Here is a 41529-nt window from a genome sequence, read left to right as displayed (position 1 = left end):
CGCGACCACCGTGGGTACTGTCACCCTTGATTCAACCAGCAGCGCCGGTATCACCATTGCTGGCACCGCGCCCGCCAGTGCCGGTTTCACTGCAAGCACAACCCTTGCCACAGCGACCAAGATCTCTTCGATGAATGTGCTGACTGCCAGCGCAGCCACCGCAGCGCTGGGTACGATTGACGGCGCCCTGTCCACAGTGAGTGCTTCGCGTGCTTCGCTCGGTGCCTATCAAAACCGTTTCACTTCGGTGGTGACCAGCCTGCAAACGACGTCGGAAAACTTGTCCGCCTCGCGTAGCCGGATTCAGGATGCCGACTTCGCGGCGGAAACGGCCAACCTGTCCCGTTCACAGGTTCTGCAACAAGCTGGTACCGCCATGGTGGCGCAGGCGAACCAGTTGCCACAAGGTGTGCTGGCGCTGTTGCGCTAAAGGTAATCAGGGCAGGCGCTGAACCCGGATTAAGAAGTTAAGGGGTTCGCAACCGAAGGCGACGACAGTCTGACTGTCGTCGCTTTTTTATTGGCCATTTTTTACAATTTCCCAAAATGGAAGATTTACTTTATGCGGATTGTGGCCAAGAGTACCTTGGTCAAATTTTGGTGTCAGCCGCAATGTGCCGATTCAAAAGGTGCTTTGCAAAGCTGGTTTGACGAGGCGATGAAGGCAAACAGGCTGACCCCTCAGAACATGAAGGCGCAGTACAGCAGCGCAAGCATTTGTGGCAACAACAGGGTGGTGTTCAACATTGCGGGGAACAAATACCGCTTGGTCGTGGAGGCTCAATATCGAGCCGCGATAGTCTGGGTGAAGTTTTTGGGAACCCATGCGCGGTATGACCAAATTAACCTGGAGAGAGTCAATGAATATTGAGCCAGTCCGAACCGATGACGACTTGCGCGCTGCGTTCAAGCGACTGGAGCCGATATTTCAGGCGCAAGAGGGGACGCCAGCGGCGGACGAGATGGAAATTCTTGTCACGCTCATGGAAGCCTATGAACACAGGCATTTCCCGATAGGCCTTGCTGATCCGGTTCAGGCCATCAAATTCAGAATGGAGCAGCAAGGGCTCACCCCCAAGGACCTGAGCCCTACATTGACTCAAGTGGTCGAGTTTCCGAAGAGCTGAGCCGGAAGCGTCGGCTCAGTCTGCAAATGGTGAAGCGCTTGCACGCCGGATTGCATATTCCCTATGAAAGCCTGTTGGCTGCGAGTGCTTAACTTTTTCGCGGGTCTGCCGATATAGATGGACGAGTCGGCCTTTTGCCGAGGCTGCGGCACACGCCAAATGCGCGTGGATTGCCGGCCTTATGCAGTGTTTGTCCTTGGTGCTTGCTGGCGATAATCTTGTGTGTTCGCTTTGTTCGGGAGGTTTGTATGGCTACCATTTCATCAACTGGCATTGGCAGTGGGCTGGACGTCAACAGCATTGTTTCTCAATTGGTCGCGCTGGAGAAGTCGCCACTTAAAACGCTGGCCCTCAAGGCGACCAATGTGCAGTCCCAGATTTCGGCCTTTGGCGAGATTCAGTCGCAGTTTGCCGCACTGACCGATGTGGCCAGCCGAATCTCCGTGGCGAGCACATGGGGTGCGCGCAACGCTGCATCGTCCAACACCAGTGCCGCCACCATCACGGCGACGGGTACGGCCAATGCCACCTCCTTCAGTCTGGATGTCGATCAGCTGGCGCAATCGCAATCGGGTTCATCAGCTGCTGTGGCGCCCGGCACCATGCCAGGTGCGGGCACGCTGACGCTGCAACTGGGCACGTGGAGTGCGGGTGGTGCGGCATTTACACCCGGCGCGGCGGCCAGTGTGAATGTGACGGTCGAGGCGACCGACACCATTGCCACGATTGCCGCCAAGATTAATGGCACGAATGCTGGCGTGGTGGCATCTGTCTTCAATGACGGAACCAATGAGCGCCTGCTGCTACAGTCCAAGAGTACGGGTGCTGCGGCGGGTTTCAGAATGACGGTTGCCGACGCTGATGCAACCAACAATGACAATGCGGGTTTGTCGCAGCTTGCGTTCGATCCTGCGACTGTTGATCCGTTAACCGGTTTGGCTTCTGGCATGGCTACAGCGGGTATTCCGGTGCAGTATGCCCAAGACGCGAAGGCCCGCATTAACGGTCTGGCCGTCACCTCGGCTACCAACACGCTGGCTGACAACATTCCGGGTGTCACTATCAAGTTGGTTGCGACAACCACCACCAGCTATGGCCTCCCGGGTGAGCTCAAGTCACCGCTCACCATGGCGATCAGCGAAGACGTGACGCCAGCTGTCAAAAATGTGTCGGACTTTGTGACCGCTTACAACAAGCTGAATAAGTCGCTGACTGATTTAACGAGATACGACGCTGCCACCAAGACGGCGGGGCTGTTCCAGGGCGATTCCTCGGTCGTGGGGCTGCAAAACATATTGCGCAATATGCTCGGCTCTGCCAGCCTGGGTGCCAGTTCTCAGCGCTTGTCAGATATGGGGCTTGAGCGCCAGCTGGACGGCTCGCTGACCATCAATACCCCCAAGCTGAGCGCCGCTGCCAATAACGGCACGACCTTGCAGCAGCTTTTTACCAATAACAACAGCAACCCGTTGACCAACGGCTTTGCCTTGAAATTCAGGGATCTGGGGCGTGGCGTAGCGGCAAGCGGTGGTTCAGTCACAAATAAGGCGGCGGCGCTACAAAAAAATCTTGACAGCAACACCAAAGAACAAACCAAAGTGAATGACCGCGCAGCCCTGTTCGAAACCCGTTTGCGCAAGCAGTACAGCGCCCTGGACGCCCAGATGGCGCAACTGAACGCCCTTAACGCTTATGTGACTCAGCAGGTGGCGACCTGGAACAAGTCCACCGCCTAAACAACCTCTTTCCACTGTACAAATTTGCTTGAGTTACGCGCTGACATGCCGATAAATAAAGTAACAAACAAAATGGAACGCAGCATGTTTACTTCAGTCAGTTCTCGCTCAGCTTCTGCCTATCAACGGGTCAGCGTGGAGACGGCGGTCAGCCAGGCCAGCCCGCACCAATTGGTCGCGATGCTGCTGGATGGCTTGCTCAAGAATGTGGGTGCTGCCCGCGCTGCTTTGAAGCGCGGTGATATTGCGGCCAAGGGCGAGAAGATCAACAAGGCCGTGCGCATCATTGACGAGGCGCTCAAGCCGGCCTTGAACCTGACGCAAGGTGGCGACATTGCCGCCAATCTCAATGGTTTGTATGGCTACTGTGCGCTTCGGCTCACGGAAGCTAATCTGCGCAATGACGATGCCGCCCTGGCCGATGTGATTCGTGTGATCGAACCGCTGGCCGATGGCTGGAAGCAGATTGGTGAGCAGGCTTCTGAGTTGCCGCCGTCTCACTAACGGGAGTACAGAAATGCCCCTCATGCTGATTGACTATTACAAAGCCATCGAAGACAGCAGCCTCAAAATGCTCAACGCCGCCAAAGACGAAGACTGGGAGCAAGTGGTGCGCTTTGAGGGTGCCTGTGCCGTGTTGATCGAGCAATTGCGTGTGCGGGGTAGCAACGAGCAATTGTTGCCTGAGCAGCGCACCGAAAAGACCCGCATCATGCAGCGCATCCTGCACAACGATGCCCAGATTCGCTACCTGGCCGAGCCGTGGCTCACGCACTGCGAACAAAATCTGGACGGGCAGCGCCAGTTCTTGCATTAGAAACTACTATTTTAATAGCTGTTTAATCAATGGATACGAGGGCTGGAGGCTGATTTCTTTCGAAAAAAGTCGAACCTGCCACGCAGCCAAACTTGCGCCGGCAAGCTGGTGGTGTTCCCATGCTGGCGCAGGCCAAACAGGTACCACACGGCGTGCGTGCTGGCCCTGTTAACCCAAGCAGTGTCATTGCCTTTCGCCGCTCACACCGAAAAGTGGTCGCCTTTTTACTTTCGCGTTGTTAAAATTACAAATCAAAATAAAAACTTTCGATTTGTAAAAGATGATTCCACGGCTTGCTTCAGCAACGCTTGAGCGACTCGCCAAGGGCTTCCCCGTGGTTGCACTTGCCGGGCCTAGGCAGTCGGGCAAAACCACACTGGCGCGCACCTTGTTCGCCAACAAGCCCTACGTGTCACTTGAAAACCCGGACGAGCGAGAGTTTGCTCAGACAGATCCACGTCGTTTTTTGGCGCGTTTCCCCGATGGGGCCATTTTGGACGAGGTGCAGCGTTGCCCGGCCCTGCTGTCGTGGCTGCAGCGGTGGGTGGATGAGCGCCAGCGCATGGGCGATTTCGTGCTCACCGGGTCGGCGCAGTTTGACCTCATGGCTGGCATGACGCAATCGCTGGCAGGGCGTGTGGGCCGGGTCGAATTGTTGCCGCTCAGTGCCGCTGAATTGGGCGCTGCCCACTTGCCAGCGACCTTGGATGCCTTGCTTTTGACCGGCTGTTACCCCGCTCTTTACGACCGCGACTTGGCCCCGGCCGACTGGTTTCCCAACTACGTGGCGACTTATTTGGAGCGCGATGTGCGCCAGTTGTTAGCGGTACGGGATTTGGGGCAGTTTCAACGCTTTGTGCGGATGTGCGCTGCTCGCTCGGGCCAGTTGCTCAACTTGGCATCGTTGGGGGCTGACTGCGGCATCTCCGCCGTCACGGCACGGCATTGGCTGAGCGTGCTGGAAACCAGTTATTTGGTGACGCGTCTGCCGCCCTATCACCGCAATTTTGGCAAACGCTTGGTGAAAACCCCCAAACTGTATTTTTTGGATGTTGGGTTGATGGCGTGGCTGCTCGGCATTCGTGACCTGGCAACTTTGCAGACGCACTCGGCACGCGGTGCTTTGTTTGAGACCTGGGTGGTGTCGGAGTTGCTCAAGCAGCGTTACAACGCCGGGCAAAGCGCTGAGCTTTATTTCTGGCGCGACAGTACGGGCAACGAAGTCGACGTGGTGTTTGAAACCCCGCAAGGCCTGCAGGCCATTGAAATCAAATCGGGCAGCACGTTTGCATCAGACTGGCCCCAAGGCGTGCATAAGTGGCAAGCGCTGGCGGGTCTTGATGCCTTAACCCCGACGATAGTGTTCGGCGGCGAAGGGCGATATGCCCGCCAAGGCTGTGAAGTTCGAGGTTGGCGCGAAGCGTTTCTGGGAGAATAGTCGGCAGCGGCACTGGCCATTTCTACCGCCAGACCTGTGTACGAGAGCCTGCGTCAAGGCGTTATTGCCCGGATACCTGTCGCATTCGAGCCGTCCCGCCTATTTCCTGTTTGAGCTGGTGAGATTCCAAGGTGGTCGTGACCGGGGGTGCGCGCCCCTAGCCAGGCGCGCTAGGCGCCAAGGTGCAGCATTTCACAGCCAGCCGGTGCTTAGGATGGGGCTAAAATTTTAGGGGTAGAATTCGCCACTTCACTGAGCTACGCTGTAGTTTCAGCCAGAAAAAGTCATTTAAAGTCAATGACTTACCATGCGGGTGTAGTTCAATGGTAGAACGGCAGCTTCCCAAGCTTCATACGAGGGTTCGATTCCCTTCACCCGCTCCACATCTCGCCAAGCTATTGATTTAAATGCATAAATCAAGAATCGCCTGCCCCGATACAGCACACTCATACAAAGGTGTGCCATGCAGAATCTTTTCCGCCGACCTTCCGGCATCTACGTTCTTCGCATTGTCGTCCCTGCCCAGCTTCGCCAAGTCTACCGAAAACGCGAGGTCATCGCATCGACTGAGCGGCGGCAATCGACCGTCGTATCGCACCCTATTGCGGCACCATCCTGAGTTCGAGCTTGCAGCCAACGGCCTGCGCGTATTTCCGAAGCGTGGTCAGTGAAGGCGCATGGCTGTGGGACGCCAGAGAAGCCTCTACCCGGGCGAGGGACGACTGCTTTACTCCCATCAAATCAGCCACCTGGGCTTGCGTCAACCCCGCCCGCTTGCGGGCCTCCAAGAGCGCGTCGAGTGCGTCAAATTCTTCGGCCTGGGCATTCCAAGCGCGAGCGAATGCCGGGCTGGTCTGCTTCAGACGCGCCACTTCCGCGCCGGGGTCGAACGCGACCGGGGCGTAAGTATTGTTCGGTTGTGTAGCAGTTTTCATGATTTCAGCTCCTTCAAGCGATCATGGGCGATCGCCATTTCCTTCGCGGGTGTTTTATCGGTCTTTTTGATGAAGCCGTGCAACACCACAATGCGCTTGCCCACCATCGTGCAGTAAAACGCGCGGCCAATTCCTTCGCCCGCCTTCACTCGCACCTCGAACAGCCCATTCCCCATCGCCCTGGTGTGCGGCATCCCGAGGTCCGGGCCATGTTCCGTCATTCGCATCAACAAGGCCAAATACCTTGCCTTCAGTCCGACTGGCCACGCATCGAGGGATGCTTTGGCGTTGGCGTTGAAGTATTCAATCTGATAAGACACGGTTAAATATAACATTCATGTTAATAAATTTCAAGTCCGTCTGCTGGTCGAGGGAACCAGTAGCCACCCTGCGTCATCGAGATGTCGAAACCTCTACGACGCCTCAATCGGCATTTGCAGTCGCTGCCGCGGCGACTGTGGAGCTACCCTGACGCAGGTACGAGTAAACGGTTTCCCGGCTGATCCCAAACTCCCGTGCTATCGCGGCTTTGGACTCCCCCGCTGCCGCGCGATAACTGATCTGGTTGATCTGTTCGGCATTCAGCGAGAATTTGCGCCTCTTGTAAACACCCTTGGTGGTGAAGTCGATACCCTGATTGCCTCATTGCAACGCGCCCGTGGGGCAGTTCCCGCTGTTGCTGCTCTGGAGGGTTGCGCTTTCCCTTCACCCGCTCCAGTCGATCAGTCCCCCCTACTCAACCTGTGGCTTCACGGGACTATCGGCCCCCAAAAATCATTTGCCGTGAAGATTTGAGAGCTTGAAGCCCCCGCTCGGCCCGGCAACGACTTCACCGCTTTCAGTCAGTTTCTTGATGGCCGCCGTCATGGACCCGAGGGGAATGCCAGTCGCATGCCCAACGGCGGTCTGATTGATCACGGTATAGTTTTTGGAGTCCAGCAGGGTCTTCAGGTGCTGCAGCAGTGTGGCGGCGTTGCCGCCGCGTTCCACCGGGCTCGTCGCTGTGCCAGTTGGTGTGATCGGGCGCGGGCTCGCTTGGGTCTTGGGCTTTCGGGGTTTAGAGGCTGCGGTTTTTTTCTTTCGCTTCGCCACCACATCAATCGTTGTCAAGTCAGGTTGACGGCGCAAGGCCGGCCCGACTGAAGCCGTCTTTGGCGCGGCAAGCGCGGGTGTGTCTCGCACGCTCGGCTGGTCGTCGGCGGTCAGTTCTGACGCGACGCGGTAGACCTTGTTGAGTTCCTCTTCGATCCCGCTGATCGTTTGCGAGAGTCGGGCGACCACCTTCCAGTTCTCGAACAGCGCGTCATTGCCCAGGCCGTAGGGGTTGGCGCTCATGGCAGCGTTCACCCGCGCTGCGTAGCCTTTGACCGCATTTTTGAGTTCGGTATCGGCCGCGTAGGCGGCGGCGCCAGCCTGTTGAATGGCTGACAGTGTTGCGCTGGAAAGTGACATGGGGAAATCCTTTGGGAGTGGGATGGTGATATGAGTTCGTGCTGGCTCACAACGCCTTTTGCACAACTGAACCCTTGAACAGATAAGGCAGGCTGGGTTGGTTGCGCGGCCTGGCATCGTCTTTGTTTTCTACACTGATGGCCAGTTGGGCGACGTCAACCAGCGTATTGTCGCTGGCCGGGAGTCGCACGGTCTTGCCGGTGCTTTGCAGAACGCCGAGTGCACGTGGCTGGCCGTTGGCGGGCAGCGCCCACAGTTGCATGCTGTCAGAACGGCCTTCGGTCAGGCTATTGAGACGCTGAATTTGCAGTGCGCCTTCTTGGGGGTCCAGCGTGATCAACATGGCTGGCGCCTGCTGGTTGTCGAGCAGCACTGCGATGTATTTGATTTGCGCGGTATGTTGCAGCTGGGCTTGCAGGTGATGAATCTGCGCCTTGAACTGTTCAAACATGCTCACGCCTGTGGCGGTGGCGACAGCAATGATCAGCAGGCAAGCAATGGTGGCCGCACGCCACCAGTCGATGTGCCCGCGCGGCGGCTCAAATGGCGTGGGGTCAAGCATCGAGATTGATGCGTTGGAACTTGCTGTCGCCCATGAATGTCCTTGGTGGGTGAATCTAAAACCTGCAGTTTGAAGCTGCAGACGGTTTCATCCTAACGCAAAAAATGCTGGTGCCTGCAGCGGTCTTGGAGTGCATAGCTGGAATTTTGTCCCATTAACGACGGGCTTCCAGTCAGGGTTGATCTGGGTCAAAAGAGGAGTGCAAAAGGACGGCTAGCATGCAATCTTGGAGGCCGTCATGTTCGATCAACCTATTAAAAGCATCATGGAGCGGAAGAAATTTCTGACTGCTCCGCCAGAAACCACCGTCAGCAACGCCGCTAGGTTGATGGCTGAGAGGAACGTGGGCGCTGTCCTGGTGGTCGCCGAGGAGCACCTGCTTGGCATTTTTACCGAGCGCGATGCGGTTTTCCGCGTGATTGCCAAGGGGCGCGATGCCAACACCACGCAGCTCACCGAGGTCATGACCGTGGAGCCCAAAACGCTGGAGCCGGGCAAGACCTACGGACACGCGCTGCTGATCATGCAAGAGAACGGTTTTCGTCATGTGCCGGTGGTGGAGAACGGCCGCCCGGTGGGCATCATCTCGTCGCGCAATGCGATGGACCCGGACCTGGAAGAGTACGTTTTTGAAGCGCGGCGGCGCGAACACCTGCGCTAGCTCGCTCCCGGAATAAAAGCTACTTCACATTGCATTCGCGCCGTAAGAGCGCGAGTGCGTCTTTCAGTTCGTAGTCGTAATCACTTTGCAGCGTCGGCTGGGCTTCATCGCAGAAGGTCAGCCACATCTGAATATAGTCGTCCTGATGCTGTGCGGGGGCATGGGTTCGGATGTACTGGCTGGCCAGATCGGGGCTGAGGCCGGTTTTTCGGATCTTGCGAACCAGCGTGACCGCCCCTTTTTCGGTCAACAGCGTCTTGGGCGTGCTAGCGCTGGCAATGCACAAAAACAGGGTGATCAGCGAGCCTTCGTCGTCGTGTCCACCGATGATCTTGTGCCAGGCCAGTGACGCCGAGCGGTCATAGTCATCAACCTCGCTCAAACTGTCTTCGAGCCAGAAATACCGACCCACGAAGGCCGGCGTCTGGTTAAACAATTTTCTGACGGGGACCGTGGTGTCCAGAATTCTGGGCAAATCAGCCCGCACCGACTGCTGCACTTTTTGCAGCACGGCCGCGAACTGGCTGGGCAGCTTGGGTGGCGCATTGATCGGGAACAGGCTGGCCACGTCAGCCGCCCCGTCATACTTTTTGCGCAGCGCCAACACCATCTTTTCAAACCCGACCCAATCGGGCATCGTGCGGCCTCCGCTGGCCAGCGTCAACAGCGCGGTGCGGATCACGGCCTCGGCGTCGGGGCCAGCGTCTTCCAGTTCGTCGGCCTCCAGGCCCAACGCGCCCGCCAACCAGATCGCCGCATCCATCACCTGCGCCACTTGGCTGCGCTTGTCCAGTTCGGCCTGGTAGTCGCTCAGGCTGGCCAGCGACCATTTGGCGAGCAGCGGAATCTTGTCATCGCTGAAACCGGTGCGTTCGTTCATGCCGAAGTGGCTGTTTTGCGGCATCGCCAGCAAAGCCTTGAGCAGGTCGGAGCCGCCCTTGGAGCGAGATAGAAACGAGTGATCGCGCAGCGATTCGGCAGCCAGTCGCAGGTCGCCGCCGCTGCTGTGCTCCAGGTAGAGGCTGACCAGATTGATGATGCGATCTTTGGCTTTTTCCAGCTCCGGGCGCAAGAACTCGGTGCCGAAGTAGCGCGCAATTTGCACCATGCCTTTGGGCGCCTCGTTGCCAATGGCATCGAGTTTCTGCTGGTCGATGATGCCGTGTTGCACGCCAAACAGCAGTGCCTTTTCAAAGAATGGGCGCGTGTCATAGAGCGAAACGGACGACGGTGGGGCGAGGGACGCGGCAGCGCCGGCAGACTGTGGCATGGTGACGTAAGGCGCTGGGTTCTCGTGGTGCTTAGATCGCGGATTCTTCGTCGGACTCAAGCGCCGCCGGTGTCGCTTTGCCGCGGTCGGTGTCGCCGGTTTCGACCTTGCCGTCATCGTCGGGCATTTCCTCTTCCTCGCCGAGTCCGGCCTCAAACGCACGTGCCTTGGCGCGCAGCACCAGCAGCATTTCAATGAACAGGTCCGGGCACTGGTAGCGCAGGAGCCAGGCCAGCTCCATCCAGTCGTGGTCGGCCACTTCGTCCTGTTCGATGCGCGGCTGCACATAGGCCGAGGCCAGCAGGGCCGTCTCGGACAGGATCTGGCCGTCGTCGTCGACGGCATCAAAGCTGCCGGTGCGGGCAAAGGCTTCAATGCGGCTCCATTTTTCTTCAAAATAGTCGGCCAGCGCCTCGGCGCCACCTTCGAGGTCGCCCATCGCGTTCAAGAACTCAAGGGGATCCGCCTCATCCCGGAAGATGATCGAATTGACCATGCCGCGCAGGTGGCTGCGGGTCAGGTCCTTGTACTGCTTTTCAATCACCACCGCGTGGGCAAACTGCTTGGGCGTCACCAACAGATTGATGACTGACTCCTTGGAATTGTCGTATTCGCGGATCACCGCCAGGATGTCTTTGGCAGGCAGTTGCTCCAACACCAGCATCAGCGCTGAATCGCCCTCGGTGTCGGCCAACTCGACCAGGGCGGCTTCGGCGCCGACGATGTCGCCTGATGCAATCAGGCTCTGGGTTTTGGTGATGAGGGCAAGGTGGTTCATTTTTTTTTAGGGTTTCTTCTAGTCTTTGCGGTCGAAGCCCTGCTCGACCATCCAGTCGGCGCCGGCTTCTTCGCGCTTGCGGGCGACATTTTCTTCTTCAGCGTCCAGCGGGTTCATTTCTGGCTCAAGGTCTTCTTCGACCTCATCCTCGGGGTCGTGGATGCGGGCGGGCGCCGAAGCGGGCTTGTGGTGCATGTATTCCAGGGCGGCAGCGACGGTCAAGAACCAGTCGCCCATCGGCTCCTTGCGGATCGCCTGCACCAGCTCGTTCGTCCAGGGTGCCAGGTGGACCGCCTCGGCCAGAGCGTCCCAGTCGGGGAAATCTTCCGGCGCCAGGCTCAGCAGGTGCTCCATCATCGCGGGCGATTTGAACGTCAAACCCTGGTGCAGGACGACCGCCACCATCTCGGGGCTAAGCGCCATCATCTGCAGCAGGAACGCCAGTTCCTTGCGCCTTTGGGCCAGCCGCTGGCGCAGCACGTCGTGGCCTTCGGAGTCAAACCTCAAGTCGTCCAGCTCGGACTCATAGGCTGAGCGCAGGTTGCGGAAAAATGGTGAAATATTCATGGTCTTGGACTCTTTGTGTCTTGGGCATGGCGCAGCAACGGGTCAAAATAATGCTGCCAAATCTCGCGTGCGGTATCGAGCGGGTTGTCGAGCAGGTTGCGGCGTCGATTGTCGTCGTAAGCCTGGCGTTTGGCCGCATCAGAGAGCACTTCATACGCCTCTTGCACGGCGCGAAAACGCGCGGCGGCGTTGGCGGCGGCATTGCGGTCAGGGTGGTGCAGCGAGGCTTGTTGGCGAAAGGCCTTTTTAATGTCGGCCAACGTCGCATCGCTGCGCAGGCCTAAGGTGGCGTAGTGGTCGGTCATGCGGGCTTTGAGGGTCTGAAGGCGCGCTGGTTCAGATCGCCGAGAGTTCTTCCCAGCGCGCCAGGGCCGCCAGCAGCTCTTCGTCAATCGCGGCGTCGCGCGCGTACAGCTCGGTCGCGCGGGCGGGGTCTTTGGCGTAGAGGGTGGTGTCGGTCAGCGTGGCGCGCAGGGCGGCCTGCTCCTGCTCCAGCACGTCAATTCTGGCCTGCAAGGTGTCGACCTCGCGCTGCGCCTTGTTGCTGAGTTTTTGCGCCGTCACGTTTTTCGTGTTGTCGTTGGACTTTATGCTCTTTTGGCCTCTAGCCCCCGTCTGCTGTGCGTTAGCAGCTATCAAATTAGCTGCAGCCTGAATCTCCTTGCTGCGTTTCGACTGGATCAGCCAATCCTGCACGCCGCCTTCGTACTCGCGCCACAGCCCGTCGCCGTCATAGGCAATGGTGCTGGTCACGACGTTGTCCAGAAAGGTGCGGTCGTGGCTGACCAGAAACACCGTGCCCGCGTAGTTTTGCAGCAGTTCTTCCAGCAGTTCCAGGGTTTCGATGTCCAGGTCGTTGGTCGGCTCGTCGAGCACCAGCACGTTGGCGGGCCGGGCGAACAGGCGCGCGAGCAGTAGCCGGTTGCGCTCGCCGCCTGAGAGCGAGCGCACGGGAGAGTTGGCGCGCGCCGGTGAAAACAGGAAGTCGCCCAGGTAGCTCTTGACGTGCTTGCGCTGGTTGCCAATCTCGATCCATTCGCTGCCCGGGCTGATGAAGTCCACCAGCGTGGCGTCAAGATCGAGCGCGTTGCGCATCTGGTCAAAGTAGGCGACCTGCAGGTTCGTGCCCGTGCGAACCTTGCCGCTGTCGGGCACCAATTCACCCAGAATGAGCTTGAGCAAGGTCGTCTTGCCCGCGCCATTGGGGCCGAGCAGGCCGATCTTGTCGCCGCGCAAAAGGGTGGCAGAAAAGTCCTTGATGATGACCTTGTCGCCGAAGGACAGGCTGACCTGCGTCAACTCGGCCACCAACTTGCCACTGACGGCGCCGGAGGCCACGTCCATTTTGACTTTGCCCACGGCGTCACGGTGCGCCTTGCGGCTGGCGCGCAGATTTTCCAGGCGCACGATGCGGCTCTCGCTGCGGGTGCGCCGCGCTTCCACACCTTTGCGGATCCAGATTTCTTCCTGCACCAGCAGTCGGTCGGCCTTGGCGCTGATGACCGCTTCCTGCGCCAGCTGATCTTCCTTGAGCAGCTGGTAGCGGGCGTAATTGCCGTCATAGGAACGCAGGATGCCGCGGTCCAGTTCGATGATGCGCGTCGCCACCCGGTCCAGAAAACTCCGGTCATGGGTGATGGCCACGACGCTGCCCTTGAAGCCGATCAGCAGGTCTTCGAGCCATTCGATCGAGTCCAGGTCGAGGTGGTTGGTGGGCTCGTCCAGCAGCAGCACGTCGGGCTCTGCCACCAGCGCTTGCGCCAGTGCGACCCGTTTCTTGGTGCCGCCCGAGAGCGTGCCAACGATGTCGTTCTCATTGAGATGCAGGCGGTGCAGCGTTTCCGTGACGCGCTGCTCCCAGTTCCAGCCGCCCAGCGCTTCAATCTGGCTTTGCAGGGCGTCAAGGTCGCCCACCCCCTCGCAATATTGATCAATTAGCGCGATAACCCCCGCAATGCCGGCGCTAGCAGCTACAAAAACAGTAGCGTCCTGGTCGAGCTGAGGCTCCTGCGCGACATAGGCCAGGCGCAGGTTTTGCTGCAATTGCAGCACGCCGTCATCGGCTTTTTCAAACCCGGCGAGGATTTTCAGAAAGGAGGTCTTGCCGGTGCCGTTGCGTCCAATCAGGCCGACGCGCTCGCCCGTTTCCAGTGCAAAGTCGGTGTGATCGAGTAAGGCCACGTGGCCGAAAGCCAGCTGCGCGTTGAGAAAGGTAATTAATGCCATAGGGGGAGGATTATCCCGCCCCCCGGCCTCAAGCGCGCTGCGCTGAGCCCGCTCACAGTCTTTTATTCAAGGGCTTTGCGGACCGGGCGTTGGGCTCATAGGTCTCTGGGGTGCCCGAACTTGAGGATGCGCGTCGCCAACAGGGTTTCGGCAAAAAAGCACAACAGCGCCACCAGGAAAAAAAGAACCCCCGACAGAAAACAAAACGTTGCGATGCGATAAATCTGCAGCTCGGTCGTTTCACCGAGAAACAAGACCACGATGGTCAGGCCGATCAAGATGGAGCAAAAGGTCAGAAGCGCAATGCAGGCGTTAACCAGTGCGCCGCGTTTACGCAGGCGCGCCAGCTCGACGTATTGCACCGTCATGGGGTTGTCTGCCGGGGCCGCCTCTATTCGATCTTCCAGCAGGCGCGCGCGGTCAATGATGCGCGCCAGTCGCCCCGCCACCGCGCCGATCATGCCGGATACGGCGGTCAGCAAAAACACCGGGGCGACGGCGAGCTGAATGCCGTGCGAGATGGTGGCGAGGTCGGTGGTAAAAAACATGGTGACTCCTTGGGCACGATTGGAAGGGCACTCAACAACGCATGGTTGCTCTGTTAATAGTAGCTGCTAACGACCGTCATATAAGGGCTACCGCCCTGTTTCATATAAATTTTCTGGCTGACCAGGCTACTCAACCTGCGGCCTGCAACGCCAGCCCTGCGTGCTCGCGCAGCGGGTGAAAGTGAATCTTGGGAAAACGCTCCTGCGCCAGCCGCACGTCGTACGGGCTGGTGCACAAATAGGCCAGCGTGTCAGCTGCATCGCGCGCCATGCGCTGCGGGTAGGCGTAAACAAAGTCTTTCAGTTCTTGGGGCGAGTCAGCGGTGATCCAGCGCGCGCCGGTGTACTGGCTGGGCTCCAGGCGGATGTCGGCGTCGTATTCACCTTTGAGCCGGTGCTGCACCACCTCAAACTGCAACTGGCCGATGGCCCCGAGCAGCATGTTGCCGCCCATCTCGGGCCGGAACACCTGAATGGCGCCTTCTTCACCGAGCTGCGCCAGCCCTTGCTGCAGCTGTTTGGTGCGCAGCGGGTTCCTCAGCACCACGGTCATGAACATCTCGGGCGCAAAGAACGGCAAACCGGTGAACAGCAGGTTCACCGAACCGTCGGTGATGGTGTCGCCCAGTTGCACGCCGCCGTGCGTGGTGAAGCCGATGATGTCGCCAGCGTAGGCCTCCTCGACCGCCTCGCGGCGCTGGCTCATGAAGGTCACCACGCTGGTGGGGCGCAGCTCCTTGCCGGTGCGCATGACTTTGAGTTTCAAGCCGGGCGTGTACTTGCCCGAGGCGATGCGCACAAAGGCGATGCGGTCGCGGTGGTTCGCATCCATATTGGCCTGCACCTTGAACACCACGCCTGAGAAAGCGTCGTCTTCGGGCTGCACCTGTTTGATGACCGGCTGTTTGTTGACCACGAACGAGCTGGTGCGCGGACCGGGTGAGGGCGCCAGGTCGACCAGCGCATCGAGCACCTCCATCACACCAAAGTTGTTTACACCCGAGCCGAAGAACACCGGGGTTTGCTTGCCCTCCAGAAAAGCCTCGCGGTCGAACGCAGGGGAGGCGCCGGTGGCCAGTTCCATGCTTTCCAGCGCGGTCAGCCACTCGCTGCCAAAACGGGCTTGCAGGGCAGCGGGGTCGGACAAGGGCATGGCGTCAAAGTCGTGCGGCAGGCGCTGACTGCCCGACTCAAACACCGTCATCACATGGGTGCGCAGGTTGATGATGCCGCCGAAGGTCTTGCCCTGGCCCACCGGCCAGGTCATGGGCACGCACGGCATGCCGAGCTCGCGCTCGACCTCGTCCAGAATGTCCAGCGGGTCGCGCACTTCGCGGTCCATCTTGTTGATGAAGGTGATGATCGGCGTGTTGCGCTGGCGGCAGACCTCGATCAGGCGGCGGGTCTGCGACTCGACGCCGTTGGCCGCGTCAATCACCATCAGCGCCGAGTCCACCGCCGTGAGCACGCGGTAGGTGTCCTCGGAGAAGTCCTTGTGGCCCGGGGTGTCGAGCAGGTTGATCACATGGTCGCGGTAGACCATTTGCATCACGCTAGAGGCCACCGAGATGCCGCGCTGCTTCTCGATTTCCATCCAGTCGCTGGTGGCGTGGCGCGTCGCTTTGCGGGCTTTCACCGAGCCTGCGATCTGGATCGCGCCCGAGAACAGCAACAGCTTTTCCGTCAGCGTGGTTTTACCCGCATCGGGGTGGGAGATGATGGCAAAGGTGCGGCGGCGACGGGTTTCGGCTTGGTAGGTCATGAATTTGGGCTGGAGGCGATCAGCTTGCGCCGCTCGTTCTGGAGACGTGCGCGCGCAGCGGCAGACGATGAAAGTCTGGAAAAGGTAGAATTATCGCCTTCCGAGGAGCGTTGCAGTTCACACATGTTGAACGAGGCTCGGACCGCATGCTTGGGCCTGATGGCCAAAGCATCGCATCAACCGCGCTCACCCACTGGTCTGTGGGGTGAGCCTTTTCCAAAAAGTTCTCCGCGCAGTTCAGTGCTTTTCAAATCAACTTTTGGAGTGAGCCATGCGCACCGTAACTAAACCTGTCAACCAACCCGACCACGTCATCGCCGACATCAACCTCGCCGCCTGGGGCCGCAAGGAACTCAATATCGCCCAGACCGAAATGCCCGGCCTGATGGCGATTCGTGAAGAATTTGCCCAAGCCCAGCCTTTGAAAGGCGCGCGCATCACCGGTTCGCTGCACATGACGATCCAGACCGCTGTGCTGGTCGAAACCCTGCAGGCGCTGGGCGCCGACGTGCGCTGGGCCTCGTGCAATATTTTTTCCACGCAAGACCACGCCGCCGCTGCGCTGGTTGAAGCGGGCACCCCGGTGTTTGCCTACAAGGGCGAGACCCTGACCGACTACTGGGACTACACCCACCGCATCTTTGAATTCGGCGGCAAGAAGGGTTCGGCGGCTGAAGGCCCGAACATGATTCTGGACGACGGCGGCGACGCCACTTTGCTGATGCACCTGGGCACCAAGGCCGAGAAAGACATCAGCGTGCTGGCCAATCCAGGCAGCGAAGAAGAAATCTGCCTGTTTGCCGCCATCACGGCCAAGCTGGCGCTGGACCCGACCTGGTACAGCCGCCGCCTGAAAAATATCATTGGCGTGACCGAAGAGACCACCACCGGCGTGCTGCGTTTGAACGAGATGTCGGCCAAGGGCGAACTGGCGCTGCGTGCCATCAACGTCAACGACTCGGTGACCAAGAGCAAGTTCGACAACCTGTACGGCTGCCGCGAGTCGCTGGTGGACGCCATCAAGCGCGCCACCGACGTGATGATCGCCGGCAAAGTGGCGTGCGTGGCCGGTTACGGCGACGTCGGCAAAGGCTCGGCCCAGGCGCTGCGTGCGCTCTCTGCCCAGGTCTGGGTGACTGAAGTCGACCCAATCAACGCGCTGCAAGCCGCGATGGAGGGCTACAAGGTTGTCACCATGGAATATGCGGCCGACAAGTGCGATATTTTTGTGTCTGCTACCGGCAACAAGAACGTCATCACCTACAAGCACATGGATGCCATGAAAGACCAGGCCATCGTCTGCAACATTGGTCACTTTGACAATGAAATCGACGTCGCCTCGCTGTCCAAGTGCAAGTGGGAAGAGATCAAGCCGCAAGTGGACCATGTGATCTTCCCGGCCAAGGGAAAGAAGCCCGCTAAGCGCATCATCCTGTTGGCCAAGGGTCGGTTGGTGAATTTGGGTTGTGGCACCGGCCACCCCAGCTTTGTGATGAGTTCGAGCTTTGCGAACCAGACGATTGCGCAGATCGAACTCTTCACCAAGCCCAAGGAATACAAAGTCGGTAAGGTTTATGTGCTGCCCAAGCACCTGGACGAAAAAGTGGCGCGCCTGCACCTGGGCAAGGTCGGCGCCATGCTGTCCGAGCTGACCGACGAGCAAGCCGCCTACATTGGCGTGAGCAAAGCCGGCCCTTACAAGGCGGACAGCTACCGTTATTGATCCTTGTGCGGCAACCCGGCCCCGGACGCGTTCCGGGGCGCCGCATCCGCAAGCCCTGCCTTGCCCTTTTATGAATGACAAACCCCTCTATGCGTGCTGACCAATTACTCGTGCAACGGCAACTGGCCAGCACGCGCTCGCAGGCCCAGCGCCTGATTGCCGACGGCGTGCAGTGGCTTAAGGGCGCACAGTGGAAGACCGTCAGCAAAAACGGCGACGAGATACCGCTGGAGGCCGAAATCAAGCTGCTCAACGACGCCGAGGCGCGCTATGTGTCACGCGGCGGCCTCAAACTGGAGGCCGCGCTCCAACAGGTCGGCCTGGCGGTGACCGGACTGGCCTGTCTGGATGTGGGCCAGTCGACCGGTGGCTTTAGCGACTGCCTGCTGCAGCACGGCGCCGCCTCGGTCGTCGGGGTGGACGTGGGCAGCGGCCAATTGCACCCCAGCCTGCGCGAAGACCCGCGCGTGCTGTGTCTTGAAAAAGTCAACGCGCGCGCGCTGGTTGCTTCAGATTTAGTAGCTGCTTATGAAGACAGCACGGGGGCTGAGGGTCAATTTGATGTCGAAGAAGGGGCTGCGGACGTGGTTGAGTTCGCGCCCGAATTCGACCTGATCGTGGCCGACCTGTCGTTCATCTCGCAAACCCTGGTGTTGCCCGCCGTGGTGCCACTGCTCAAGAGCGGCGGCACGCTGCTGACGCTGGTCAAGCCGCAGTTTGAACTGCAACCGGGTCAGGTTGGCAAAGGCGGCATCGTGAAGGATGCCGCCATGTACCTGCTGGTGGAGCAGCGCCTGCGTGAGGCTTGCGCCGCGCTGGGGCTGACGGTGACGGCCTGGTTCGATTCACCGATTGCCGGTGGCGACGGCAACCGCGAGTTTTTCATCGCCGCCGTCAAGCCGAAAGATTAGAAAGTCCGTCATGACCGCGACCTCTCCCATTCCCATCAGTGTTGAGTTCTTCCCTCCCAAAACGCCCGAAGGCGTCGACAAGCTGCGCGGGGTGCGCCAGCAGTTGTACACCTTGAAGCCCGAGTTTTGCTCGGTCACCTTTGGCGCCGGCGGCTCGACGCAAGAAGGCACGTTCAACACCGTGCGCGACATTCTGGCCGAGGGCGTGCAGGCGGCCTCGCACATCTCCTGCATCGGTGCGACTCACGCCAAGGTGCGTGAGCAACTGGGCATTCTCAAAGCCATGGGCGTCAGGCGCCTGGTGGCGCTGCGCGGCGATTTGCCCAGCGGCTTTGGCATTGGGGGCGAGTTCCATTACGCCAGCGACCTGGTGGAATTTGTGCGGGCCGAGACCGGCGATGACTTTCACATCGAGGTGGCCGCTTACCCCGAGATACACCCGCAGGCCCGCTCGCCTGCCGCCGACCTGCAGGCCTTTGCCGCCAAAGTCAAGGCGGGCGCCAACTCCGCCATCACCCAGTATTTCTACAACGCTGACGCCTATTTCCGCTTTGTCGAAGAGGTGGACGCGCTGGGTCTGAGTCTGCCGATCGTGCCCGGCATCATGCCGATTGCCAGCTCGACCCAGCTGATGCGCTTCAGTGACGCCTGTGGCGCCGAGATTCCGCGCTGGATTCGCTTGCGACTGCAAAATTTTGGCGATGACGTAGCCTCCATCAAGGCGTTTGGCCTGGATGTGGTGACTGATCTGTGCTTGCAGCTGCGCGCCGGGGGGGCGCCCGGCCTGCACTTTTACAGCATGAACCAGAGCGCTGCCACGCTGGAAATCTGCCATAGGCTGGGCTAAGTGCCGGTGCCCAGTCGATTGGCCGGTACTGGATGGGAACCACGCTAATCCAGTTCTTGGCCGCAGGCTAACGTTGGCGGAAGTGTCGGATTTGTTTACAGACCAGCGCCAGAGTTGCGCAAGAGGCGGCTGCCTGGAAGCAATCACTTTTGCAAGTCATTGATATGTAAAAATTAATTTACATATTGGTTGCTTGGGCATAATTCTTGCAAGTCAGTGGTCTACGGGGCCGAGCTTGCGCAATGGCGGGCTTTGACTGTTGTTCGCATTGCGTGAGTCACTGATGTTGTCGAAGCATGAAACACCTAAGAACCCAGAACAAGAAACCACTATTGATGCATGAGCGCGGCGCGGTCCGATTCGAGACCGAGTTGCCCGTCGAAATCGGCAATCTTCGTGGTCTGGCCCGCAATATCAGCGCGACGGGCATTTATTTTGAAATAGAGGCTGCGCCGGCACTGGGGTCGCACCTGTACTTTGCGGTTGAGATGACGGTTCGAGGTGAAAAATTGAAGTTGGTGTGCGACGGTCAAGTGCTTCGGGTCGAGCACAAGGACGGTGTGCACGGTATTGCCGCGAGGTTTGATGATTCTTTTTTTTCAAATCCTGCAGAAGTCATTGATATCGACGCGGCTTGGCTGGCACACACCCATTAAGATGCGCCCACAAGCAACTTCTGATTGAACATCACGCCATGAAAATTCTTCTGACGGGGGCGGCCGGCTTCATTGGCATGACGACCGCACTGCGTTTGCTGGCGCGCGGCGATGAAGTGCTGGGGCTGGACAACCTCAATGACTATTACGATGTCACCCTGAAAGAAGATCGCCTCAAACGCTTGAGCCCGCACGCGGGTTTTCGCTTCGTGAAAATGGATGTGGCTGATCGACAGGCCATGGCGCAACTTTTTGTCGATGAAAAATTTGACCGCGTTATTCACTTGGCGGCCCAGGCCGGTGTGCGCTATTCCCTGCAAAATCCGCATGCCTACATCGACAGCAACATTGTCGGTTTCATGAATGTGCTGGAGGCTTGCCGCCACGCACAAGTGCAGCACCTGGTCTACGCCTCCAGTTCCAGCGTCTACGGTGGCAACACCAACATGCCGTTTTCCGAGCACGACAGCGTCGATCACCCGGTCAGTCTTTATGCTGCCACGAAGAAGGCCAATGAACTGATGGCGCACACCTACAGTCATTTGTATGGTCTACCCACCACCGGCCTGCGTTTTTTCACGGTTTATGGTCCCTGGGGTCGGCCTGACATGGCCTTGTTTTTGTTTACCAAGGCGATTCTGGATGGCCGCGCTATAGACGTTTTCAACTATGGCCAGATGCAGCGTGATTTCACCTTTGTCGACGACATCGTCGAAGGCGTCGTTCGGGTGCTGGATCGCGTCGCCTGCCCCAATCCAGTTTATGACCCGGCGCTGGCTGACCCGGCGACCAGCAACGCGCCCTACCGGGTGTTCAACATTGGCAACAACAAGCCGGTGCCCTTGCTCGACTTCATCGCCTGCATCGAGGAGGCCCTGGGCCGCAAGGCGGAGAAAAATCTATTGCCCTTGCAGGACGGTGATGTGCCCGCTACCTATGCCAATACCGATGCCTTGAGCGACTGGGTTGGTTTTGTACCCGGCACCCCGATTGAGCGGGGGATTGCCCGCTTTGTGGCTTGGTACCGCGACTATTACCAGGTCTAGTTGGCTGTCCGGTTAGTCAGAAAAGGCGCCGGATCAAGCCCGTGGCGCCTGCCTCGCACAGGGCCAGAACATGATCAAACCCTTCCTGGTTGCCGTAATACGGATCGGGGACTTCGACCTCCTCGACGTCTTCGGCAAAGTCCAGCAATAAATGCAATTTATCCATCTGTTCGAGCGGGCAGAGTCGGCGCAGCTCGGTCAAATTACTGGTATCCATCGCCAGAATCAGGTCAAAAGACTGGAAGTCCTGTACGGTAATTCTGCGAGAACGAACGCGGCCCATTTCGTAGCCGTGACGCGCCAGCGTCAGCGCGGCCCGGCGGTCGGGTCGCTCGCCCAGGTGGTGCGCGTGGGTGCCGGCGCAATCCACCTCAAACGGTGGTTCAATTCCGGCCTCGACAGCCAGCTTGCGGGTAACGGCTTGCGCCATCGGAGAGCGACAGGTATTGGCCATACACACCATCAGCAGCTTGGTCATAGCGCCTGATTCTAGGGTGTGACACCTCTCAAAAAGCACATCCACTGCGCCATTTATATCGTTGGGCAATTTTCGGTGTTTCTTGAGAAATATCAATTTAGCACGTGCCGATCAGCGCAGACTTCAAGGCGTGATTCGGGGGGCGATGCACCATCAGGACTGGAAATTCAGTTCCAGTGCGTAAGCCCATCGGACACCTTCAACTTGTACAGGGGATACGCTTTGAAAAGTTTCTATGGCATTGTCAAAAATGCGATCCGTTGGGTCGCCTTCGGTCTGATAACGGGCATGGTGGCTGCGTGTGCCAATTTATCAGCTTATCCGCCCGCGCCCATGGCCGCCGCCTCAACCGATTACGACTATGTGGTGGGTGCCGGTGACACCCTCAACATCATCGTTTGGCGTAATCCTGAGCTTTCGATGTCGGTACCGGTTCGCCCTGACGGCAAGGTGTCAACGCCGCTGGTGGATGAGTTGGTGGCCCAGGGCAAGACCTCGGTCGAGATTGCGCGTGACGTCGAGAAGGCCCTGGCCAAGCTGGTGCGTGATCCGGTGGTGACGATCATCGTGACCAGTTTTGTGGGGCCGTACAGCGAGCAAATACGGGTCGTTGGCGAGGCGGCCCGACCCCAGGCCTTGCCGTACAAGCAAAAAATGACGGTGCTTGATGTGATGATTGCTGTGGGGGGGCTGACCGACTTCGCCGATGGCAATGCGGCTTCCATCACACGTGCCTCAGAAGGTGACAAGCGCTATGCGGTGCGACTCAAAGACCTGATCAAGCGCGGCGATATTTCCGCCAATGTCGAGATGAAACCGGGCGACGTTCTGATCATTCCGCAAGGCTGGTTCTAAAGCCGCCTCTTTCTGGCTGCCTGCCTGAGTCGCGTGACGACGGCTTGGTGGTGTTCCAAACTTGACCAAAAAGATCAAATCTGATGGATGAGCTCATTAGCCAAATAGTCACCGCTGCCCGCGGCATGTGGAAGCATCGCTGGCTGGGCCTGTTGGTGGCCTGGGTGGTCACCGCAATCGGCATGTTTGTGGTGCTGTCGGTGCCTGACAAGTACGAGGCCTCTGCCCGTATTTTTGTAGACACACAGTCGATTCTGAAACCCTTGATGTCGGGATTGGCGGTGCAGCCCAATGTGGATCAACAGGTGGTGATGTTGAGTCGCACGCTGATCAGTCGCCCCAATGTTGAAAAACTCATTCGCATGGCTGACCTTGACCTGAAAGCCCAGTCCAAGAGCGCGCAGGATGCGTTGATTGATGGCTTGATGAAAACGCTTGAAATCAAGAATGTAGGGCGGGACAACCTTTACGTATTGTCTTACCGCGACTCAAGCCCCGACAAAGCCAAGCGGGTGGTGCAGTCGCTGGTGTCAATCTTTGTTGAGTCCAGTCTGGGCGATAGCCGCAAGGACTCCAACACCGCGCGCAAATTCATTGACGAGCAGATCCAAACGTATGTGACGAAGCTCGAAGAAGCCGAAGCCCGTTTGAAGCAATTCAGGCTGCGCAATATGGAGCTTCAAAATGCGGATGGGCAAGACATGGCCGGACAGGTCAGTGCCATCAGCAGTCAACTGAGCCAGGCGCGTCTGGAGCTGCGTGAGGCGGAGAACGGCCGGGACTCGGCCAAACGTCAACTGGAGGCCGAAAAAGATCAGAACGCCAACATCACCTCGCGCAGTCTGCTGCAGGAGTCTGCCATGCAGAGCTCAACGCCCGAAATCGATGCGCGCATAGAGGCACAGAAACGCCAGCTTGATGGGCTGCTGCAGCGTTTCACCGAGCAGCATCCCGATGTGGTCAGCACCCGACGCCTGATCCAGGAGCTCGAGATCCTCAAAGGCAAAGAATTGCAGGAACTGCGCAAGACCGCGATGGCCAACCCGGCCGCGGCGTCTGCCAACAGTCTGGCTTACCAGGAGCTCAATCGCCTGTTTGCGACCTCCGAGGTGCAGGTCGCTGCGTTGCGGGCCAGGGTGGGTGAGTACGAGGCACGTTTTGCCAGGGCCCGCGAGCTGATGAAGACGGCACCCCAGATCGAGGCTGAATTTGCGCAATTGAATCGCGACTACGACATCAACAAGAAGAACTACAACGACCTGGTGTCCAGAAGAGAGTCAGCCGCCATGTCCGGCGACCTGGACAGTGCCGCAGGTATGGCCGACTTTCGCCTGATTGATCCGCCGCGTGCTTCGCCCAAACCGGTGGCGCCTAACCGTCTGCTGTTGATGCCGCTTGCCCTGTTGGCCGCCTTGGGTGCTGGCTTGGCCGTGACCTTTATCGCGAGTCAATTGCGTGCTGTTTTTTACGATGCGCGTTCCTTGAAAGAGGTCCTTGGATTGCCGCTGCTGGGTGTGGTGACCTTGGTGATGGACGATGGAGCGGTGCTGAGGGAAAAGCTGGAACTGAAAAAGTTTTGGGCCGCTTCAGGCGGCTTGGTAGGCGTTTTTTTAGCCGGAATGATCATTTTTTCAGTGATCTCCGGACGGCCAGGATGAACCAACTATGACTAGCTTAATCGAGCAGGCGGCAGTGCGCCTGGAACAGCTTCGTCAAGCCGGCGCCGAGATGCCCGGCGTGACGCCCGTGACGCCTGTGGCTCACGTTCCTGACGACAATTGGCAGCGGGTGGCCGAGGCCCCCCGAGTGGCCGAGGCGGCGGCGACGCCTGGCTCTATGTCTGGCGCAACGTCACGACGCGTTGAAATTGATCTGGACGCGCTCGCAAAAGCGGGCATTGTCAGCCCGAATGCGCCACGATCCCAGATCGCCGATCAATACCGGGTCGTCAAGCGGCCCTTGATCAGCAACGCTGTGGGAAGAGGCGCCTCGACCGTGGTCAATGGCAACCTGATCATGGTGACCAGCGCGCTACCCGGCGAAGGCAAGACGTTTACCGCCATCAATCTGGCGATGAGCATGGCGACCGAGCTCGATTACACCGTCATGCTGGTCGATGCCGACGTTTTGCGTCCCACCGTGATGAGTGTGATGGGCTTGGCGGATGGCCCCGGACTGCTCGACCTGGTGCTCGACGAGTCGAAGGACTTGTCCAGCGTGCTGCTACGAACGAACATTGACAAACTGACCTTGTTGCCCAGCGGCACGGCGCATCCGCGGGCGACCGAATTATTGGCCAGTGACGCCATGACCCGTCTGCTCACGGATATGGCTACCCGCTATACCGATCGCATCATTATTTTCGATTCGCCGCCGCTTCTTCTTGCCACTGAGTCGCGCGTGCTGGCCTCCAATATGGGCCAGGTCGTGGTGGTGGTTCAGGCCGAGAAGACGCTGCAGTCAGATGTGGTCCACGCGCTTGCCACGATTGAAGCTTGCCCCGTGAAGTTGATGTTGTTGAATCAGGCGAGGGCCGCTTTCAAAGGTGGGTATGGGTATGGGTATGGGTATGGGAGCGGCTACAGCTACGGGTACGAGCCTGCGCAGTCGGGTTTGTCATCCTTGTCAACGCAGTCATGATGCCTAGCGCGCCCACATTGAGAAAGTTGCGCTGCCGGCTGGCTGACGTTCCGACTGCGGTGCTGCTCATGATGGCATCGGGGGGCGCCTATGCGCAGGAAGGCGTTGCAGATGCAGGCGCCTTACGTCTGGTGTCGGTTGTGCCGCGTGTCTCTGTCTCCGAAGTCATCACAAACAACGTGGCGCTGAGTTCTGCCAACCCGCAGTCAGACCAGATTACCCAGGTTAGCCCCGGCATTCGAATCAGTGTCGGGGGCGCTCGCCTTCAAGCCTACTTTGACTATTCGCGCAATGAATTGTTTTACGCGCAAGACTCATCGCCCCAGCGGTCGCAAAACGCCCTCAACACGTTTGGCACGCTGGAGGTGCTCGACAACTGGGCCTATCTCGATTTCAGCGGCAACATTTCGCAACAGGCGATTTCAGCCTTTGGCGCGCAGTCCGTTGACAACACGTCTGTCAACCCGAACCGGACCGAGGTCTCGACTTATCGTCTGTCACCCTACGTGCGCGGCCGGCTGGGCAATGTGGCCAACTACGAGGCACGCTACAGCCGCGCCATCAGCAGCAGTGATTCGGGCCTTGGCTCGGATGTGACAACCGGCGATGCGGTTGCCAAAGTGAGTGCAGATCGCGCCTTTGGCAATCTAGGCTGGTCGGCAGATGCCAGCCAGCAGACTGCCGACTACAGCGCTGGTCGCCAGACTGAAGCCAATCGACTCAACCTGGGTTTGTCGTATGCGATTACGCCGCAGCTCAGCGTGTCGGCCAGGGCTGGGCGTGAGACCAACAACTACACCACGCTTGATATGGAAAGTTACGACACCAGCGGTGTCGGCTTGAACTGGGCGCCATCGGAGCGGACGAAGTTGTCAGCGTCCCTGGATCATCGTCCATTCGGCGATGCGCACAGCGTCAGCTTTGAGCACCGAACACCGCGCACCGCCTGGAGGTTTTCTGACTCAAAAGATGTTTCAACCACGCCCAACCAAGCTGGTTTTGCCAGTCTGGGTGCTATCTACGATCTCCTGTTCATCCAGTTTGCTTCAATTGAGCCTGATGCGGTCGCGCGGGCCCGCCTGGTCAATACTTATTTGCAGAGCAACGGTATCAACCCCAATGCCCCTGTCATCAGCAGCTTTTTGGCATCGGCGGTCTCCCTGCAACTTCTGCAAAATCTGTCCTTCGCGCTGCTCGGTGTGCGAGACACCATCACGTTTGTTGCCACGCGCAGCGAGAGCAGCAGGTTGGACACCTTGTCGGTCGGTTTTGATCCCAATAGCGCAACGTTGATTCGCCAGCGTGGTTTCAGCGTCAATTATGCGCATCGCCTGACGCCCGAGTATTCGCTGGGTGTGCTGGCATCACAACAAAACACCGAGGGGGTGTCGAGCCTGCAAGATTCACGCTTGCGCTTGCTGAGCATCAATATCACAGGCAAATTCGGGAAAAACGCCGCAGCGTCGGTCGGCGTTCGGCGCGTCGTCTACAGCAGCGTTACTGCGCCTTATGGCGAAACCGCCATCACTCTCAGCCTCAATGTGCAGTTCTGACCCATGTATGAAACATATTACGGGTTGACCAGCAAGCCTTTTCAGCTCAACCCTGATCCGAGTTTTTATTTCGGCAGCAAGCAGCACCGTCGAGCCAAGGCTTACCTTGAGTATGGTGTCCAACGAAACGAAGGCTTCATCGTGATCACAGGAGAGGTGGGGGCGGGCAAGACCACGATTGTGCGCGGCCTGCTCGCCAGTCTGGACCCCGACAAGGTTGTGGCTGCCAACCTGGTCACCACACAACTCGATGCAGAGGACACCTTGCGCCTGGTAGGTGCGGCTTTTGGCGTACGCGTTAAAGATGTCTCGAAAGCCGATGTCCTGATGGCGCTGGAGGCCTACTTGGTCAATCAGACCAGCCAGGGAAGACGCTGCCTGCTGATCGTCGACGAGGCGCAAAACCTGACAGCCAAAGCGGTAGAAGAATTGCGCATGCTGTCCAACTTTCAGTTTGGCCAACAAGCGCTGCTGCAGACATTCCTGGTGGGGCAGCCGGAATTCCGCGCCATTTTGCAGAGTCCGACCATGCAGCAACTCAGGCAACGCGTGACGGCCACGTGCCATATCGGGCCGATGGACAAAGATGAGACCCGCGGATATGTCGAGCATCGGTTGAAGTGTGCTGGCTCCGCAGGTCGACCCAGCTTCGACGACCTTGCGTTCGAGGCGATTTTCAAGGCTTCAGGGGGCATTCCACGTCGTATCAACCTCACCTGTGACCGCCTGTTGCTGCTTGGCTTCCTGGGCAACAAAGACGCCTTTGGTGCGGAGGATGTCAATGAGGTGGTAAAGGAAATTGACGATGAATCGGTCGTTCCAGCCAATCAGGGCGCGCCAACACGATCTGCACCCGATGACTCCCGCGGGCAAAGCTTGGCAAATATTGACATCGGCGACATTGATCCAGGCAAACTGCAGGTGGGCTCGGCGTTGGCAGGCGCCCTCAGCAGCCAAATCGATGGCTTGAGCGCCGAACAATACGATGGCCGTTTGCGTCGTCTCGAACTTAGCATGCTTCGGATTGAGCGAATCAATCTCGAAGTTCTTGCCATGCTGCAAAAGATGGTGATGGCAGCGAGAAAACCGAGCCAGGAGAGTCAGTCATGAATGATCAGGCACTTGGACGCGCAATGGATGCTGATTTGGGGCCTGTCATTTGCGTGGTGGGTGCGCGGCCCAACTTCATGAAAATGGCGCCAATTCTCAGGGCCATGGCGGCGCATGTGCCAGCGCTGCCGGTGCTGCTGGTGCACACCGGCCAGCATTACGACAAAGACATGAGTGAGCGCTTGTTTGAAGATTTGCGCTTGCCAACCCCGGACGTCAATCTTGAGGTTGGGTCAGGCACGCACGCGATGCAGACCGCGGAGGTCATGCGCCGGTTTGAGCCGGTGGTTGACACCTACCAACCTTCCTGCGTGGCGGTCGTGGGCGACGTCAATTCCACGCTCGCGTGCGCGTTGGTGGCGGTCAAGAAAAACGTGCCGGTGGTGCATATCGAAGCCGGACTGCGCAGTTATGACCGCGCCATGCCGGAAGAGATCAACCGCATCCTGACCGACCAGATCGCCGATCGCCTCTACACCACGGAGCGCACGGCGCAAGGCAATCTGGCGCGCGAAGGTATCGCATCAAACCAGGTCTGCTTTGCTGGCAACGTCATGATTGACTCGGTGGTTTTTGGTCGGGCCAACGCCCGCAGCGTGAGCGCCACCTTGCAAGCTTGCCACATCGATCCCGTTGTTTTCCGTTATCCACGTGGGCTGGGCGTGGTCACTTTGCATCGCCCTTCGAACGTGGATCATCCTGACGCTTTGCGCGGGCTACTTGGCGTGCTGGGGGAGGTCGCGACCCGTTTGCCCCTGGTGTTTGTGCTGCATCCGCGCACCCGCAGCAACATCGATCGCTTTGGCCTGATGCACTTGATTGACCCGGTGCGCATGGCCTTGTTGCCGCCGCAGGGCTATCTTGAAATGCTGGGCCTGATGGCCGAGGCCACCGTGGTGCTGACAGACTCAGGTGGACTGCAGGAAGAAACCACGGCGTTGGGAGTGCCCTGCCTGACGCTGCGGGAAAACACCGAGCGCCCGATCACCGTGGAGCAAGGGACCAACACGCTCGTGGGGCGCAATCGGGAAGCCATTCTGGGTGCCGTCAATGACATTCTGCTGGGCAAAGGAAAGCGTGGTCGTTTGCCCGAGCTTTGGGATGGGCATGCCGCCGAGCGGATCGCGGCCGACATGTACCCGTGGCTGAAGCACCGGCAAGCGGGCATGGCGACGAGGTTGATTGCGTTATGAAAAACGATCTGCCAATGGCGCCCGTCACGAACGCGCTGACCATCGATGTAGAAGACTATTTTCAAGTCTCGGCCTTCGCGCCGCATATTGCCCGTTCCGAGTGGAATTTGCGTGAATGCCGGGTCGAACGCAACGTTGACTGCATCCTTGAAATGCTCGCCAGCAGCGAGACCAAGGCAACCTTCTTTACCCTTGGCTGGATCGCAGAGCGTTATCCTGAGCTGGTGCGACGCATCGTGCGCGAAGGCCATGAACTGGCCAGTCATGGCTACGGCCACGAGCGCGCCAGCGACCAGACCGAAGCCGCATTTCTTGCCGACATCCAGTTGGCAAAAATTGTTCTGGAAGACTTGTCAGGCAGTGAAGTGAACGGGTATCGCGCGCCCAGTTTTTCTATCGGCCGTGCGAATCTCTGGGCCTTTGACTGCTTGGCCCGGGCCGGCTACCGCTACAGTTCCAGCGTCTACCCGATCCGGCATGACCACTACGGCATGCCAGAGTCGCCGCGCTTTGCCTATGAGGTGCGTCCGGGTTTGATGGAAATCCCGATTACGACGTTACGGGTGTTTAACCGCAACTTGCCTTCCAGTGGCGGGGGCTACTTCCGATTGCTGCCTTATGCCTGGTCACGCTGGATGCTCAGCCGGATCAACGGGCATGAGCACGAGTCGGGTGTCTTTTACTTTCATCCCTGGGAGATTGACCCCGGTCAGCCGCGCATTGAAGGCATCAGCAGCAAGACGCGCTTTCGTCATTACGTCAATATTGACCGCATGGAAGGCCGTTTGAACCGCTTGCTCGGCGATTTCAAGTGGGGCCGCATGGATCAAATTTTTCTTGACCGGTTCAGTCAACCTCAGCTTGCCGCTTGAGCCGTCCATGTTGAGTATCAAGCGACTCCTGCCTCAAGACATGGCCACGGCAAAGCGGTGGGATGCGTTTGTCATGGCATGCCCGGAGGCGACATTCTTCCATCGCGCCGGTTGGCAAAAGATTGTCCAAGATATTTTTCACCATGACACTTATTTTCTGTATGCCGAGTCTGATGACGGCATTCAGGGTGTGCTGCCGCTGGGTCATGTGAACAGCTGGTTGTTTGGCAACTCGCTGGCAGGTTTGCCGTTTGCGGTGTATGGCGGAGTGGCCGCTGCCAACGAGGAAGTGGCGCAAGCCCTAGAGAATGAGGCGCAACAGATTGCCAAACGATTGGATGTGGCGCATCTTGAATGGCGAAACATCAATCCGCGCCATGCCGACTGGCCCAAGCAAGACCTGTACGTCACGTTTCGCAAGGAGATTCTGGCGGAGGAAGAAGCCAATTTGTTGGCCATTCCGCGCAAGCAGCGGGCCATGGTGCGCAAAGGTATCAAGAATGGTCTCGTGAGCGGGATTGACTCTGATGTTGATCGCTTTTTTGCCCTCTATGCGGACAACGCTCGCCGTCATGGCACGCCCGCTCTGTCCAAGCGCTACTTTCAGGCCCTACAGTCCGAGTTTGGTGAAGATTGCGAGGTCTTGACTGTGACTGCGCCGGATGGCAAGGTGCTGAGCAGTGTGTTGAGCTTCTACTTTCGGGGTGAGGTCTTGCCCTACTATGCGGGAGATTTTGAGCCTGCTCGCGAGCTCGCCGCCAACGACTTCAAATATTGGGAGTTGATGCGCCGCGCCTGCGCGCGCGGACTCAAGGTGTTTGACTATGGCCGCAGCAAGCAGGGCACCGGCTCCTACGCCTTCAAAAAAAACTGGGGTTTTGAGCCCACCCCGCTGCACTATGAGTATTGTCTTTACAAGCGTGATGACGTGCCACAAAACAACCCGTCCAATGCCAAATACAAGCTTCTGATCGCCACGTGGCGTCGCCTGCCCCTGGTGGTGGCAAACTGGTTGGGCCCTTTCGTTGTGCGCAACCTGGGCTAAATTCATCATGGCCAACTTGCTTTACCTGGTCCGTCGACCGAGGGTGCTTGAGCGCCGCCGTTGGACCGCGCATTCCGGCGGCGTTGACCTCGATCAAAGTGTCCGTCAGCCAGTAGGAGAGGCGCTGTGAACGCCATCGTCACCCCTTACGCTGCTGTCGTCCGATCCCAAGTGACGCAGTCGTGGCGGCAAGCGCTCGTCGCACTGGTCCTGCTTTTACTCTGGACGTTTGTCCTTTACCGCGAAACCGGCACCGCCATGGTGACAATCTGGGCCCGGTCCGATACGTTTGCTCACGCCTTCCTGGTTCCGCCCATTGCCGCTTGGCTGGTATGGCGACAACGTCAGCTGATTGCAGCGCAGGTTCCCCGAGCAACGCCAGGCGTGCTTGTGCTGGTCGCGACCGCTGTTTTAGTTTGGTTTCTGGGTGAGTTGGCGGCTGTCAATGCGGTGACCCAGCTGGCCTTGGTCGCGCTGCTAGTCTTGGCCGTGCCGGCTGTGTTGGGTTGGTCGGTCACGCGGCTGATTATCTTTCCTCTGGGGTTTTTGTTTTTCGCTGTGCCTATTGGTGAATTTCTGCTACCCCAGCTGATGGATTGGACGGCAAATTTCACAGTGCTGGCGCTGCGTTTAAGCGGCGTTCCTGTCTATCGCGAGGGGCTCCAGTTCGTCATCCCCTCCGGCAATTGGTCGGTGGTCGAGGCGTGCAGTGGCGTGCGTTACTTGATCGCTTCCTTGACCGTTGGTGCCCTTTTTGCCTACCTGAATTACCAGTCAACCAAGCGCCGCATCCTTTTCGTAATTGCCTCCATACTGGTTCCTGTTGTTGCGAACTGGGTGCGCGCTTACATGATCGTCATGCTGGGGCACCTGTCAGGCAACAAGCTCGCCGTCGGGGTTGATCACCTGATCTACGGTTGGCTCTTCTTTGGTGTTGTGATGATGTTGATGTTCATCATTGGCGCCCGCTGGACCGAGCCTGGTGAGTTGGGAAGTGACCGTGATTCAGTGTACGCGACAAAGAAACAGCCAGTGACCGCCCCAAGGTTGTGGATGGTGACGGCCGGTTTCGCGGCACTGCTGGCGCTGCCGCATGTTGCCCTGTGGGCCTTGGAGTCAGGCACTGAGGGCGATACGGTGCAGTTGACGGTGCCTGTAGCGCTGGCGGCAGGCTGGCAGGTCGTGCCGCAGGATGAAGTGCATTTCAAGCCTGCGTTTCAAAACCCGTCTGCTGAAATGACCGCGAGCTATGCAAAGCAAGGGCGTGCGGTGGGGCTCTATCTGGGTTACTACCACCATCAAAATTACAGCCAGAAATTGGTCAGTTCCAGCAACATGCTGGTGCGTAGCAATGACGCGCAATGGGCTCAGGTGGCAAGTGCGAGCCGCACGGTCGAAATGGCTGACAAACAAGCCTATGTATTTCGCACCGCAGAACTGCGCAGTGCATCTTTGGACCAGTCAGCCCAGAATGGTCGGTTGATTGTTTGGCGCATTTACTGGATCAACGGCGCACTGACCACAAGCGATTACCTGGCTAAAGCTTACAGCGTGTTCTATCGGTTGACCGGGCGTGGTGATGACAGCGCCGTCATTGTTGTCTACACGCCAAAAGATCAAGCCGGGGGTGAAGATTCGGTGCTGGAATCATTTTTGATGACCAACTACCCGAGCATCAATGCCTTGCTGCGCGCGGCGCAACAAAACAAGTGACGGACAAAAAATAGAGCTTTCCTAATTGATGAATGCCATGGAGGTTTCAAAATGAGTGTGGTTGCTGTGATTGGTTTGGGCTATGTGGGTTTGCCTTTGGTCGTGGAGTTTGGCAAACACTTTCGGACCATCGGGTTTGATATTTCGCCTTCCAAGGTTGAGTCCTGTCTCAAGGGTATTGACCCCTCACGAGAGCTGACGGATGAGGAAATGCGAGAGTCGCCACAGGCCGTGTACACCGCAGACCCCGCCTTGTTGGCCGAGGCCGACATCATCGTCGTGGCTGTGCCCACGCCGGTCGACAACGCGCACATACCAGATTTTCGCCCGCTCATCGGTGCCAGCGCCAGTGTCGGTCGCAACATGAAAAAAGGGGCAATTGTTGTATATGAGTCAACGGTTTATCCCGGCGCCACTGAAGAAGTATGCATTCCCGTGCTGGAGCGCGAGTCTGGCTTGAAGTGGAAACAGGATTTTTTTGTCGGCTATTCACCTGAGCGAATCAACCCGGGTGACAAAGAGCACACCCTGACCAAAATTCTCAAAATCGTTTCTGGCGATGGACCTGACACGCTGGACAAAGTCGCCAAGTTGTATGAGACCATCATCCTGCCGGGTGTGCATCGCGCATCGAGCATCAAGGCCGCAGAAGCTGCAAAGGTGATCGAGAATACCCAGCGTGATCTGAATATCTCCCTGATGAACGAGCTGTCCATCATCTTCGACAAGCTCGGCATCGACACCAATGAGGTGCTGGCAGCAGCGGGGACCAAGTGGAATTTCTTGAAATTCAAGCCGGGTCTGGTAGGCGGCCATTGCATCGGCGTAGACCCGTATTATCTGACCCACAAGGCTGAGATGCTGGGCTACAACCCACAGGTAATTTTGGCGGGCCGCCGCATCAATGACGGCATGGGAAAGTTCATTGCCGAGCAGACGATCAAGCAGATGATCGCGGCCGACAGTTACATCAAAGGCGCTAAAGTGAACATATTGGGGCTCACCTTCAAGGAGGACTGTAGCGACCTGCGCAATTCCAAAGTGGTCGACATCATCCATGAACTCAAGTCTTATGGTGTCGATGTTTTTGTGACCGACCCGCGCGCCAATGCGGCTGAAGCCATGCATGAATACGGTGTGGCGCTGTTGCCCTGGGCTGATTTGCCCCGCGCTGACGCCATTGTTGCTGCGGTGGCACATCGGGAATACGCCACGCTAACAGTTGAAGATTTCGGTAAAAAGCTGGTCAAGGGTGGCGCATTTATTGATGTCAAGGCGGCCTACGATCGCAGTGAGATTGAAGCGGCGGGGTACAAACTGTGGCGCTTGTGAGTGCATCAGAGGGATATGGGAGACTGGACGTGCCACGTGATTCGCGTCCGTTGGTGCTGCACGTGGTGTACCGCTTTGATACGGGCGGTCTGGAGAATGGCATTGTCAACCTGATCAACCACATGCCACAGCATGCCTATCGTCACGCTGTTATGGCGTTGACTGAGGTGACAGAGTTCCACCAGCGCATCCAGCGGCGCGATGTGGAATACATCTCCCTGCACAAGCCGCCGGGCCACGGCGTTTGGCAATACCCCAAGCTTTTCAAGTTGTTCCGCCAATTACGCCCTGCCATTGTGCACAGCCGCAATCTTGCCGCGCTTGAAGTCCAGCCAGCTGCCTGGGCGGCCGGAATGCCGGTTCGCATTCATGGTGAACACGGCCGTGACGTGGGAGACCTGGACGGCAGCAATGTCACCTACCAGCGCGTGCGCCGCGTCTACAAGCCTTTTGTTCACCACTACACCGCGCTGTCGCGTGATCTGGCTGACTATTTGGTGGACAGGGTGGGTGTTTCGCCGGACGCCATCACGCAGGCCTGCAACGGCGTCGATACCGAGCGCTTCCGCCCGGTGCCCGGTGGACCGCAGCGCATCGCCGGCTGCCCTTTTGATCCGGCACGGCAATGGCTGATGGGTACCGTCGGCCGCATGCAGACCGTCAAGGATCAGCTCATGCTGGCTCATGCTTTTGTCCAAGCCCTGGCCTTTGCCCCTGAACTCAAGGAACGCATGCGACTGATCATGGTCGGCGAGGGACCGTTGCGAGCGCAAGCACAAGCTGTGCTGGATGCCGCAGGCGTGGGTCGGTTGGCCTGGTTGCCCGGCGAGCGCAGCGACGTGCCCGACATCATGCGTGGCCTGCACGCTTTTGCCTTGCCCTCACTGGCCGAAGGCATATCCAATACCATTCTGGAGGCCATGGCCAGTGGCCTGCCGGTAGTCGCCACGGCCGTGGGCGGCAACGCCGACCTGGTGCAGCACGGTCAGACCGGCTACATTGTTTCGCCTTCCAATCCGCAGACCATGGCCCTACGGCTGATGGCGCTGGCTGCCAACCCGGAGCGGACTCGCAACATGGGCCAGGCAGGTCGCCAGCGGGCGCTTACCGCTTTCAGCTTGCAGGCGATGGTATCCACCTACCAATCGGTGTACGACCAGCAATTGCGCCGCTTGCGGCCTGTTCAGTCAGCCCAGCAACAACATTCATAGACATCATGTGCGGCATTACCGGCATTTTTGACACGCGTGGCTGCAGCGACATCAGCCGCGCCGTGCTTCAGCGCATGAACGATTCGCAGCGGCACCGTGGTCCCGATGAAGGCAGCCTGCACATCGAGCTCGGCGTAGGACTGGGCCATCGGCGCCTGTCCATCATCGACATTGCGACCGGACAGCAGCCGCTGTTCAACGAAGACGGGTCGGTCGTTGTGGTTTTTAACGGCGAAATCTACAACTACCAGCAACTCATTCCTGAGCTGCAGGCGCTAGGCCATCTGTTTCACACCAAGAGCGACACCGAGGTCATCGTCCACGCGTGGGAAGCCTGGGGTGCTGACTGCGTGAAGCGCTTTCGTGGCATGTTCGCCTTTGCCCTGTGGGACCGCAAGCAGCAGATATTCTTCATGGCTCGTGACCGGTTGGGCGTTAAACCCCTGTACTACGCGTTGCTCGACGACGGCACACTGCTGTTCGGCTCCGAGCTCAAGTCCCTCCTGGCCCACGGTGGCCTGCGGCGCGACATGGATCCGCTGGCTGTGGAAGAATACTTCGCCCTGGGCTATGTGGCCGAGCCGCGCACCATCTTCAAGCAGGCCAAAAAGCTTGCACCTGCCCACACCCTGACCATCAGGCGCGGCCAGCCCATGGGCGAGCCGGTCGCCTATTGGGATGTCAAGTTCAGTCTGGACAATCCGATTTCCGAGGTCGACGCTCAGGTCGAACTGGTGCAGCGCCTGCAAGAGTCTGTGCGCCTGCGCATGATTGCTGAAGTGCCCCTTGGCGCTTTCCTATCCGGTGGTGTCGACAGCAGCGCCGTGGTCGCCGCGATGGCAGGCTTGTCGCCCGAGCCGGTTAATACGTGCTCCATTGGCTTTGACGATCCGGCTTTTAACGAGTCGGCCTTTGCGCAAAAAGTGGCCGACCGCTACCACACCAACCATCGTCTTGAAGTCGTCAAGAGCGACGATTTTGATCTCATTGACACGCTGGCTCGCTTGTATGACGAGCCCTATGCCGACAGCTCGGCCATCCCGACCTACCGGGTCTGCCAGCTGGCGCGCAAGCACGTCACCGTGGCACTGTCGGGGGATGGCGGTGATGAAACATTTGGTGGCTATCGCCGCTATCGCATGCACCTGATGGAAGAACACATGCGCAGCGCGTTGCCCATGGCGGTGCGTCGGCCTCTTTTTGGCATGCTGGGCAAGATGTACCCCAAGGCCGACTGGGCGCCGCGCGTGTTTCGTGCCAAGACCACGTTTGAGGGGCTGGCCCGCAGCTCGGTGCAGGCCTATTTTCATGCGGTATCCATCCTGCGAGGTCCGATGCGCGCGGCACTTTTCAGTCAGAGTTTTAAAGCGGAGTTGGCCGGTTACAACGCCTTAGAGGTATTCAATCGTCACGCGGCCCAAGCCGGTACCGATGACCCGCTGGCACTGATTCAGTACCTTGACCTTAAAACCTACCTGGTGGGCGACATCAACACCAAGGTTGACCGCGCCAGCATGGCCCATTCGCTGGAGGTGCGCGAGCCATTGATGGATCATGAACTGGTGGACTGGCTCGCCACGCTGCCATCCAGCCACAAGATCAAGGGGCAGGAAGGCAAATACCTGTTCAAGAAATCGATGGAGCCTTACCTGCCTGCGGACGTGCTGTACCGGACAAAAATGGGCTTCTCGGTACCACTGGCGCGCTGGTTTCGCGGTCCCTTGAAGCAGCGTGTGCGCGATGCGGTGCTAGGCGAGCGGCTCGCCGCCACCGGCTGGTTCAACTCGGTCTACCTGCAGCACCTGGTCGAAGCGCACCAGTCTGGCAACCGTGACTACAGCGCGTCATTGTGGACGTTGCTGATGTTCGAAGCTTTTTTACGCCAAGTGGTTGATACGCCCTTGGCGGTGGCGCCTGTGGCCAAAGTCGCGGAGGCAGGCGCATGAGCTTGCGCATTCTTCACGTGCTTGACCACTCCATTCCGCTGCACAGTGGTTACACTTTTCGCACGCTCTCGATCCTGCGTGAGCAGCGCAGACTGGGTTGGGACACGGTGCACCTGACTACGCCTAAACAAGGTCCCACCGCGTCCTTCCAAGAAAATGTTGATGGGTTGACGTTTTTCCGCACGCCAAGTGTCGCGGGCGCAGGTTTGTTGACTCAGATGCAACTCACCGCCCAGCGGCTGGGTGAAGTTATCCGGCTGACGAAGCCGAATGTGATTCATGCCCATTCACCGGTGCTCAATGCGCTGCCCAGTTTGTGGGTGGGACGGCGTCAGCGCGTGCCGGTAGTCTATGAAGTTCGGGCGTCCTGGGAAGACGCAGCCGTTGATCACGGCACAACCGTGGAAGGCAGTTTGCGTTATCGGTTGTCGCGCGCGCTGGAGACTTTTGCACTGCGCCAGGCGGACCAAATCACCACAATTTGTGAGGGGCTGCGCGGCGATATTGCCATGCGAGGGATTCCCGATGAGCGCATTACGGTGATTCCGAATGCGGTCGATGCCAGTGTGTTCCAGTTTGGGGTCGCGGCAGATCCGAGCCTGCGTCGCTCGTTGGGGCTTGATGGCGCGACGGTGATCGGTTTTGCTGGCTCCTTCTATGCGTATGAGGGGCTTGATCTATTACTTGAAGCGGCGCGCAGAATGCTGCCACGACATCCTGATTTGCGCGTACTCTTGGTCGGGGGCGGTCCGCAAGAGATGCAACTAAAGGCGCAAGCGGCCAAAGCCGGTTTGCAGGATCGCGTCATTTTTACGGGTCGTGTCGCCCATGCCGAGGTGCAGCGCTATTACGAACTGATAGACGTATTGGCCTACCCTCGATTGCCCATCCGGTTGACAGAGTTGGTCACACCGCTCAAGCCACTGGAGGCGATGGCGCAGGGCCGCATGTTTGTTGCCTCTGATGTAGGGGGCCATCGCGAGCTGATTCGTCACGGGGAAACCGGTTTTTTGTTTCGCGCCGGCGATTCTGCAACGCTTGAGAAGGCGCTGGAAGACGTGCTGGCGCAGCGCGAGATGTGGCCGCTGATTCGCCTGCAGGCGCGTCGCTTCGTGGAGTTGGAGCGTACCTGGAGTGGCAGCGTCGCACGTTACCGTGAGGTCTATCAACGAGCGTTGAGCCGTTATGACCTCACTCAACTCATGCGAGCCTGAGGTTCTATCGTGTGCGGTATCCACGGCATTTATCGTTTTGATGGGCAAGGTGTGGCACCTGGGCAGTTGTCGGTCATGGGCAACGTGACCCGCCATCGGGGGCCTGACGACGAGGGCATGCACATCGACGGCCCCTGCGGAATTGCCATGCGACGGCTGTCAATCATCGATCTGGCGGGGGGCCATCAACCCTTGTCTAACGCTGATGAAACACTCTGGTTGGTCTGCAACGGCGAGATTTATAACTACCGGGAGTTGCGCTCTGAACTCCAGGCCAAAGGCTATCACTTCAAAACCGGGTCCGACAGCGAGGTGCTGCTGCACCTCTATGACGCCGAGGGTGACGACTTTGTGCTTCGCCTCAATGGCATGTTCGATTTTGCGCTATGGGATGCTCGCCGTCATCGTTTGTTGATTGGCCGTGACCGGCTCGGGGTCAAGCCGCTCTATGTGACGCAAGATGGCCAACGATTGGCGTTTGCGACCGAGGCCAAGGCACTGCTCACATTGCCCGGTGTCCGCGCCGAGTTGAATCGCGGTGTTGTCGCCAGCTACTTGCACCTAGGCTATGTCGCCGCGCCCGACTGTATCTTCGCGGGAATTCGCAAATTGCCGCCCGCCACGCTTCTCGCCATTGAAAACGGCCAAGTGCGCGAGTGGCGTTATTGGCGACTTTCCCCCCGCATGAATCAGGATCTGTCAGAGCGTGAGTGGATCGAGCGGGTTCGGGCACAGCTCGAAGCGTCAGTGCGCATGCAGATGGTGAGCGACGTACCGATTGGTGCCTTCCTGTCTGGTGGCGTCGATTCCAGCGCGGTGGTCGGATTGATGGCGAAGCAGTCCCAGCAGCCGATACGCACTTACGCCATTGGTTTCACCGGCGGCGAAGCAGAGGCGCTCTACAACGAGTTGCCCTACGCGCGTCGCGTGGCTGAGCATTTTGGCACGCAGCACCGTGAGATTGTGGTGCGCCCCGACGTTGTTTCCCTGCTGCCAAAACTGCTGTGGCACATGGATGAGCCGCTGTCAGACACAGCTTTCATCACCACTTTTCTGGTGTCCGAATTCGCCCGGCAGGATGTCAAAGTGATTCTCTCCGGCGTCGGTGGGGATGAGCTCTTTGGTGGCTATCGCCGCTATCTCGGGGAGCACTATGCGCAGCAATATCACCGACTGCCGGGGTGGCTGCGGCGTTCTGCCGCGTCGATCGCCGGGCGATTGCCGGTGGACCGCCACTCCGGCCTGCTCAACACCATGCGCCTAGCCAAAGGTTTTCTCATTTCGGCTGAAATGACTGCCGATGATCGCTATCGCAGTTACCTTCAGGTGCTTGATCGGGAAACCGTCTCCGCACTATTGATGCAGCCCGATGCCGATCATGCTGATCCGCTGGCGTTGGCCTTTGCCGAGGCGAGTCATGAAGATTCTCTCAATCGCATGTTTGCTGTGGATGCGCAGACACAGTTACCCGACGACTTGTTGATGTTGACCGACAAAATGAGCATGGCCGTCTCCCTTGAATGCCGTGTTCCGATGCTGGACCATCAACTGGTGGAATTGGCTGCCTCCATTCCGACAGCGATCAAGGTGCGCCGGGGTCACCTCAAACATGTCTTGAAAGAGTCTTTGGTTGGTCTTTTGCCCAACGACATCCTGGAGCGTAAAAAACGTGGATTTGGCACCCCCATGGGTGCATGGCTCAAGAAAGAACTCGCTCCTTTGCTGGGACGTTTGCTGGCGCCTGAAGTGATTCAGCGGCGCGGGCTTTTCCGCCAGCCTGTGGTTGACCGGCTCGTCGCTGATCACCAGGGCAATCGAATCGACGGCACCGATGCCTTGCTGGCCCTGCTTAATCTGGAAATCTGGAGCCGGATTTATCTCGATCATCGTGATCCGACTGACGTTGCGGCCGAACTCAAAGGCTACTGTTCATGAACATCCTGTATCTCTGCCATCGGTTTCCTTTTCCGCCCAAACGCGGGGGAAAAATCCGACCGTTCAACATGATCCGCCACTTGTCGGCGAGCGGCCATCAGGTGACTGTTTGCTCGTTGGCCCGGTCGCCCGAAGAGGCCGAGCAGGGGCGGGGAGTCTCCCCTTATTGCGCCAGTTTCGAGATGGGGCACGTCACTGAGCGGGTTCAGGTGGCGCGCATGCTCGTGCGACTGCCGGTGCCGACGCCGTCGTCGATGGGGTTCTTCTATTCGCCCGAGTTGGCAAAGCATGTACGCGGCCTTCTGACCTCAAAGCAGTGGGACCTCATTTTTGTTCATTGTTCCTCGGTAGCACAATACGTTGAGCATGTTGAAAATATCCCAAAGATTCTGGACTTCGGTGACATGGATTCCCAAAAATGGTTTGAGTACGCCAACTACAAGCCGTTTCCCCTGTCGCTCGGGTACCGGTTTGAGGGCGCCAAGATGCTGGCCGCCGAAAAGCGTTTGGCCAGACGCTTTGACCTGTGTACCGCCACAACCCGGGCCGAGTGGGAGACCCTCAATGGCTACGCCACCGGGGCTGATGCCGATTGGTTTCCCAACGGCGTGGACGCAGATTTTTTCTGCCCTGTGGATGAGCCCTACGACGCTGACACCATCAGCTTTATTGGGCGCATGGACTACTACCCCAATCAGGAGTGCATGGCGCGATTCTGTGAAGAGACCTGGCCCTTACTCAAGAGCGCCCGCCCGGGCATGAAACTCTTGATTGTGGGGGCCGACCCGTCGCCTGCGATGCGAAAACTGGCTGATTTACCCGGCGTCACGGTGACCGGCTCAGTGCCGGATGTGCGTCCGTTTATCCGCAAGTCAGCCTTGATGGTGGCACCGCTCAACATCGCGCGCGGTACGCAGAACAAGATTCTGGAGGCCATGGCGATGGGCGTGCCGGTTGTGACCAGCAGCATCGCCGCTGGCGGCGTAGACGCCGAATCCAAGACGCACTTTCTCGTGGCTGACACGCCGGCGGCCTGTGCGCAGGCCATCATGAAGATTGTCGAGAGTCCCGCCGAGCGCAATCGCCTGGCCGTGGCTGGCCGGCAGCGCATGCTCAGCCACCACGCCTGGCCCCGTTCAATGGAGCGCCTGGACGGCCTCATCGATCGGGGCATCAAGAATTTTTCAAAAAGCAAGGGAGCAGTTGCATGAAGATCAGTATTTTTGGCTTGGGGTATGTGGGGGCCGTGTCGCTGGCCTGTTTGTCACGCGACGGTCACGAGGTGATTGGCGTGGACATCGAACCCGCCAAGCTGGAGTTGATCAAGGCCGGCAAAACGCCGGTGGTGGAGGAAGGCATGGTCGAGCTGA

41 protein-coding genes, 1 tRNA gene, 2 pseudogenes and 1 riboswitch are annotated in these 41529 nt (G+C 58.6%); of the genes and pseudogenes, 31 read left to right on the top strand and 13 right to left on the bottom strand.

Annotation, left to right across the window (positions count from 1 at the left end):
• The 9 genes and pseudogenes from GZ093_RS08565 to GZ093_RS20835 all read left to right on the top strand — a co-directional run.
• Positions 1–430, top strand: a 430-nt coding sequence (locus GZ093_RS08565; protein WP_296484852.1) for a flagellin, incomplete at its 5' end; no start/stop codon positions are given.
• 132 nt (positions 431–562) lie between these two features.
• The gene (locus GZ093_RS08560) at positions 563–871 is read left to right on the top strand and encodes a type II toxin-antitoxin system HigB family toxin (protein ID WP_296484860.1); all 309 of its coding nucleotides are present in this window, start codon (positions 563–565) and stop codon (positions 869–871) included.
• Positions 861–1219 (top strand): annotated as a pseudogene (locus tag GZ093_RS08555) (transcriptional regulator). Before GZ093_RS08560 ends, GZ093_RS08555 begins: the two are co-directional and overlap by 11 nt.
• Positions 1220–1375: 156 nt before the next feature.
• Positions 1376–2863: a flagellar filament capping protein FliD gene (gene fliD / locus GZ093_RS08550; protein WP_296484845.1), complete on the top strand. Its 1488-nt coding sequence runs from the start codon at positions 1376–1378 to the stop codon at positions 2861–2863.
• Between the two features lie 84 nt (positions 2864–2947).
• Entirely contained in the window at positions 2948–3367 is a 420-nt protein-coding gene (gene fliS / locus GZ093_RS08545; RefSeq protein WP_296484844.1) for a flagellar export chaperone FliS, read from the top strand.
• A gap of 13 nt (positions 3368–3380) precedes the next feature.
• Positions 3381–3680, top strand: a complete 300-nt coding sequence (locus GZ093_RS08540; RefSeq protein ID WP_296484841.1) for a flagellar protein FliT — start codon at positions 3381–3383, stop codon at positions 3678–3680.
• Positions 3681–4014: 334 nt separating this feature from the next.
• Positions 4015–5118: an ATP-binding protein gene (locus GZ093_RS08535; RefSeq protein WP_296484840.1), complete on the top strand. Its 1104-nt coding sequence runs from the start codon at positions 4015–4017 to the stop codon at positions 5116–5118.
• Positions 5119–5427: 309 nt separating this feature from the next.
• Positions 5428–5501 (top strand) — tRNA-Gly (locus GZ093_RS08530).
• An 80-nt stretch (positions 5502–5581) separates the two neighbouring features.
• On the top strand, positions 5582–5737 hold the full coding sequence (locus GZ093_RS20835; protein WP_363260457.1) for a DUF6538 domain-containing protein: 156 nt from the start codon (positions 5582–5584) through the stop codon (positions 5735–5737).
• On the opposite strand, the gene GZ093_RS08525 is transcribed toward GZ093_RS20835, so the two are convergent.
• The 5 genes from GZ093_RS08525 to GZ093_RS08505 form a co-directional block, all read right to left on the bottom strand.
• Entirely contained in the window at positions 5718–6053 is a 336-nt protein-coding gene (locus tag GZ093_RS08525; protein WP_296484837.1) for a helix-turn-helix transcriptional regulator, read from the bottom strand. The genes GZ093_RS20835 and GZ093_RS08525 overlap by 20 nt on opposite strands.
• On the bottom strand, positions 6050–6373 hold the full coding sequence (locus tag GZ093_RS08520; protein ID WP_296484834.1) for a type II toxin-antitoxin system RelE/ParE family toxin: 324 nt from the start codon (positions 6371–6373) through the stop codon (positions 6050–6052). Before GZ093_RS08520 ends, GZ093_RS08525 begins: the two co-directional genes overlap by 4 nt.
• A gap of 103 nt (positions 6374–6476) precedes the next feature.
• Positions 6477–6638 (bottom strand): helix-turn-helix domain-containing protein, encoded by a 162-nt coding sequence (locus GZ093_RS08515; protein WP_296484858.1) that lies wholly within the window; start codon positions 6636–6638, stop codon positions 6477–6479.
• 189 nt (positions 6639–6827) lie between these two features.
• Complete coding sequence (locus GZ093_RS08510) at positions 6828–7505, bottom strand: hypothetical protein (RefSeq protein ID WP_296484831.1); 678 nt, start codon at positions 7503–7505, stop codon at positions 6828–6830.
• A 46-nt stretch (positions 7506–7551) separates the two neighbouring features.
• Positions 7552–8067 (bottom strand): anti-sigma factor, encoded by a 516-nt coding sequence (locus GZ093_RS08505; RefSeq protein WP_296484828.1) that lies wholly within the window; start codon positions 8065–8067, stop codon positions 7552–7554.
• A 238-nt stretch (positions 8068–8305) separates the two neighbouring features.
• Between GZ093_RS08505 and GZ093_RS08500 the strand changes: the two genes are divergently transcribed.
• A complete protein-coding gene (locus GZ093_RS08500; protein ID WP_296484826.1) occupies positions 8306–8728 on the top strand; it encodes a CBS domain-containing protein in 423 nt (140 codons plus the stop codon).
• Between the two features lie 19 nt (positions 8729–8747).
• On the opposite strand, the gene GZ093_RS08495 is transcribed toward GZ093_RS08500, so the two are convergent.
• From GZ093_RS08495 to GZ093_RS08465, 7 genes are all read right to left on the bottom strand, one after another.
• Positions 8748–9998: a hypothetical protein gene (locus GZ093_RS08495; RefSeq protein ID WP_296484823.1), complete on the bottom strand. Its 1251-nt coding sequence runs from the start codon at positions 9996–9998 to the stop codon at positions 8748–8750.
• Positions 9999–10029: 31 nt separating this feature from the next.
• The gene (locus GZ093_RS08490; RefSeq protein ID WP_296484821.1) at positions 10030–10776 is read right to left on the bottom strand and encodes a hypothetical protein; all 747 of its coding nucleotides are present in this window, start codon (positions 10774–10776) and stop codon (positions 10030–10032) included.
• 18 nt (positions 10777–10794) lie between these two features.
• Complete coding sequence (locus GZ093_RS08485; RefSeq protein WP_296484820.1) at positions 10795–11343, bottom strand: hypothetical protein; 549 nt, start codon at positions 11341–11343, stop codon at positions 10795–10797.
• Positions 11340–11648 carry a DnaJ domain-containing protein gene (locus tag GZ093_RS08480; RefSeq protein WP_296484817.1) on the bottom strand — a complete coding sequence of 103 codons (309 nt, stop codon included), beginning with the start codon at positions 11646–11648 and terminating at the stop codon, positions 11340–11342. Before GZ093_RS08480 ends, GZ093_RS08485 begins: the two co-directional genes overlap by 4 nt.
• A 31-nt stretch (positions 11649–11679) precedes the next feature.
• Positions 11680–13569 carry an ATP-binding cassette domain-containing protein gene (locus GZ093_RS08475; protein ID WP_296484812.1) on the bottom strand — a complete coding sequence of 630 codons (1890 nt, stop codon included), beginning with the start codon at positions 13567–13569 and terminating at the stop codon, positions 11680–11682.
• Positions 13570–13664: 95 nt separating this feature from the next.
• Positions 13665–14117: a DUF2721 domain-containing protein gene (locus GZ093_RS08470; RefSeq protein ID WP_296484809.1), complete on the bottom strand. Its 453-nt coding sequence runs from the start codon at positions 14115–14117 to the stop codon at positions 13665–13667.
• 130 nt (positions 14118–14247) lie between these two features.
• A complete protein-coding gene (locus tag GZ093_RS08465) occupies positions 14248–15879 on the bottom strand; it encodes a peptide chain release factor 3 (protein ID WP_296484807.1) in 1632 nt (543 codons plus the stop codon).
• A gap of 96 nt (positions 15880–15975) precedes the next feature.
• A riboswitch (S-adenosyl-L-homocysteine riboswitch) is annotated at positions 15976–16074 on the top strand.
• A 76-nt stretch (positions 16075–16150) separates the two neighbouring features.
• Here GZ093_RS08465 and ahcY point away from each other — a divergent pair.
• The 5 genes from ahcY to GZ093_RS08440 all read left to right on the top strand — a co-directional run bounded on the left by ahcY (position 16151) and on the right by GZ093_RS08440 (position 21062).
• Positions 16151–17602: an adenosylhomocysteinase gene (gene ahcY / locus GZ093_RS08460; protein WP_296484806.1), complete on the top strand. Its 1452-nt coding sequence runs from the start codon at positions 16151–16153 to the stop codon at positions 17600–17602.
• A gap of 89 nt (positions 17603–17691) precedes the next feature.
• On the top strand, positions 17692–18513 hold the full coding sequence (locus tag GZ093_RS08455) for a TlyA family RNA methyltransferase (RefSeq protein ID WP_296484804.1): 822 nt from the start codon (positions 17692–17694) through the stop codon (positions 18511–18513).
• Positions 18514–18523: 10 nt separating this feature from the next.
• Entirely contained in the window at positions 18524–19360 is an 837-nt protein-coding gene (metF, locus tag GZ093_RS08450) for a methylenetetrahydrofolate reductase [NAD(P)H] (RefSeq protein WP_296484801.1), read from the top strand.
• Positions 19361–19656: 296 nt separating this feature from the next.
• Entirely contained in the window at positions 19657–20016 is a 360-nt protein-coding gene (locus GZ093_RS08445) for a PilZ domain-containing protein (protein WP_296484794.1), read from the top strand.
• 38 nt (positions 20017–20054) lie between these two features.
• The gene (locus GZ093_RS08440; RefSeq protein WP_296484791.1) at positions 20055–21062 is read left to right on the top strand and encodes an NAD-dependent epimerase; all 1008 of its coding nucleotides are present in this window, start codon (positions 20055–20057) and stop codon (positions 21060–21062) included.
• Positions 21063–21078: 16 nt separating this feature from the next.
• On the opposite strand, the gene GZ093_RS08435 is transcribed toward GZ093_RS08440, so the two are convergent.
• Entirely contained in the window at positions 21079–21540 is a 462-nt protein-coding gene (locus GZ093_RS08435) for a low molecular weight protein-tyrosine-phosphatase (RefSeq protein ID WP_296484790.1), read from the bottom strand.
• Positions 21541–21828: 288 nt separating this feature from the next.
• Here GZ093_RS08435 and GZ093_RS08430 point away from each other — a divergent pair, with 288 nt between their 5' ends.
• From GZ093_RS08430 to GZ093_RS08355, 16 genes and pseudogenes are all read left to right on the top strand, one after another.
• Positions 21829–22395, top strand: a complete 567-nt coding sequence (locus GZ093_RS08430; protein WP_296484855.1) for an XrtA/PEP-CTERM system exopolysaccharide export protein — start codon at positions 21829–21831, stop codon at positions 22393–22395.
• An 83-nt stretch (positions 22396–22478) separates the two neighbouring features.
• Positions 22479–24053, top strand: a complete 1575-nt coding sequence (locus GZ093_RS08425) for an XrtA system polysaccharide chain length determinant (RefSeq protein WP_296484789.1) — start codon at positions 22479–22481, stop codon at positions 24051–24053.
• A gap of 7 nt (positions 24054–24060) precedes the next feature.
• Entirely contained in the window at positions 24061–25035 is a 975-nt protein-coding gene (locus GZ093_RS08420; RefSeq protein ID WP_296484786.1) for an XrtA-associated tyrosine autokinase, read from the top strand.
• Positions 25035–26588: a TIGR03016 family PEP-CTERM system-associated outer membrane protein gene (locus GZ093_RS08415; RefSeq protein WP_296484783.1), complete on the top strand. Its 1554-nt coding sequence runs from the start codon at positions 25035–25037 to the stop codon at positions 26586–26588. The genes GZ093_RS08420 and GZ093_RS08415 overlap by 1 nt, the downstream gene beginning before the upstream one ends.
• A gap of 3 nt (positions 26589–26591) precedes the next feature.
• Complete coding sequence (locus tag GZ093_RS08410) at positions 26592–27698, top strand: XrtA/PEP-CTERM system-associated ATPase (RefSeq protein ID WP_296484780.1); 1107 nt, start codon at positions 26592–26594, stop codon at positions 27696–27698.
• On the top strand, positions 27695–28891 hold the full coding sequence (gene wecB, locus GZ093_RS08405) for a UDP-N-acetylglucosamine 2-epimerase (non-hydrolyzing) (protein ID WP_296484779.1): 1197 nt from the start codon (positions 27695–27697) through the stop codon (positions 28889–28891). Before GZ093_RS08410 ends, wecB begins: the two co-directional genes overlap by 4 nt.
• Positions 28888–29763, top strand: coding sequence for an XrtA system polysaccharide deacetylase (locus tag GZ093_RS08400; RefSeq protein ID WP_296484778.1), 876 nt, complete (start codon positions 28888–28890; stop codon positions 29761–29763). The genes wecB and GZ093_RS08400 overlap by 4 nt, the downstream gene beginning before the upstream one ends.
• Positions 29764–29770: 7 nt before the next feature.
• Entirely contained in the window at positions 29771–30808 is a 1038-nt protein-coding gene (locus tag GZ093_RS08395; RefSeq protein WP_296484776.1) for a FemAB family XrtA/PEP-CTERM system-associated protein, read from the top strand.
• Between the two features lie 126 nt (positions 30809–30934).
• Positions 30935–32521, top strand: coding sequence for an exosortase A (gene xrtA, locus GZ093_RS08390; protein ID WP_296484773.1), 1587 nt, complete (start codon positions 30935–30937; stop codon positions 32519–32521).
• Positions 32522–32572: 51 nt separating this feature from the next.
• Positions 32573–33853: a nucleotide sugar dehydrogenase gene (locus GZ093_RS08385; RefSeq protein WP_296484770.1), complete on the top strand. Its 1281-nt coding sequence runs from the start codon at positions 32573–32575 to the stop codon at positions 33851–33853.
• A 29-nt stretch (positions 33854–33882) separates the two neighbouring features.
• Positions 33883–35064 carry a TIGR03088 family PEP-CTERM/XrtA system glycosyltransferase gene (locus GZ093_RS08380; protein WP_296484766.1) on the top strand — a complete coding sequence of 394 codons (1182 nt, stop codon included), beginning with the start codon at positions 33883–33885 and terminating at the stop codon, positions 35062–35064.
• A gap of 5 nt (positions 35065–35069) precedes the next feature.
• Positions 35070–37010, top strand: coding sequence for an XrtA/PEP-CTERM system amidotransferase (locus tag GZ093_RS08375; RefSeq protein WP_296484764.1), 1941 nt, complete (start codon positions 35070–35072; stop codon positions 37008–37010).
• Positions 37007–38224: a TIGR04063 family PEP-CTERM/XrtA system glycosyltransferase gene (locus GZ093_RS08370; RefSeq protein ID WP_296484762.1), complete on the top strand. Its 1218-nt coding sequence runs from the start codon at positions 37007–37009 to the stop codon at positions 38222–38224. The genes GZ093_RS08375 and GZ093_RS08370 overlap by 4 nt, the downstream gene beginning before the upstream one ends.
• Before the next feature lie 9 nt (positions 38225–38233).
• The gene (gene asnB / locus GZ093_RS08365) at positions 38234–40159 is read left to right on the top strand and encodes an asparagine synthase (glutamine-hydrolyzing) (protein WP_296484759.1); all 1926 of its coding nucleotides are present in this window, start codon (positions 38234–38236) and stop codon (positions 40157–40159) included.
• Positions 40156–41370, top strand: a complete 1215-nt coding sequence (locus GZ093_RS08360; protein ID WP_296484757.1) for a TIGR03087 family PEP-CTERM/XrtA system glycosyltransferase — start codon at positions 40156–40158, stop codon at positions 41368–41370. The genes asnB and GZ093_RS08360 overlap by 4 nt, the downstream gene beginning before the upstream one ends.
• A pseudogene (locus tag GZ093_RS08355) lies at positions 41367–41529 on the top strand (GDP-mannose dehydrogenase); the annotation flags it as partial. The gene GZ093_RS08360 and the pseudogene GZ093_RS08355, both read left to right, overlap by 4 nt.

Origin of the sequence: Rhodoferax sp. (genome assembly GCF_010365055.1) — a bacterium.
In the GTDB taxonomy this organism is placed as follows: domain Bacteria; phylum Pseudomonadota; class Gammaproteobacteria; order Burkholderiales; family Burkholderiaceae_C; genus Rhodoferax.
Note: the sequence above shows the minus strand (reverse complement) of the source record. Positions and strands in the feature narration are given on the sequence as shown.

Bases quoted from the DNA above. Each gene is read 5' to 3' on its own strand.
- GZ093_RS08560 (WP_296484860.1), top strand. From the start codon at position 563: ATGCGGATTGTGGCCAAGAGTACCTTGGTCAAATTTTGGTGTCAGCCG.
- fliD (WP_296484845.1), top strand. From the start codon at position 1,376: ATGGCTACCATTTCATCAACTGGCATTGGCAGTGGGCTGGACGTCAAC.
- fliS (WP_296484844.1), top strand. From the start codon at position 2,948: ATGTTTACTTCAGTCAGTTCTCGCTCAGCTTCTGCCTATCAACGGGTC.
- GZ093_RS08540 (WP_296484841.1), top strand. From the start codon at position 3,381: ATGCCCCTCATGCTGATTGACTATTACAAAGCCATCGAAGACAGCAGC.
- GZ093_RS20835 (WP_363260457.1), top strand. From the start codon at position 5,582: ATGCAGAATCTTTTCCGCCGACCTTCCGGCATCTACGTTCTTCGCATT.
- GZ093_RS08525 (WP_296484837.1), bottom strand. From the start codon at position 6,053: ATGAAAACTGCTACACAACCGAACAATACTTACGCCCCGGTCGCGTTC.
- GZ093_RS08510 (WP_296484831.1), bottom strand. From the start codon at position 7,505: ATGTCACTTTCCAGCGCAACACTGTCAGCCATTCAACAGGCTGGCGCC.
- GZ093_RS08505 (WP_296484828.1), bottom strand. From the start codon at position 8,067: ATGCTTGACCCCACGCCATTTGAGCCGCCGCGCGGGCACATCGACTGG.
- GZ093_RS08500 (WP_296484826.1), top strand. From the start codon at position 8,306: ATGTTCGATCAACCTATTAAAAGCATCATGGAGCGGAAGAAATTTCTG.
- GZ093_RS08495 (WP_296484823.1), bottom strand. From the start codon at position 9,998: ATGCCACAGTCTGCCGGCGCTGCCGCGTCCCTCGCCCCACCGTCGTCC.
- GZ093_RS08490 (WP_296484821.1), bottom strand. From the start codon at position 10,776: ATGAACCACCTTGCCCTCATCACCAAAACCCAGAGCCTGATTGCATCA.
- GZ093_RS08485 (WP_296484820.1), bottom strand. From the start codon at position 11,343: ATGAATATTTCACCATTTTTCCGCAACCTGCGCTCAGCCTATGAGTCC.
- GZ093_RS08480 (WP_296484817.1), bottom strand. From the start codon at position 11,648: ATGACCGACCACTACGCCACCTTAGGCCTGCGCAGCGATGCGACGTTG.
- GZ093_RS08475 (WP_296484812.1), bottom strand. From the start codon at position 13,569: ATGGCATTAATTACCTTTCTCAACGCGCAGCTGGCTTTCGGCCACGTG.
- GZ093_RS08470 (WP_296484809.1), bottom strand. From the start codon at position 14,117: ATGTTTTTTACCACCGACCTCGCCACCATCTCGCACGGCATTCAGCTC.
- GZ093_RS08465 (WP_296484807.1), bottom strand. From the start codon at position 15,879: ATGACCTACCAAGCCGAAACCCGTCGCCGCCGCACCTTTGCCATCATC.
- ahcY (WP_296484806.1), top strand. From the start codon at position 16,151: ATGCGCACCGTAACTAAACCTGTCAACCAACCCGACCACGTCATCGCC.
- GZ093_RS08455 (WP_296484804.1), top strand. From the start codon at position 17,692: ATGCGTGCTGACCAATTACTCGTGCAACGGCAACTGGCCAGCACGCGC.
- metF (WP_296484801.1), top strand. From the start codon at position 18,524: ATGACCGCGACCTCTCCCATTCCCATCAGTGTTGAGTTCTTCCCTCCC.
- GZ093_RS08445 (WP_296484794.1), top strand. From the start codon at position 19,657: ATGAAACACCTAAGAACCCAGAACAAGAAACCACTATTGATGCATGAG.
- GZ093_RS08440 (WP_296484791.1), top strand. From the start codon at position 20,055: ATGAAAATTCTTCTGACGGGGGCGGCCGGCTTCATTGGCATGACGACC.
- GZ093_RS08435 (WP_296484790.1), bottom strand. From the start codon at position 21,540: ATGACCAAGCTGCTGATGGTGTGTATGGCCAATACCTGTCGCTCTCCG.
- GZ093_RS08430 (WP_296484855.1), top strand. From the start codon at position 21,829: ATGGTGGCTGCGTGTGCCAATTTATCAGCTTATCCGCCCGCGCCCATG.
- GZ093_RS08425 (WP_296484789.1), top strand. From the start codon at position 22,479: ATGGATGAGCTCATTAGCCAAATAGTCACCGCTGCCCGCGGCATGTGG.
- GZ093_RS08420 (WP_296484786.1), top strand. From the start codon at position 24,061: ATGACTAGCTTAATCGAGCAGGCGGCAGTGCGCCTGGAACAGCTTCGT.
- GZ093_RS08415 (WP_296484783.1), top strand. From the start codon at position 25,035: ATGCCTAGCGCGCCCACATTGAGAAAGTTGCGCTGCCGGCTGGCTGAC.
- GZ093_RS08410 (WP_296484780.1), top strand. From the start codon at position 26,592: ATGTATGAAACATATTACGGGTTGACCAGCAAGCCTTTTCAGCTCAAC.
- wecB (WP_296484779.1), top strand. From the start codon at position 27,695: ATGAATGATCAGGCACTTGGACGCGCAATGGATGCTGATTTGGGGCCT.
- GZ093_RS08400 (WP_296484778.1), top strand. From the start codon at position 28,888: ATGAAAAACGATCTGCCAATGGCGCCCGTCACGAACGCGCTGACCATC.
- GZ093_RS08395 (WP_296484776.1), top strand. From the start codon at position 29,771: ATGTTGAGTATCAAGCGACTCCTGCCTCAAGACATGGCCACGGCAAAG.
- GZ093_RS08385 (WP_296484770.1), top strand. From the start codon at position 32,573: ATGAGTGTGGTTGCTGTGATTGGTTTGGGCTATGTGGGTTTGCCTTTG.
- GZ093_RS08375 (WP_296484764.1), top strand. From the start codon at position 35,070: ATGTGCGGCATTACCGGCATTTTTGACACGCGTGGCTGCAGCGACATC.
- GZ093_RS08370 (WP_296484762.1), top strand. From the start codon at position 37,007: ATGAGCTTGCGCATTCTTCACGTGCTTGACCACTCCATTCCGCTGCAC.
- GZ093_RS08360 (WP_296484757.1), top strand. From the start codon at position 40,156: ATGAACATCCTGTATCTCTGCCATCGGTTTCCTTTTCCGCCCAAACGC.